Origin of the sequence: Rhodococcus sp. WS3, from assembly GCF_003797085.1 — a bacterium.
In the GTDB taxonomy this organism is placed as follows: Bacteria; Actinomycetota; Actinomycetes; order Mycobacteriales; family Mycobacteriaceae; genus Rhodococcus_F; species Rhodococcus_F globerula.
The window spans coordinates 1,317,591-1,373,891 of record NZ_RKMA01000001.1 but is presented as its reverse complement, the minus strand read 5'-3'; the positions used below and the strand labels follow the sequence as shown (position 1 = coordinate 1,373,891).

General features: G+C 61.7%; 56 protein-coding genes (2 of these 56 running past the window's edge). 30 read left to right on the top strand and 26 right to left on the bottom strand.

Annotation, left to right across the window (positions count from 1 at the left end; translation table 11 throughout):
* Window positions 1-132 carry the 5' portion of a PspC domain-containing protein gene (locus tag EEB13_RS06305; RefSeq protein WP_141484858.1) on the bottom strand. Its footprint begins 72 nt before the window's first position, so only the first 132 of its 204 coding nucleotides appear in the window; the start codon lies at window positions 130-132; its stop codon lies beyond the left edge, outside the window.
* Between the two features lie 138 nt (window positions 133-270).
* Between EEB13_RS06305 and ppk2 the strand changes: the two genes are divergently transcribed.
* Window positions 271-1,185, top strand: coding sequence for a polyphosphate kinase 2 (gene ppk2, locus EEB13_RS06300; protein WP_141484857.1), 915 nt, complete (start codon window positions 271-273; stop codon window positions 1,183-1,185).
* A 44-nt stretch (window positions 1,186-1,229) separates the two neighbouring features.
* A complete protein-coding gene (locus tag EEB13_RS06295; RefSeq protein ID WP_033235572.1) occupies window positions 1,230-2,063 on the top strand; it encodes an alpha/beta fold hydrolase in 834 nt (277 codons plus the stop codon).
* A 4-nt stretch (window positions 2,064-2,067) separates the two neighbouring features.
* Here EEB13_RS06295 and EEB13_RS06290 read toward each other — a convergent pair whose 3' ends face one another.
* The 3 genes from EEB13_RS06290 to EEB13_RS06280 all read right to left on the bottom strand — a co-directional run bounded on the left by EEB13_RS06290 (window position 2,068) and on the right by EEB13_RS06280 (window position 6,470).
* Complete coding sequence (locus tag EEB13_RS06290; protein WP_261984451.1) at window positions 2,068-4,119, bottom strand: prolyl oligopeptidase family serine peptidase; 2,052 nt, start codon at window positions 4,117-4,119, stop codon at window positions 2,068-2,070.
* An 81-nt stretch (window positions 4,120-4,200) separates the two neighbouring features.
* Window positions 4,201-5,247: an alpha/beta hydrolase gene (locus EEB13_RS06285; protein ID WP_033235570.1), complete on the bottom strand. Its 1,047-nt coding sequence runs from the start codon at window positions 5,245-5,247 to the stop codon at window positions 4,201-4,203.
* A gap of 176 nt (window positions 5,248-5,423) precedes the next feature.
* Entirely contained in the window at window positions 5,424-6,470 is a 1,047-nt protein-coding gene (locus EEB13_RS06280) for an alpha/beta hydrolase (protein ID WP_092802266.1), read from the bottom strand.
* Window positions 6,471-6,693: 223 nt separating this feature from the next.
* Between EEB13_RS06280 and EEB13_RS06275 the strand changes: the two genes are divergently transcribed.
* The 3 genes from EEB13_RS06275 to EEB13_RS06265 all read left to right on the top strand — a co-directional run bounded on the left by EEB13_RS06275 (window position 6,694) and on the right by EEB13_RS06265 (window position 10,264).
* Complete coding sequence (locus tag EEB13_RS06275; protein ID WP_141484855.1) at window positions 6,694-7,680, top strand: dipeptidase; 987 nt, start codon at window positions 6,694-6,696, stop codon at window positions 7,678-7,680.
* Window positions 7,681-7,729: 49 nt separating this feature from the next.
* Entirely contained in the window at window positions 7,730-9,133 is a 1,404-nt protein-coding gene (gene lpdA / locus EEB13_RS06270; RefSeq protein WP_033235567.1) for a dihydrolipoyl dehydrogenase, read from the top strand.
* A gap of 138 nt (window positions 9,134-9,271) precedes the next feature.
* The gene (locus tag EEB13_RS06265; RefSeq protein ID WP_141484854.1) at window positions 9,272-10,264 is read left to right on the top strand and encodes an iron-siderophore ABC transporter substrate-binding protein; all 993 of its coding nucleotides are present in this window, start codon (window positions 9,272-9,274) and stop codon (window positions 10,262-10,264) included.
* Window positions 10,265-10,306: 42 nt separating this feature from the next.
* Here the strand turns inward: EEB13_RS06265 and EEB13_RS06260 are convergent, their stop codons facing one another.
* Window positions 10,307-10,720: a winged helix-turn-helix transcriptional regulator gene (locus EEB13_RS06260; protein ID WP_141484853.1), complete on the bottom strand. Its 414-nt coding sequence runs from the start codon at window positions 10,718-10,720 to the stop codon at window positions 10,307-10,309.
* Between the two features lie 118 nt (window positions 10,721-10,838).
* Here EEB13_RS06260 and EEB13_RS06255 point away from each other — a divergent pair, with 118 nt between their 5' ends.
* Window positions 10,839-11,690 carry an SDR family oxidoreductase gene (locus EEB13_RS06255; protein WP_141484852.1) on the top strand — a complete coding sequence of 284 codons (852 nt, stop codon included), beginning with the start codon at window positions 10,839-10,841 and terminating at the stop codon, window positions 11,688-11,690.
* 52 nt (window positions 11,691-11,742) lie between these two features.
* On the opposite strand, the gene EEB13_RS06250 is transcribed toward EEB13_RS06255, so the two are convergent.
* Window positions 11,743-13,341 carry an MFS transporter gene (locus tag EEB13_RS06250; RefSeq protein ID WP_116101777.1) on the bottom strand — a complete coding sequence of 533 codons (1,599 nt, stop codon included), beginning with the start codon at window positions 13,339-13,341 and terminating at the stop codon, window positions 11,743-11,745.
* A 68-nt stretch (window positions 13,342-13,409) separates the two neighbouring features.
* On the opposite strand from EEB13_RS06250, the gene EEB13_RS06245 reads away from it, so the two are divergent.
* On the top strand, window positions 13,410-13,985 hold the full coding sequence (locus EEB13_RS06245) for a TetR family transcriptional regulator (protein WP_045063965.1): 576 nt from the start codon (window positions 13,410-13,412) through the stop codon (window positions 13,983-13,985).
* A gap of 7 nt (window positions 13,986-13,992) precedes the next feature.
* On the opposite strand, the gene EEB13_RS06240 is transcribed toward EEB13_RS06245, so the two are convergent.
* The 9 genes from EEB13_RS06240 to urtA all read right to left on the bottom strand — a co-directional run bounded on the left by EEB13_RS06240 (window position 13,993) and on the right by urtA (window position 22,311).
* Window positions 13,993-14,526, bottom strand: a complete 534-nt coding sequence (locus EEB13_RS06240) for a carboxymuconolactone decarboxylase family protein (protein ID WP_141484851.1) — start codon at window positions 14,524-14,526, stop codon at window positions 13,993-13,995.
* Window positions 14,523-15,695, bottom strand: a complete 1,173-nt coding sequence (locus EEB13_RS06235; protein ID WP_141484850.1) for an MFS transporter — start codon at window positions 15,693-15,695, stop codon at window positions 14,523-14,525. The genes EEB13_RS06240 and EEB13_RS06235 overlap by 4 nt, the downstream gene beginning before the upstream one ends.
* A 10-nt stretch (window positions 15,696-15,705) precedes the next feature.
* Entirely contained in the window at window positions 15,706-16,695 is a 990-nt protein-coding gene (locus EEB13_RS06230; protein WP_045063958.1) for an LLM class flavin-dependent oxidoreductase, read from the bottom strand.
* Window positions 16,696-16,798: 103 nt separating this feature from the next.
* Window positions 16,799-17,500: a GntR family transcriptional regulator gene (locus EEB13_RS06225; protein WP_141484849.1), complete on the bottom strand. Its 702-nt coding sequence runs from the start codon at window positions 17,498-17,500 to the stop codon at window positions 16,799-16,801.
* A gap of 1 nt (window position 17,501) precedes the next feature.
* On the bottom strand, window positions 17,502-18,194 hold the full coding sequence (gene urtE / locus EEB13_RS06220; RefSeq protein ID WP_033235557.1) for an urea ABC transporter ATP-binding subunit UrtE: 693 nt from the start codon (window positions 18,192-18,194) through the stop codon (window positions 17,502-17,504).
* A 3-nt stretch (window positions 18,195-18,197) separates the two neighbouring features.
* On the bottom strand, window positions 18,198-19,016 hold the full coding sequence (urtD, locus tag EEB13_RS06215; RefSeq protein WP_033235556.1) for an urea ABC transporter ATP-binding protein UrtD: 819 nt from the start codon (window positions 19,014-19,016) through the stop codon (window positions 18,198-18,200).
* Entirely contained in the window at window positions 19,013-20,119 is a 1,107-nt protein-coding gene (urtC, locus tag EEB13_RS06210) for an urea ABC transporter permease subunit UrtC (protein ID WP_033235555.1), read from the bottom strand. Before urtC ends, urtD begins: the two co-directional genes overlap by 4 nt.
* The gene (urtB, locus tag EEB13_RS06205) at window positions 20,116-21,000 is read right to left on the bottom strand and encodes an urea ABC transporter permease subunit UrtB (RefSeq protein WP_033235554.1); all 885 of its coding nucleotides are present in this window, start codon (window positions 20,998-21,000) and stop codon (window positions 20,116-20,118) included. Before urtB ends, urtC begins: the two co-directional genes overlap by 4 nt.
* A 48-nt stretch (window positions 21,001-21,048) precedes the next feature.
* Window positions 21,049-22,311, bottom strand: coding sequence for an urea ABC transporter substrate-binding protein (urtA, locus tag EEB13_RS06200; RefSeq protein WP_033235553.1), 1,263 nt, complete (start codon window positions 22,309-22,311; stop codon window positions 21,049-21,051).
* 320 nt (window positions 22,312-22,631) lie between these two features.
* Here urtA and EEB13_RS06195 point away from each other — a divergent pair, with 320 nt between their 5' ends.
* The 9 genes from EEB13_RS06195 to EEB13_RS06155 all read left to right on the top strand — a co-directional run bounded on the left by EEB13_RS06195 (window position 22,632) and on the right by EEB13_RS06155 (window position 31,901).
* Entirely contained in the window at window positions 22,632-23,375 is a 744-nt protein-coding gene (locus tag EEB13_RS06195) for a TetR/AcrR family transcriptional regulator (protein WP_095886764.1), read from the top strand.
* Window positions 23,376-23,491: 116 nt separating this feature from the next.
* The gene (locus tag EEB13_RS06190; protein ID WP_141484848.1) at window positions 23,492-24,676 is read left to right on the top strand and encodes an ABC transporter substrate-binding protein; all 1,185 of its coding nucleotides are present in this window, start codon (window positions 23,492-23,494) and stop codon (window positions 24,674-24,676) included.
* 15 nt (window positions 24,677-24,691) lie between these two features.
* Window positions 24,692-25,567, top strand: coding sequence for a branched-chain amino acid ABC transporter permease (locus EEB13_RS06185; RefSeq protein ID WP_033235550.1), 876 nt, complete (start codon window positions 24,692-24,694; stop codon window positions 25,565-25,567).
* A complete protein-coding gene (locus tag EEB13_RS06180) occupies window positions 25,567-26,571 on the top strand; it encodes a branched-chain amino acid ABC transporter permease (protein ID WP_141484847.1) in 1,005 nt (334 codons plus the stop codon). The genes EEB13_RS06185 and EEB13_RS06180 overlap by 1 nt, the downstream gene beginning before the upstream one ends.
* The gene (locus tag EEB13_RS06175) at window positions 26,568-27,362 is read left to right on the top strand and encodes an ABC transporter ATP-binding protein (protein ID WP_141484846.1); all 795 of its coding nucleotides are present in this window, start codon (window positions 26,568-26,570) and stop codon (window positions 27,360-27,362) included. The genes EEB13_RS06180 and EEB13_RS06175 overlap by 4 nt, the downstream gene beginning before the upstream one ends.
* Window positions 27,346-28,050: an ABC transporter ATP-binding protein gene (locus tag EEB13_RS06170; RefSeq protein WP_092802221.1), complete on the top strand. Its 705-nt coding sequence runs from the start codon at window positions 27,346-27,348 to the stop codon at window positions 28,048-28,050. The genes EEB13_RS06175 and EEB13_RS06170 overlap by 17 nt, the downstream gene beginning before the upstream one ends.
* Window positions 28,051-28,059: 9 nt before the next feature.
* The gene (locus EEB13_RS06165; protein WP_141484845.1) at window positions 28,060-29,706 is read left to right on the top strand and encodes a class I adenylate-forming enzyme family protein; all 1,647 of its coding nucleotides are present in this window, start codon (window positions 28,060-28,062) and stop codon (window positions 29,704-29,706) included.
* A gap of 104 nt (window positions 29,707-29,810) precedes the next feature.
* Window positions 29,811-30,746: an alpha/beta hydrolase gene (locus EEB13_RS06160; protein WP_233366049.1), complete on the top strand. Its 936-nt coding sequence runs from the start codon at window positions 29,811-29,813 to the stop codon at window positions 30,744-30,746.
* Window positions 30,747-30,878: 132 nt separating this feature from the next.
* Window positions 30,879-31,901 carry an alpha/beta hydrolase gene (locus EEB13_RS06155; RefSeq protein ID WP_233366048.1) on the top strand — a complete coding sequence of 341 codons (1,023 nt, stop codon included), beginning with the start codon at window positions 30,879-30,881 and terminating at the stop codon, window positions 31,899-31,901.
* A gap of 10 nt (window positions 31,902-31,911) precedes the next feature.
* Here the strand turns inward: EEB13_RS06155 and ramB are convergent, their stop codons facing one another.
* The 3 genes from ramB to EEB13_RS06140 are packed head-to-tail and all read right to left on the bottom strand — an operon-like array spanning window position 31,912 to window position 34,956.
* Window positions 31,912-33,324 (bottom strand): acetate metabolism transcriptional regulator RamB, encoded by a 1,413-nt coding sequence (ramB, locus tag EEB13_RS06150; protein WP_033235543.1) that lies wholly within the window; start codon window positions 33,322-33,324, stop codon window positions 31,912-31,914.
* A gap of 56 nt (window positions 33,325-33,380) precedes the next feature.
* On the bottom strand, window positions 33,381-34,640 hold the full coding sequence (gene fmdA / locus EEB13_RS06145; protein ID WP_045063930.1) for a formamidase: 1,260 nt from the start codon (window positions 34,638-34,640) through the stop codon (window positions 33,381-33,383).
* Window positions 34,641-34,668: 28 nt separating this feature from the next.
* Window positions 34,669-34,956: an FmdB family zinc ribbon protein gene (locus EEB13_RS06140; RefSeq protein WP_072782287.1), complete on the bottom strand. Its 288-nt coding sequence runs from the start codon at window positions 34,954-34,956 to the stop codon at window positions 34,669-34,671.
* Window positions 34,957-35,476: 520 nt separating this feature from the next.
* Between EEB13_RS06140 and aceA the strand changes: the two genes are divergently transcribed.
* From aceA to EEB13_RS06120, 4 genes are all read left to right on the top strand, one after another.
* Window positions 35,477-36,766: an isocitrate lyase gene (aceA, locus tag EEB13_RS06135; RefSeq protein WP_003941533.1), complete on the top strand. Its 1,290-nt coding sequence runs from the start codon at window positions 35,477-35,479 to the stop codon at window positions 36,764-36,766.
* A gap of 185 nt (window positions 36,767-36,951) precedes the next feature.
* Window positions 36,952-37,848: a 3-hydroxybutyryl-CoA dehydrogenase gene (locus tag EEB13_RS06130; protein WP_033235540.1), complete on the top strand. Its 897-nt coding sequence runs from the start codon at window positions 36,952-36,954 to the stop codon at window positions 37,846-37,848.
* Window positions 37,849-37,938: 90 nt separating this feature from the next.
* Window positions 37,939-40,245 carry a 5-methyltetrahydropteroyltriglutamate--homocysteine S-methyltransferase gene (metE, locus tag EEB13_RS06125; RefSeq protein WP_045063926.1) on the top strand — a complete coding sequence of 769 codons (2,307 nt, stop codon included), beginning with the start codon at window positions 37,939-37,941 and terminating at the stop codon, window positions 40,243-40,245.
* Window positions 40,246-40,310: 65 nt separating this feature from the next.
* Window positions 40,311-41,351 (top strand): NAD(P)-dependent alcohol dehydrogenase, encoded by a 1,041-nt coding sequence (locus EEB13_RS06120; protein WP_141484843.1) that lies wholly within the window; start codon window positions 40,311-40,313, stop codon window positions 41,349-41,351.
* A 19-nt stretch (window positions 41,352-41,370) separates the two neighbouring features.
* On the opposite strand, the gene EEB13_RS06115 is transcribed toward EEB13_RS06120, so the two are convergent.
* Window positions 41,371-42,183: a SigB/SigF/SigG family RNA polymerase sigma factor gene (locus EEB13_RS06115; protein ID WP_141484842.1), complete on the bottom strand. Its 813-nt coding sequence runs from the start codon at window positions 42,181-42,183 to the stop codon at window positions 41,371-41,373.
* Window positions 42,180-42,611 (bottom strand): ATP-binding protein, encoded by a 432-nt coding sequence (locus EEB13_RS06110; RefSeq protein ID WP_033235536.1) that lies wholly within the window; start codon window positions 42,609-42,611, stop codon window positions 42,180-42,182. Before EEB13_RS06110 ends, EEB13_RS06115 begins: the two co-directional genes overlap by 4 nt.
* 188 nt (window positions 42,612-42,799) lie before the next feature.
* Between EEB13_RS06110 and EEB13_RS32420 the strand changes: the two genes are divergently transcribed.
* On the top strand, window positions 42,800-43,507 hold the full coding sequence (locus tag EEB13_RS32420) for an STAS domain-containing protein (RefSeq protein WP_372472402.1): 708 nt from the start codon (window positions 42,800-42,802) through the stop codon (window positions 43,505-43,507).
* Between the two features lie 79 nt (window positions 43,508-43,586).
* Here EEB13_RS32420 and EEB13_RS06100 read toward each other — a convergent pair whose 3' ends face one another.
* On the bottom strand, window positions 43,587-44,858 hold the full coding sequence (locus EEB13_RS06100; RefSeq protein WP_141484841.1) for a glycosyltransferase: 1,272 nt from the start codon (window positions 44,856-44,858) through the stop codon (window positions 43,587-43,589).
* A 118-nt stretch (window positions 44,859-44,976) separates the two neighbouring features.
* Between EEB13_RS06100 and EEB13_RS06095 the strand changes: the two genes are divergently transcribed.
* On the top strand, window positions 44,977-45,405 hold the full coding sequence (locus EEB13_RS06095; RefSeq protein WP_045063918.1) for a DUF6292 family protein: 429 nt from the start codon (window positions 44,977-44,979) through the stop codon (window positions 45,403-45,405).
* A gap of 124 nt (window positions 45,406-45,529) precedes the next feature.
* Here EEB13_RS06095 and EEB13_RS06090 read toward each other — a convergent pair whose 3' ends face one another.
* Entirely contained in the window at window positions 45,530-46,108 is a 579-nt protein-coding gene (locus tag EEB13_RS06090) for a DUF2231 domain-containing protein (protein WP_141484840.1), read from the bottom strand.
* A gap of 100 nt (window positions 46,109-46,208) precedes the next feature.
* On the opposite strand from EEB13_RS06090, the gene EEB13_RS06085 reads away from it, so the two are divergent.
* Window positions 46,209-46,430: a hypothetical protein gene (locus EEB13_RS06085; RefSeq protein ID WP_033235535.1), complete on the top strand. Its 222-nt coding sequence runs from the start codon at window positions 46,209-46,211 to the stop codon at window positions 46,428-46,430.
* Window positions 46,431-46,458: 28 nt separating this feature from the next.
* On the opposite strand, the gene EEB13_RS06080 is transcribed toward EEB13_RS06085, so the two are convergent.
* Both EEB13_RS06080 and EEB13_RS06075 read right to left on the bottom strand, forming a co-directional pair.
* Window positions 46,459-47,313 (bottom strand): polyphosphate kinase 2 family protein, encoded by an 855-nt coding sequence (locus EEB13_RS06080; protein WP_141484839.1) that lies wholly within the window; start codon window positions 47,311-47,313, stop codon window positions 46,459-46,461.
* A gap of 49 nt (window positions 47,314-47,362) precedes the next feature.
* The gene (locus EEB13_RS06075; protein ID WP_033235533.1) at window positions 47,363-48,097 is read right to left on the bottom strand and encodes a TetR/AcrR family transcriptional regulator; all 735 of its coding nucleotides are present in this window, start codon (window positions 48,095-48,097) and stop codon (window positions 47,363-47,365) included.
* A gap of 136 nt (window positions 48,098-48,233) precedes the next feature.
* Here EEB13_RS06075 and EEB13_RS06070 point away from each other — a divergent pair, with 136 nt between their 5' ends.
* The 6 genes from EEB13_RS06070 (at window position 48,234) to EEB13_RS06045 (ending at window position 53,502) form a co-directional block, all read left to right on the top strand.
* Entirely contained in the window at window positions 48,234-49,517 is a 1,284-nt protein-coding gene (locus EEB13_RS06070) for a DUF445 domain-containing protein (protein WP_033235788.1), read from the top strand.
* Between the two features lie 106 nt (window positions 49,518-49,623).
* Entirely contained in the window at window positions 49,624-50,133 is a 510-nt protein-coding gene (locus EEB13_RS06065) for a helix-turn-helix domain-containing protein (protein ID WP_033235532.1), read from the top strand.
* Window positions 50,123-50,992, top strand: a complete 870-nt coding sequence (locus EEB13_RS06060) for a heparin-binding hemagglutinin (protein ID WP_045063914.1) — start codon at window positions 50,123-50,125, stop codon at window positions 50,990-50,992. The genes EEB13_RS06065 and EEB13_RS06060 overlap by 11 nt, the downstream gene beginning before the upstream one ends.
* A 93-nt stretch (window positions 50,993-51,085) precedes the next feature.
* Window positions 51,086-51,379, top strand: coding sequence for a DUF2516 family protein (locus tag EEB13_RS06055; protein WP_033235530.1), 294 nt, complete (start codon window positions 51,086-51,088; stop codon window positions 51,377-51,379).
* 105 nt (window positions 51,380-51,484) lie between these two features.
* The gene (locus EEB13_RS06050) at window positions 51,485-52,420 is read left to right on the top strand and encodes an AurF N-oxygenase family protein (protein WP_141484838.1); all 936 of its coding nucleotides are present in this window, start codon (window positions 51,485-51,487) and stop codon (window positions 52,418-52,420) included.
* Window positions 52,421-52,470: 50 nt separating this feature from the next.
* Window positions 52,471-53,502 carry an alpha/beta fold hydrolase gene (locus EEB13_RS06045; RefSeq protein ID WP_033235528.1) on the top strand — a complete coding sequence of 344 codons (1,032 nt, stop codon included), beginning with the start codon at window positions 52,471-52,473 and terminating at the stop codon, window positions 53,500-53,502.
* Window positions 53,503-53,514: 12 nt separating this feature from the next.
* Here the strand turns inward: EEB13_RS06045 and purU are convergent, their stop codons facing one another.
* Entirely contained in the window at window positions 53,515-54,402 is an 888-nt protein-coding gene (gene purU, locus EEB13_RS06040; RefSeq protein ID WP_033235527.1) for a formyltetrahydrofolate deformylase, read from the bottom strand.
* 64 nt (window positions 54,403-54,466) lie between these two features.
* Between purU and deoC the strand changes: the two genes are divergently transcribed.
* Complete coding sequence (gene deoC, locus EEB13_RS06035) at window positions 54,467-55,132, top strand: deoxyribose-phosphate aldolase (RefSeq protein ID WP_033235526.1); 666 nt, start codon at window positions 54,467-54,469, stop codon at window positions 55,130-55,132.
* 400 nt (window positions 55,133-55,532) lie between these two features.
* Here deoC and EEB13_RS06030 read toward each other — a convergent pair whose 3' ends face one another.
* Window positions 55,533-56,301, bottom strand: the 3' portion of a protein-coding gene (locus EEB13_RS06030) for a 13E12 repeat family protein (RefSeq protein ID WP_261984450.1). 395 nt of this gene lie beyond the right edge of the window; only the last 769 of its 1,164 coding nucleotides appear in the window; its start codon lies beyond the right edge, outside the window; its stop codon occupies window positions 55,533-55,535.

Genomic DNA, 56,301 nt, shown 5'->3' with positions numbered 1-56,301 from the left:
AATTACTGCCAGAACGCGAACCAGATTGACGTCGGCGCCAAAATATTCTGCAATCCCGCCGCACACTCCGGCGAGCATTTTGTTTTCGGTGGATCGGGTGAACGGGCGGGGTGTGTTGCTCTCGAATGTCATGGTTCAAGTCTGGCCTGACCAGGCCACTTCGACCATCGGGAATCACCCCCATCTATCCCTGATCTTCACCGAGCATCGAATTCGCCCGTTCATCAGGGCGTCACCAACTGGTTGCTGTTGACGGCTAGCCTGTCGGGAATGACCGAGATAGCAGAGCGCCGTCCTTTTCTCAGTGCCTTCGCCGACCTGTCGAGTGCGGTGGACCTGACTGACACGACGGCATTCACCGTCGACGACAGTGACGACGACGATCCCGTGTTGCTCACGGCACCAGGCGGTTTCGAGGTCGACACGTGGCGCGAGGGATACCCGTACGACTCTCGGATGTCACGCGAAGAGTACGAGATCGCCAAGCGTCTGCTGCAGATCGAACTCCTGAAGTTGCAGAACTGGTCCAAAGAAACCGGTGCCCGCCACGCGATCGTGTTCGAAGGTCGCGACGCAGCAGGCAAGGGCGGCACCATCAAGCGCTTCATGGAACACCTGAACCCGCGAGGCGCACGCGTCGTTGCGCTGGAAAAGCCGTCGGTGCGAGAGTCGACGCAGTGGTACTTCCAGCGCTATGTGCAGCATCTTCCCGCTGCGGGCGAACTCGTGATGTTCGATCGCTCCTGGTACAACCGGGCCGGAGTCGAGCGTGTCATGGGGTTCTGCACGGACGAGGAACACGAGCGTTTCCTGCGGCAGGTGCCGTTATTCGAGCAGATGCTTGTCGACGACGGCATCAGCCTCATCAAGTTCTGGTTCTCCGTCTCACCGCTCGAGCAGCGGACGCGGTTCGCGATTCGGCAGGTGGATCCCGTTCGGCAGTGGAAGCTTTCGCCGATGGACATCGCCTCCCTCGACAAGTGGGATGCGTACACCGCCGCGAAGGAAGAAATGATCCGCTTCACCGACACGGAGACCGCTCCGTGGACCGTCATCAAGAGCAACGACAAGAAGCGCGCGCGGATCAATGCGATGCGGCATGTCCTCAGCCAGTTCGACTACGACAACAAGGATCACGACATCGTCGGAACGCCTGATCCGCTGGTTGTGGGCAGCCTGGAATAGCAAGACTGCTGACCGGCGCCGTCGCGGTCGTTAGTGTGAGACGAATGGAGACCGTGCCGATCCAACTTCCCGATGGAACCGTCACTCCGATCCGCCTGTTTCCGGGACCGGTCGACGACGCTCCCGTTGTCGTGATGTTTCCCGGTCTCGGTGTGCCTGCTGGGTTCTACGATCCGGTGGCCGAAGCGTTGGTCACCGCGGGGTTCAACGCGGCGATCGGGGAATTGCGTGGCCAAGGCGACAGCCGGCCGCGACCAAGTGCGTCGTCGAGTTTCGGGTATCAGGAGTTGGTGTCGGTAGATTTCCCCGCCACCTTCGAAGTGGTGCGCGAAAGGTTCCCAGCGAGTACACCATTCCTGCTCGGTCACAGCATGGGTGGTCAGCTAGGGACGATGTACGCAGCGAGGATTCGCGGACGCCTCGGCGGGTTGATCCTGGTGGCGTCCGGTTCGCCGTACCACCGGGGCTTCCCGGGCATTCGCGCTCCGGGGTTGTATCTGGGTTCGTCGGCGATGTCGGTGACAGCCAACATCGCCGGGTTCTGGCCCGGTGATCGCCTGAGCGTAGGCGGCTTCGGGCGGCAGTCGAAAGTGTTGATCACCGACTGGGCCAGATTTGCGCGCACCGGCACCATCGAACCCGTCGGCGCGGACATCGATTACGAGGAGCGGATCGCCCGCCTGAACCTGCCGGTCCTGTCCGTCACCATCGACGGCGACGACCTTGCTCCGCGTCGATCCGCAAAGAACTTGGTGGACAAGCTCACCGGCTCACAGGTGACGATGGTGCACGTCGACGAACCACTCGGTCACAACGGCTGGATCCGGAAACCGGATGCTGTGACCGAGTGCATCGTCGCCTGGCTGCGCGACCGCTGATCAGTCAGCTGAACTTCTGCCACAGGAATTCGTAGGTCAGCGCGGTCTTGTAGGCCAACTGCGCGTTGTCCGCGGCGCCGCCGTGCCCGCCTTCGATGTTCTCGAAGTACAGCACCGGCTTGCCCAGTTCCTCCAGGCGCGCGGCCATCTTGCGAGCGTGCGCTGGGTGGACGCGGTCGTCGCGAGTGGACGTCGCGATGAGGATCGGCGGGTACGAGCCGTCCGCGTCGATGTTCTGATACGGGCTGTACTGCGAGATGAAAGACCACTCGTCAGCGTTGTCGGGGTCGCCGTACTCCGCCATCCAGGATGCGCCGGCCAGGAGGAGATGGAACCGTCGCATGTCGAGGAGCGGAACCTGGCAGACTATGGCGCCGAACAACTCTGGGTACTTGGTGAGCATGATGCCCATGAGCAATCCGCCGTTGCTACCACCCTGGGCGGCCAACAATTCCGGTGTGGTGATGCCGCGGTCGACCAGATCGCGAGCGACAGCCGCAAAATCCTCGTGCACCTTGTGGCGTCCGGACTTGAGAACCTGTGTGTGCCAACCTGGCCCGTACTCGCCGCCGCCGCGGATGTTGGCCACGACGTACGTGCCGCCGCGAGTGAGCCAGGCCCGCCCGATGGAACCGCTGTACGACGGCGTCAGCGACACCTCGAATCCGCCGTAACCGTAGAGAAGGGTGGGGCCCGGCTTGCTGCCTTCTGCGCCGACCACGAAGTACGGGACCTGGGTGCCGTCGGCGGATGTCGCGAAGAACTGTTGCGTCACAATGTCTGTGGCATCGAAGAATGCGGGCGCAGACTTGACAACTGTGGGTTCGGATTCCCCGATGACTCCGTGCAACAGCGTTGCCGGCGAGGTGTATCCGCTGGCGTTGAGGAAGTACTCGTTGCCGGAATCGGGATCGGTGTCCAGGATTTCGATGGTGGTGAGCTCGGGCAGGCCCTCGAAAGGCCTTTCATCCCAAGCGTTGTCGCCGGGAGTCAGGATGCGCAGGGTGGTCCGGACGTCGGTCAGAACGACGAGAATCAGATGATCGCGGGTCCAGCTGTAGTGGTCGAGCGACGAATGATCGTCTGGCTCGAACAGGACCGTGAGTTCGCGAGCGCCCGCGAGGTAATCCTCGTACCGAGCGGCCAGCAAGGTGCCCGTCGCGTACTCGGTGCCCTCGACCGTCCACGGCGATTTGGTGCGAATCAGCAACCACTCGTGGTGAATCGAGATGCCGGCGTCTTCGGGTGTGTCGATCAGAACGAGTTCGTCGTCGAGGGTGAGCTGGAACCGTCGTGAGTTGTAGAAATCGACGGAGCGGGTGACGAAGTCCCGCTCGAAGCCAGGCGTCGGATCATGTGATGCGGAAATCGCGACGTCGGTGCTTTCGCCCTCGTACAGCGTTTCGGCGCTGGAGAGGGGAGTGCCGCGCTTCCATCGCTGTGCGAGACGGGGGTAACCGGAATCGGTGAGTGATCCCGGCCCGGTATCGGTTCCGAGATACACGGTGTCGATGTCGATCCAGTCGATGTCGGTCTTGGCCTCGGGAAGGTAGAAACCTGCATCGGGTCCATCAGGAGAGAGGAATTGTCGTGTCTCCATGTCGAATTCGCGAACCACTGCGGCGTCGGCTCCACCGCGCGACAAACTGATCAAGGCGCGATCGCGGTGGGGGCGCAGCAACTGTGTGCCCTTCCAGACCCAGTTCTCGCCCTCGGCTTCGGCCAACGCGTCGAGGTCGACCAACACGTCCCACTCGGGGTTGTCGCTTTGATACTGCTCGAGCGTGGTCCGTCGCCACAATCCACGAATATTGGTGCCGTCGCGCCAGAAGTTGTACAGATACTCACCGCGGCGACGCACGTACGGGATGCGAGCGTCGGTGTCGAGGACCTCGCGGACATCCGATTGCATCTGCTCGAAGCGCTCACCGGTTGCGAGTTGCGCTTCGGTGACGGCGTTGTGCGCACGCACCCAATCAAGAGCAGCGTCACCCGTGACGTCTTCGAGCCAGAGGTACGGATCGCTGTCGACGGGGGAGTTCTGATCGGATGTCATGGCTCCATTCTTACTGCTCCCCGCCGACAGCATTCGACCCCGCTCCCGAAAGGCAGTGGGAGCGGGGTCGAAAGTGCGGACTCAGACGTTCAACGAACGCGCGATCATCGGCCACGAGTTGTGGAGATCGTCCTGCCAGTAGCCCCACGAGTGGGTACCTGTGGGCTTGAAGTCGAACTGCGCGGGGATCTGCAGCTGATTCAGACGGTAGGCCAGATTGTGGGTGCAGTAGTTGACCGCTGCCTCGATGAGGCCGCCCACGATGATCTGGTTGGCCAGATTGGCGGGTTCACCGTTCATCGCAGGGTTGGCGAGGGTGTCGTGCGGGCCGGGCAGACCCGACCCGGTGGAAACGTACAGCTCGGTGCCGCGGAGCTTCTCGGCGTTGACAACAGGGTCGTTGTCGATCCAACCCTGACTGCCCACCGGGCCCCACATGTTCGCGATATCAGCACCACCACGGATGCCGGTGACCAGCTGAATAGCACCCTGGCCGACCGGAGTGCTGGTCTCGGCGCAACCGCTGTACGCGCCGACGCTCTTGTACAGGCCGGGGGCCGCGATTGCGAGATTGAGAACCGAGGTGGCGGTCATGGAGATCGCGGAGATCGACTGGACCTTGTTGGTATTGAATTCGGCGTCGATGACGGGAGGGAGTTCCTGTGTCAGGAACGTCTGCCACTTCTGACGGCCGAGTTCGGGATCGTCGTTGACCCAGTCGGTGTAGTAGCTGAACGCGCCTTCGAGCGGGGTGACGACGTTGAGGTTCTTGTCCTGGAAGAAGTTCATGACGTCGGTCTTGCGCTGCCACGTCGCAGAGTCTTCGCCGCCGCCTGCGCCGTTGAGGAGGTAGAGCGTCGGGCGCGGTGCGCTGTTGTCTGCGGGGAGGATGACCTCGAGCGGAATGTTGCGACCCATCGACGCCGAGTACACGGAGATCGTGGACTTGCGGCCATTGTCGCTACGGCTCGCGAGGTACGAACCGGAGGTACCCGATGTGGCTTGTGCCGTTGTGCCGGATGAGTCGCCGCCCGCGGAGGCGATGGCGGGACTGATCAGCATCGGGATCACGGACAGTGCCGCTACTGCAGCGACCAAACGTCCCCGCGTGAATGTACGAGCGCCCATACGATCTGAAACCTCCACTACGTGTGCCCCGGCGTGTGTCCGGGGTCGATGTCACTGGTCAGTAAACCAGAATTGCCATGGTCAGGGGAGCGTTTGATGGTTCCAGCATCCATGTAGCACACAACCCCGCTCTCCAAGTCGAGGAGAGCGGGGTCGAGTGCTTGAAGCTGGTGGTGTCAGACGCCCATGGAGTTGGCGATCATCGGCCACGAGTTGTGGAGATCGTCCTGCCAGTAGCCCCACGAGTGGGTGCCGGTGGGCTTGAAGTCGAACGTTGCCGGGATCTGCAGTTCGTTCAAGCGGTACGCGAGGTTGTGGGTGCAGTAGTTGACCGCTGCCTCGATGATGCCGCCGACGATGATCTGGTTGGCCAACACGCCGACCTGGCCGTCGACTGCCTCGTTGGCGAGGGTGTCGTGCGGGCCGGGCAGACCGGAGCCGGTGGAGACGTACAGCTCGGTGCCGCGGAGCTTCTCGGCGTTGACAACAGGGTCGTTGTCGATCCAGCCCTGTCCGTCGAGCGGGCCCCACATGTTGGTGACATCCGCGTCGCCGCGCATGCCGACAACCAGTTCGATGGAGCTCTGGCCGACCGGGGTGCTGGTCTCGGCGCAACCACTGAACGCGCCGACGCTCTTGTAGAGGCCGGGGGCTGCGATCGCGAGGTTCAGCACGGAGGTGGCGGTCATGGAGATCGCGGAGATCGACTGCACCTTGTTGGTGTTGAACTCTGCGTCGATGACGGGCGGGAGTTCCTGTGTCAGGAACGTCTGCCACTTCTGAACACCGAGAGCCGGGTCTTCATTAACCCAGTCGGTGTAGTAGCTGAATGCGCCTTCGATCGGGGTGACGACGTTGACGTTCTTGTCATTGAAGAAATCCATGACATCGGTCTGACGCTGCCAGGTCGCGCGGTCTTCGCCGCCGCCTGCTCCGTTGAGGAGGTAGAGCGTGGGACGCGGTTCGCTCGTGTCAGCCGGAAGGATGACCTCGAGGGGAATGTCGCGACCCATCGACGGCGAGTACACGGTGATCGTGGACTTGCGGCCGTTGTCGGTGCGGCTCGCGAGGTACGAATCCGTCGAATACGCTGCGGGAGCGGTACGAGTTCCAGCGGTGTCACCACCGGCAGAAGCCATGGCCGGACTGACAAGCATCGGCAGCACGGACACCGCTGCAATCGCGGCGACCACACGGCCGCGCTTGAATGTACGAGAACGCATAGGCTTAAGAACCCTCCACCTGAATTACCTTGTAGATCCGCCCCGGGTGGAACGATCCTTCGTCGACACTTCTCCGTATGGGTTTTTGCATCCCGACGCATATAGAGCGTGCAAGTCTTGATCTTTCTACAGCATCGGCGCGCTATTCGCCAGTGAACCGAAGATTTGCTGAACGATTGACCAGTTTCGAATTGACCTGGCTGTTTACCTATATGCTCAACGGGTGAACCGGACATATCCGATCTGGGAACAGCACTGCTGCTTGCCGTTGCAGTCCAATGCCTCTATTGCGGAGCTATTGCGGTACCGGCGGCCTGAGGGCAGTTACGTTTCGGTCAATGTCGGCTACGCGCCGCACACACGTGCGGATTCAACCGCCCTGGTCAAGAGTTTTGCCTGGCAGGCGCGCGTCGAGTATCCGGAAATCACACCGGTCTCGACGATTCTCGATGTTGCCGACGTGCAGCGATCCGGCGGAATCGCGCTGGCATTCGACCTCGAGGATTCCAACCCACTGGACGGCGATCCCGACAACATCGCGTACTTCTACGATCTGGGCGTGCGGTCGATGTTGCCGACGTACAACCACGTCAACGCCGCCGGCTGTGGGTGCCTCGACGCCGTCGACACAGGCTTGACTGCGTACGGCCGCGAACTCGTGGCCGAGATGAACCGCGTCGGCATGATGGTGGACGGCTCGCACTGCTCGACCCGGACCGGTCTGGATCTGGCCGCTGCCACGACACGTCCCATGATCTACAGCCATTCGAATCTCCGCAGAATGTGGGAGCACCCCCGAAACATCACCGACGATCAGGCCAAGGCGTGTGCCGACACCGGCGGAGTTATCGGGATCAACGGCGTGGGAATCTTCCTCGGCGTCAACGGCCCCGACGACAACAAAGCCAGGCTCGAGGCGATGGCCGATCACATCGAGGAAGCCGTCGGACTCGTCGGTGTCGATCACGTCGGGATCGGTTCGGACTATTCGTTCGACGCGGAGGACTTCCTCGACGAGATACACAATCACGCGGCGTCGTTCTCCGAGGCGTACACCGCGTGGGGACCGCTGCAGTGGGTTCCGCCGGAAGACACCCTCACCTTGGACGTCGTTCTGCGTCGGCGCGGTTTCGACGAGTCCTCGATCGAAGCGATCTACGGCGGAAATTTCGCCCGAGTTGCTGCAGAAGTTTGGTCTACTGGCCGGTAAGGCGACCATCCGGGGACAGGAAAACGATGCAGGACTACCCTGTTACATCGTGACCTCACACTATGACGTCGTTGTCCTCGGAGCCGGCCCCGGTGGGTACGTCGCTGCTATCCGCGCGGCACAACTGGGCCTGAGCACTGCCATCATCGAGCAGAAGTACTGGGGCGGTGTGTGCCTGAACGTGGGCTGCATCCCGTCCAAGGCGCTTCTCCGCAATGCCGAACTCGCGCACATCTTCACAAAAGAAGCGAAGACGTTCGGCATGTCCGGAGACGTGTCCTTCGATTTCGGCTCGGCCTTCGATCGCAGCCGCAAGGTTGCCGACGGGCGAGTCAAGGGCATCCACTTCTTGATGAAGAAGAACAAGATCGCCGAATTCGACGGCAAAGGCACGTTCGCCGACGCCAACACCATCAACGTCGAGCTCAGCAAGGGAGGCACCGAGACGATCACGTTCGACAACGCGATCATCGCCACCGGTTCCTACACCAAGCTGCTGCCGGGCACCTCGCTGAGCGAGAACGTGGTGACCTACGAAGAGCAGATCCTCACCCGCGACCTGCCGGGCTCGATCCTCATCGTCGGCGCCGGCGCCATCGGCATGGAGTTCGGTTACGTCCTCAAGAACTACGGCGTCGACGTGACGATCGTGGAGTTCCTCGACCGGGCACTGCCCAACGAGGACGCCGACGTCTCGAAGGAAATCGCGAAGCAGTACAAGAAGCTCGGCGTCACCATCAAGACCGGCGCCGCTGTCCAGTCCATCAGTGACGACGGCAGCAAGGTCAGCGTTTCGATCAAGGACAACAAGTCCGGCGAGATCGAAACCGTGGTCGTGGACAAGGTTCTGCAGTCCGTCGGCTTTGCACCGCGCGTGGAGGGCTTCGGCCTCGAGAACACCGGCGTCGCCCTCACCGACCGCGGCGCCATCGCGATCGACGACTACATGCGCACCAACGTCGAGAACATCTTCGCCATCGGTGACGTCACCGCCAAGCTGCAGCTTGCACACGTCGCGGAGGCGCAGGCCGTCGTTGCAGCCGAGACCATCGGCGGCGCAGACACGCAGACGCTCGGTGACTACCGGATGATGCCGCGTGCGACGTTCTGCCAGCCGCAGGTCGCGTCCTTCGGGTTGACCGAGGAGCAGGCCAAGGCCGAGGGCTACGACATCAAGGTCGCGAACTTCCCGTTCGCTGCCAACGGCAAGGCCCACGGTCTCGGTGACCCGACCGGTTTCGTCAAGCTGATCGCCGACACCACACACGGCGAACTGCTCGGTGGACACCTCATCGGACCGGACGTCTCGGAACTGCTGCCCGAGCTGACCCTGGCCCAGAAATGGGACCTCACGGTCAACGAGTTGGCACGCAACGTCCACACGCACCCCACGCTCAGTGAGGCGCTGCAGGAAGCGATCCACGGCCTCGCCGGCCACATGATCAACTTCTAGGTAGGGCCTGCGGCCCCCGTGCGTCTTTCTGGTAGCTCACGCAACCAGAAAGGCGCACGGGCCTTTTTGTATTGCCAATACGCCAGATCGCGACTTCGAGTCCAGGTCTGAGCTGACGGCGCACTAGCGTCCCGAAACATGAAAACTCGTTGTGTACTGCTCGCGGCCGCTCTGGCTCTCGGTCTCGCCGCGTGTGGAAGCTCGGCCGGTACCGAGTCGACCGCGGCTTCGACGGCATCCGCCGAAGCCGGCGCCTTTCCGGTGACAGTCGACCACGCCTACGGTTCGACCACGATCGATGCCGAACCCATGCGGATCGTGACCATCGGATGGAGCAGCCAAGATTCGGTGCTTGCCCTGAACAAGGTGCCCGTCGCGATGGAGAGCTTCTCGGGCGACGGTGTCGAGAACAACATATTGCCTTGGGACGCTTCACTGTTGAACGGCGCGACGCCGGTTCTGATGACCACCAATCCGGATGTGCCGTTCGAGCAGATCCTTGCCCTCGATCCCGACCTGATCCTGGCCGTGTATTCGGGGATCACCGCGGAGAAATATCAGCGACTCAGTGACATCGCGCCCACCGTCGCATTTCCCGATCAGCCCTGGGACACCGCCTGGGACAAGCAGATGAGCATGATCGGTGCAGCGCTCGGGCAGCCCGCACGCGCACAGGAGTTGATCGACGACACCGGAGCGTATTTCGAGCGGCAAGCCGCCGAACATCCGCAGTTCGAGGGCAAGACGGCAACATACGCGATGCGCACCGACGAGGGCCTGATCGTGTTCTGCAACACCGATCCTCGCATCCGTCTGCTGGGTCAGCTCGGGCTGAAGACCTCGCCCGGGGTCGACGCGGTGTGCACGTCGGGCGACAGTTCGGTGTCCGTGGGGATGGAGTCCATCGAAACCCTCGACGCGGACGTCTTCATTCTGGTTGACGCCGACGGCACCAATCTCGACAAGCTGATGGCCTTCGGTCCGTTTGCCAACATGACCTCGGTGTCGAACGGCCGGATCGTTCGCCTCGTCGGAATGGACTACGCGATGGCAACGTCAGCGCCGACGGTCTTGAGCGTCCCGTATGCGTTCGACGAGTTCATCGCTCAGCTTTCGGGGGCGCTCGACTGACTCTCAGGCTTTACCGATTGCGGGCCTCCCTGATTGCGGGCGTCACTGATTGCGGGCGTCGTAAGACTCTTGTGACGCAATGATTGTCGGCACGCGGGATTCGAGCAATTCGATCAGGGCGGTGATCTTGCCGGCCACGTCTGCGCCGAGTTCGGTCAGGCTGTATTCCACTTTGGGCGGGATGGTTTCGAGCACTTCACGGTGCACGAAACCATCCCGCTCCAGTGTCTGCAGGGTCTGCGAGAGCATGCGCTCGCTGACGCCGTCGACGCGTCGACGTAGTGCGCTGAACCGGTACGGGCCTTCGTGGAGTGCTGCCAATGCAAGTGCGCCCCAGCGGCCGGTTGCGTTCTGGAGCGCTGCCCGAGAATTGCATCCGCGAGCGAACACATCGGCCTCGAGGGTGGGATCCTGATCTGTTTCGGCAGCACAGGCAGGGGTATCGGTGCTGGTCATGTCCCCAGGTTACTACTAAACATACCGATAGCGCTAACTTTCCGGGTTGCACTTACGAATAATTAGTGCATGATGGTTGCAGAGCACATTTACGCTTCAACCTAAAACGGGAGTTCGCATGAGCATCGCAGTCACCGGAGCAACGGGAAACCTCGGACAACTTGTTGTCGAGGCACTGATCACGCGGGGAACACCCGCGTCGGACATCGTCGCCGTGGTTCGTAATCCGGAGAAGGCGGCGGATCTCGCAGCCCGCGGCGTGGTGGTTCGCAAGGCCGACTACACCGACGCCACCGCATTGGAAGCAGCCTTTGCCGGCGTCGACAAAGTGGTGCTGATCTCGGGCAGTGAGGTGGGCCAGCGGCTTGCGCAGCACACAAACATCATCAACGCGGCAAAGGCTGCGGGCGTCGGATTCATCGCGTACACAAGCATTTTGGACGCTCAGGATACGCCGATGAAGCTCGCAGCCGAGCACAAGGCAACCGAAGATGTGCTTGCCGCGAGTGGAATTCCGTTCGCACTCTTGCGCAACGGTTGGTACTGGGAGAACTTCCTCAATGACCTGGCCGGCGTTATCGAGCGCGGCGCAGTGGCCGGAGCGGGCGCTGACGGAAAGATCGCCGCTGCAGCGCGAGCCGACTACGCCGACGCTGCCGCAGTTGTCGTCACCACGGACGGCCACGAAGGCGCAGTCTACGAATTGGGCGGCGACGAGCGTCTGACGTACGCCCAGTTCGCGGAGAAGGTCAGCGAATTTGCCGGCAAGCCTGTCGTGTATCAGTTCGTGCCGGAGGAGGCATACAAGGGCATTCTCGAGAGCGTCGGACTGCCTGCCCCAGTCGCAGAGATTCTCGCGGATTCCGACGCTGCAATCGCCAAGGGAGCGCTGGACACCGAGTCCGGTGATCTGCAGAAGTTGATCGGCCGCGCCAGCACGCCGGTGGCTGAGGTTCTGAAGAAGGCGTAACCGCCGGTGCGCCTTTCTGGTAGCGGGAACTACCAGAAAGGCGCACAGGGGTTTACCCCATATGGACTGCGCCCTCAGCGGGGAGGTCGCCCTTCTTGGCGCGGACGAGCACTACGACAACGGGTGCGATGATCGCCAACAGGATTGCCGCCCAACCGAATGCGGCGGTGTATCCGGAGACCTCGGCGCCGAAGACGTAGTCGGTCATCGAGGCGATGAAGTCCTGAACCGGCTGGGGGAGCAGAGCCAATTCGTCGCCGGTCGGAACGGTCGCGTTCGACATGTCGACTGGAATGCCTTCCGGGGGGATCGGCGCCGCGTTGTCGGTGGTGAATGCAGACTTGGCCGACGCGTAGATCGTGGTGAAGAGTGCGGTTCCCAGTGCGCCGCCGATCTGCAGCGTTGCGTTGACGAGGGCGCTGGCTGCGCCGGCGTCGTGGTCGGGAACACCGATCAGTGCAAGGTTCTGCATGGGCACCATCAGCAGGCCCAAACCGAAACCGAAGATGGCAAGACCCGGGAACACGTGGGTCCAGTAGGAGCTGTGGACCTCGATCTGGGTGAGCATGAGCAGTCCGACTGCGGCAACCAGGGGGCCGGCAACCATGAGCGGCTTGGGGCCGATCTTGGTGGACAGCTGGGCGGCGGCGGTGGATGCAAGCACGATGAAGAAGGCCATCGGCAGCGAGCCGACGCCGGCCATGACGGGGCTGAATCCGAGCACGATCTGCAGGTAGAACGTCAGGTACAACGTGCCGCCGAGAAGCGCTGCGCCGACGAGCATGGACCCGATCAGTGCGGCGCCGCGGTCGCGGTGCCACGGAACGCTCAGTGGCAGAAGCGGATTCTTGCTACGACTCTCGACGACCACGAACAGTGCCAGGAAGACCAAGCCCAAAGCGATGAACAGGAGGGTATCGGTCTGACCCCACCCGTGCTCGGCGCGCGTGAATCCGTAGACCAGGGATCCGAGTCCGAGTGCGATGAGGACGGCGCCGGGAAGGTCGTAGCTCGTGTCGCCGTGTGCCTTGGTTTCCTTGACGATCGGGACGGCAGCAGCAATCGCGATGAGCGCGATCGGGATGTTCACGAGCAGGCACCAGCGCCAGTCGACGTACTGAGTCAGGACGCCGCCGAGCAGCAGGCCGATCGCTGCGCCACCACCGGAAATCGCGCCGTAGACGGCAAAAGCCTTGGCGCGCTCCTTTTCTCCGATGAAGGTGGTGGTGAGCATCGAGAGCGCGGCGGGCGCGAGCAGTGCCGCGAAGACACCCTGCCCGGCGCGGGCGATGAAGAGTTCGATACCGGACTGGGCGATCCCGCCGATGCCTGACGCCACGGCAAAGCCGGCCATGCCGACGATGAAGGAACGCTTACGTCCCCAGTAGTCGGCGATGCGGCCACCGAGCAGAAGCAGTGCGCCGAATGCCAGCGCGTACGAGGTGACAACCCAGGCGCGATCGAGGTCGCTGATTCCGAGTTCTGCCTGCGCGGCGGGCAGGGCGATGGAGACGATGGTGCCGTCGAGCACCACCATGAGTTGTGCAAACGCGACGATGCAGAGCACCAGCCAACGTCGTTGATGATTCGGGTTTTCGGAGATCGCCGGAGACGGCGGCGTTGCGCCGCTTTCGACGTCAGTGGTGGTCATCGTTACAAGGTAAGTGAGCGCTTCTTCGAGAGTCAAACGAAATAGTTCGTTCGGTTACGATAATCACTATGGCTCCCACAGATGTGACCGCAACGAAGCAGCGAATCCTTGACGCAGCGCTAGAAGAATTCGGCACCTACGGACTCGCCGGCGCACGGATCGATCGCATCGCGAAGAACGGCAACGCCAGCAAGGAACGGCTTTACGCGTACTTCGGTGACAAGGTGGCGCTCTTTCACGCTGTGCTCGACGCCGATTTTGTCGAAGCCATGGAATGCGTGGAGTGGGTGGGCGGGGACATACCGCAGCATGCTGTCGAATTGTTCGATGCCATGACCCGAAAGCCGCACATCCAGCGCATGATGATCTGGGGCCAACTGCAAGGTGAAGGCCCGCGGATGCGTAAGCAAGCCGAAGAGCACTCCAGTTGGCTCCCGCGGATGGCTGCGATCCGCAAGGCTCAGGACGACGGCGGCATCGCAGCGCACTGGAATCCGGAAGACCTCATTACCTTGATCTTCGGCCTCGTCTTTGCTTGGGTGGTCGCACCCGGCATCATCGACAATCAATCCGTGGACGCGCAGGAACTCGCGCGCCGCCGTGAAGTGGTGCGGGAAGCGACAATTCGTATTTGCAAACCCTGATGGCCGGCTACGAAAAATCGCGTTGGACGCGCAACGTCGCGATAGTGGTAGCCAAGCCGTCGTATTGGGTGACCAGCAACGTGAATTCGATGAGCCGACGGTCGTCGAGGTGCTGGGACAACATGTTCCAGGTCACGTCGGTGACGTCTTTGGTGGTGACCAACTCGTCGACCGCGGTCAAGATCGCGTGGTGACGAGAACTCAACCCGGAAGCGTTGGGGCCCTCGATAATTCGGGCAAGCTCCTGGGCGTCGATTCCAGCCTTTCGGCCGAGCCTGATGTGGTGATCCATTTCGTAGTCGCACTGCCTCAGGTGTGCGACGCGCAGGATGATCAGTTCGGTGTCGTGGCGTGAGATCCTGCCGCCGGGCATCAGTGACCCGGAGTAGTGCAGCCAACCTCGGAACAGGCCGCCGGTCCGACCTAACGTGCTGAACAGGTGTGCGTCCGGTGCGCCCGCGGCTTTCGAGAGGACACGCCAGATTCCCCAGTTGATCGGGCCAAGTTCTTTGAATCGGCCTGGCTGGATGCGTGCGGTCATGACGCGTACTCCTCGAGTGTCGTGGGCTGGTACGACGCTAACACTGCCCGGAATCGGATTGCGGCAACCAGCGCGGCAAGTGCCGCGAGAACGAGCATCGGTATCGACGGTCCCAGGCTCGGTTCGAGGACAACCAGCAAGACCGGCAGTCCGAAGCCGAGGTACGTGCCGACGTAGAAGATGCCCGTCAATGTTCCGCGGGCTGCCGGTGGCGCAAGGGTTTCGAGGTCGAGGAGACCGCTACGCAAGCACAGGCCGTATGCGGTTCCGAGCGTGAGGGCGCACACGACAAACAGGGCAAGTGGCGGGTGGGCTCCGCCGGCTGCGACGAGGCAGTATCCGAGCGCGGCTGATCCGGCACCGGCGCTTCCGGCCTGCCTGCCCCAATCACGATGACGGGCAATGGTTTGAACGATGATGCCCGCGCCGAGTGTGAGTGCTGCGGCTATTCCGGGGAGTAGTGGTCCGGAGTATCGATCGCCTAGTCGCGCGGACATCGTCACGAATGAGACTGTCGCACTGGCAAACACCCAGGGCGCGAGCGGTAGCGCCCAGATCAAGGCCGAGCGGACGGATCGTTCCCCGTCGGCCGGTAACGGGAGCGCTGCCGAAGGTGAGGTCCGTGTTCGACTCCACATCGCCGCGGCGGCAACGGAACAGACGGACAGCAGCGCCGAGACGACAAAGGGCGTGGCCAAAGGAAAGGCCGCGAACTGGGCCATCAGGCCGGAGAACAAGGGACCCAAGGCAAAACCGGAAGTGAGGACAACGCCGGCCATCACGGTTCCGGCTTTGCCACGCAGATCAGCGGCCCAGGCTGTGCCGGCGCCGATTGCCAGACCGGCGCCGACGCCGACCACAAGACGGCCAACCAGGAGGCCGGAAGTGTTGTGCCACAGCAAGAGAAATACTGTGCCCAGCGACGCCACCAGAGCTCCCGGCAGGACAACGGCTGCTCGTCCGACACGATCGGACAGCACACCACCGGTCAACAGTCCGGGCAGCAGACCCAGCGCGTAGATGCCGAACACGCCGTCGAGAACGGCGTGCGAGAGTCCCTCGTGTTCCCGCAGTACCGGGATGAGGGAGGCAAAGTGGTTGGCGGCCCACCCCGTCGACAGAAGTACGGCAAGTACCGAGATGAACCCGCGACGGGATGGATCGCCCATGCCCCGCAGCTTAGGCGGGCACCAGGTTGCTGACGTCGGCGAGTAGTTCGAACGTGCGCAGCCACGCGGCGCGGTTGGTGCCGGTTGAGACGGTGATCAACTCGTCGGCCTGCGCATGCTCGGTGAATTCGTCCAGGTACGTGCGGACTTCTGCGGGTGTGCCGACGGCGCTGTACCTGGCCATTTGCAGAACCTGTTGACCGGCGGGGGAGTCGAGCAACATGTCGGCCTCGTCGTCGGTGAACGTGCGGCCACGGCCGAGGAGCAAGCTGACGCGGTTGCGCTTGGATTCGAGGAACTCTTGCTGAGCCTGCTCGGTGGTATCGGCGGCGATGACATTGACGCCCGCGATCACGTACGGCTCCGCCAACTGTTCCGACGGCTTGAACTCCCGGCGGTAGATGGTCACGGCGTCGCGAAGAGCGTTAGGCGCGAAGTGTGACGCAAACGCGTAGGGAAGGCCGAGCATCGCGGCAAGTTTTGCGCCGAACAGTGACGAACCGAGGATGTAGAGGGGGACATGGGTGCCCTTGCCTGGCACCGCGCTGATGCCCGGAATGCGCGAGGTGTCGCCAAGATATCCCTGAAGTTCGAGGACATCCTGCGGGAAGCTGTCGGACGAACTGGGGTCGCGGCGCAGGGCCTGCATCGTCTTCTGATCGCTGCCGGGTGCGCGTCCGAGGCCAAGATCTATGCGTCCGGGGTGCAGTGTCTCGAGTGTGCCGAACTGTTCGGCAATGGTGAGCGGTGCGTGGTTGGGGAGCATGATGCCACCAGCGCCAAGTCGGATCTTGGTGGTGTGAGCTGCAACGTGGCCGATCAGGACACTGGTCGCGGACGACGCGATGGAGCCCATGTTGTGGTGCTCGGCGTACCAGATTCGCTGGTAGCCCCACTCCTCGGCTCGCTGCGCCAGCGTGACACTGGCGTCGAAGCTGTCTTTGGCGGTCTCGTTCTGGCCGATGTGCGCAAGATCGAGGATGGAGAGTGGAACCGACATGAAGTGGGCACCTTTCGAGGCGGCAGAAAACAGTTGTTGTGAGGTGCAACCGCCGCGAGTGCATTCCTATTTCCTCACCACCCGAAAAATCGAAACGCGCCCTTCAGTATCGAACCGCACTCGCCAGTGCTGCCAACGACAACGCCTGCCGCGCGTGCTCGACAACCACGAGCCTGCCGTCGTCGATGTGCGCCCGCAACGACTCGAATGCTTGTGGCAACTTGTTGTCGAGAACAAGTTCAGCTATCGCGATGTGCTCGTCGACCGTCGCTTCGATCCCGGCCGGCGTCAGGTAGTCGAACATCCGTACCGGCCGGATTTTGGCATTGACGGTTGCCAAGGCCTCAGTCAGTGCGGGGTTTCCGGCCGATACAAGTAGTGCCGTGTGAAACTCCTCGTCGAGAGTGACAAAGCTGGAGTCCGGTTCGAGTGAATGGGTGCGTAGCGCATACCACTTTTCGAGCTCAGCACCCAGAATATCTGCGTCGTGACGGGCGTACTCCGTGTCGATGACTCGGCGAATTCCCTGCAGTTCGAGCAATATTCGTAGCTCGTACAATCCGTTGAGATCTTCCAGGCGTGGCCGATACGGATACAGCCCATGCTCGCCGCGTTGAACCATACCGTCGGATTGCAAGCGGGCCAGAGCTTCTCGCACCGGAGTTCTCGATACTCCGTAGATCTGCGCGAGTCGCTCCTCGCTCAGTCGTTCCGTCGGCGTGATCTTCCCGGCCATCAGATCGGCCCGGATCGACTGATACACCTGATCCCGCAGCGATCCGGTCGAATGTTCGACGGCGGACATGTCAGATGGCCATCGCTCGTCGGACGGCATCGGTGGATGTAGTGCCTCCCTCTCCGGTCGACGTCACATGACCGGCCGCGAGAACGCTGTAGTGCTGCGCTGACTGGAGCGCGAACCCGATGTGCTGTTCGACCAGGAGGACTCCGAGATCGCCGCGATTGGTGAGGTCGATGATGGTGCGTTCGATCTCGGCGACGACGTTGGGTTGGATGCCTTCGGTGGGTTCGTCGAGGATCAGAATCTTCGGTTCGGTGATGAGGGCGCGGGCGATGGCGAGTTGCTGTCGCTGCCCACCCGACAGCAAGCCGGCTCGGCGGTCGAGCAGTGTGGTCAGCGCGGGAAACATATCCAATGCTTCTGCAATCAGCGCCTTTCCGCGTTTGCGGCCGTCCGCGACAACCTGAAGGTTCTCGGCCGTGGTGAGTTGGCCGAAGGATTGTTGTCCTTGGGGGACATAGGCGAGGCCGCGGGTGACGCGGGCGCTCGGGCGCAGCGTCGTGATGTCTTCGCCGTTCAGGAGGATCGTTCCACTGGTCGGTTTGATCAACCCGACAGCGGCTCGGAGCAACGTCGTCTTTCCGGCGCCGTTGTGGCCCATGACGGCGGCGACACCGTTGCCCGGAACGGTGAGCGAGATTCCGTGGATGACCTCGGTGCGTCCGTATCCGGCGCGGACGTCCTTGATTTCAAGCATGATTCACTCCTCGCCGTGAGGCACAGCCGCAGCGGTGCCGAGGTAGACCTCTTGGACTTTGGGATCGGCCTGAACCTGCGCGACAGTTCCTTCCGCAAGAACCTTGCCTGCTGCGAGGACGGTGACCGAGGTGGCAAATGCTCGCATGAAGTCCATGTCGTGCTCGACGACAACCACGGTGCGCGCACCACCGATACGACGCAGGAGGTTGCCGGTTTCCTCGCGTTCTTCCAGGCTCATTCCGGCGACGGGTTCGTCGAGTAGAAGTACCGAACAGTTCTGTACCAGAAGCATTCCGATCTCGAGCCACTGCTTCTGCCCGTGCGCGAGGATACCGGCGGGTGTATCGCGTAGAGCTTCGAGTCCGGTGGTTTCGAGGGCTTCCTCGATCTCGGGGAGAACGGATTTGCGGGTGCGCAGCAACTCCCACGGGGAGCGGCCCGCACCGGCAGCGATGTCCAGGTTTTGCAGAACGGAGAGTTCTTCGAAGACGCTGGCGGTCTGGAAGGTGCGCCCGACCCCGAGGCGGGCGATCTTGTGAACCTTCTTGCCCAGCAACTGTTCACCGGACTTGGTGATCGAACCCGTCGCCGGTACCAGTCCGGTGATGGCGTCGACAAGGGTGGTCTTCCCGGCGCCGTTGGGGCCGATCAGAAAGCGAAGGTCACCCTGCATCAGTGTCAGGTCCACACTGTCGACGGCCTTGAACCCGTCGAAGCTGACACTCAAGTTCCGCACTTCCAGGTATTCGGAGGACATTCCGGCATTGCCGCCCAATACGGGGTTCGGTGCGCTTGTGTCGGTTGTACCGGTGCTGGTCATACGGACACCTCCACAGTTTCCGGTTCGCTGATTTTCGGTGTTTCGGGGGTGGTCTTTTCACGCTTGCGGCGGTGGCGCAGGAGCGCAAAGAGTCCGGCGACTCCGGCGGGGAAGAACCCGACGACAACGATGAACATCAGACCCTGGGCATAGATCCAGCCGGACGGCATCTTCTCGGAGAAGGCCGACTGGGCCCAGGCAACACCGATGGCACCGAGCACGGGGCCGAGAAGCGTTGCGCGGCCGCCGATCGCCACGCCGATGAGGAAGGCGATGGAGGGAACGATTCCGACGTCGGCGGGGGAAATGATGCCGACGATAGGTACGAACAACGCTCCGGCGATACCGGCCAGGAATGCGGCGGTGACGTAGGCGACCAGCTTGATGTTGGCAGGGTCGTACCCGAGGAAGCGCACGCGCTCTTCCTGATCTCGCACTGCGACAAGCAGTTCACCGTAGCGCGAGTTCATCAGCTGCCGGATCAGGGCGACGGAGGCGAGGAGCACTCCGGAGGCGATGAAGAACAGCATCTGCTTGTTGGCGGGGTCGTTGAGGTTGAAGCCGAAGAACGTGCGGAAACGGTTGAGTCCGTTGCTGCCGCCGATGGTCTGCTGACCGATCAGCAGGATGGCGAATGCCGCGGCGAGAGCTTGCGAGAGGATCGCGAAGTATGCACCCTTGACGCGTCGTTTGAACACGCCGAGTCCGAGGAGAAACGCGACGGTCGCAGGCAGGAACAGTACCGCGAAGATCGCAACGAACGGGGAGGCAAACGGCTGCCAGTAACCGGGCAGTTCGGTCTTGCCGGCGATCGCCATGAAATCGGGTACCGCGTCACCTTTGAGTTCGGCGTCGGCGATCTTGAGGTGCATTGCCATGACGTAGGCGCCGATGCCGAAGAACACACCTTGGCCGAGGGTGAGCATTCCGCCTCTGCCCCAGGCGAGTCCGATGCCTACTGCGACGATCGCGAAGCACAGGAACTTTCCGAGCAGGGAGAGCCGGAAGTCGGAGAGCACGGCTGGGGCCAGTCCGAACAGGATGATCGCGGCGAGCGCGAATCCGCCCCAGACCCGGATTCGGGGATTGGTCAGGACGCTCATACGAGGCTCCTTGTCTTGACTGCAAACAGTCCCTGGGGACGCACTTGGAGGAAGACGACGATGATGACGAACAAGATGACCTTGGCAATCGATGCGGTGGTGGAGTACTCGATGAAGGAGTTCAGGATGCCGAGTGCAAACGCGGCGATCACTGCGCCCTTCATCTGTCCGAGTCCGCCGACGACCACAACCAGGAACGCGTCGATCAGATACGACTGCCCGATGGTCGGGCTGGTGGAACCGATCAGGGTCAGGGCGACACCGGCAACGCCGGCGAGTCCGGATCCGAGGAAGAAGGTGGTGATATCGGTACGGCGGGAAGATATTCCGCTGGTCTCGGCCAGATCTCGGTTCTGGACTACGGCGCGGATGCGCCTACCCATCGACGACTGCTTGAGTGCCAGAGACAATGCGATCACCGCCGCGATTGCCAGCACCAGAATGAAGATGCGGGTTTTCGGAACTACGGCGCCGAGGATGTCGACACCGCCCGAAAGCCAGGACGGTGCGGTGGTGTTGACGGCAGGCGCACCGAAGATGTCGCGCGCCAACTGCTGAAGGATCAGTCCGACGCCGAACGTCACCAACAACGTGTCGAGCGGGCGGTGGTACATCCGTGACACCAGAAGCACTTCCAGGGCCACACCCATCAATCCGCCGACGATGAAACCGACCAGTAGAGAGATGATCAACGAACCGGTTGCATTGGAGATTACCTGCTGTACAACGTAGGCCGTGTACGAGCCGGCCATGATGAACTCGCCGTGGGCCATGTTGATGACACCCATTTGGCCAAACGTGAGCGATAGTCCCAATGCAGCCAACAACAGAATCGAGCCGATGCTCAAACCTGTGAACAGCTGTCCGATCACAACATCCATGACAGACGTTCCACCTCTCTACCAGTCGGTTTCATTGCGGTCAGGTTGTTACTTGCTGGCGCCGAGACCCGAGGCCCACGGGTAGCTCTCGAGGTACGGGTCGGGCTCGATCGGCTGACCGGAATCCCAGACGGTGTAGATCAGTCCGTCGCTTCGGATTTCGCCGATGCGGGCGGTCTTGGTGATGTGATGGTTGTCGCCGTCGATGGTGACGAGGCCTTCGGGGGCTTCGAAGGTGACGCCGTCGGCGTTGTCCTGAATATCCTTGACAGCAAAGGAATTGGCCTTCTCGGCCGTGTTCTTCCACAGGTACACCGAGGTGTATGCAGCTTCCATGGGGTCGGACGTCGGCTTGTTCTGGCCGTACTTCGCCTTGTATGCCGCGACGAACTTGTTGTTTTCCGGGGTGTCGATGGTCTGGTAGTAGTTCCAGGCCGTCAGCTGTCCTTCGACGTTCTGCACGCCGATGCCGCCGACCTCTTCCTCTGCGATGGACACCGAGACAACAGGCATGTCGGCCGGCTTCAGCCCCACATTGGTGTACTCGCGGAAGAACGCGACGTTCGAATCGCCGTTGAGCGTGTTGAATACGGCGTCGGCGTCAGCCGTGCGCACCTTGTTGACGATGGTGGAGAAGTCGGTCGAACCGAGCGGCGTGTAGTCCTCGCCCTTGATCTCGATGCCGTTTGCTTCCGCGTACGCCTTGATGATGCGATTGGCGGTCTGCGGGAAGACGTAGTCACTTCCGACCAGGTAGAGGGACTTGACGCCCTTTTCCTTCAGGTAGTCCAGTGCCGGGATGATCTGCTGATTGGTCGTAGCGCCGGTGTAGAAGATGTTCTTGGAATCCTCGAGGCCCTCGTACTGAACGGGGTAGTAGAGGAGCGAATTGTTGTCTTCGAAGACCGGGAGCATGGCCTTACGGCTCGACGACGTCCAGCCGCCGAAAACGGCTGCGACACAGTCGCTGCTGATGAGCTTCTCCGCCTTTTCTGCGAATACCGTCGGCTCGGATGCGCCGTCCTCGGCGACGATCTGAACCTTTTTGCCCAAAACGCCACCGGCGTCGTTGATCTCCTGAACTGCGAGTGCAATCGAATCGCGCACTGTCACTTCACTGATGGCCATGGTGCCGGACAACGAGTTGAGTGAACCGACCTTGATCGTGTCGCCGGAGGTGTCGACGCACGATGCTGCCGTGGTGTCACCCGACGTCGTATCAGAGGCTTTGCTTCCGCAACCGGTGAGTACCAAACCCAGAGCTGCAAGAGCTGCCGGAGCGGCGAGGGTGCGCTTCGAGAAGGTTCGCATAGACGGGCCTTTCGTCTTCATGACTTCAGTACCTGCTTTTCGCCGACGTGCAAACAGGGGCGTGGCTACAGGTACATGGCTTCGGGGAACGGACTACCGGATGTGATGTATCCGGCTCGCGTATACGGCGTTGTATTCGTCGATGCGGATGAGCGTAGGGAGAACTTGTTTCTGAAAGAAATAGACTCGATCACCATCGTGTGTCCGATATGTCGGTTGGATGAACGAGTGCTCACTCCGCAGGTCAGAGCAGGCTCGGTGTTAGCATCCTCGATATTCGATCAAGCATTCGCTTGACGATTGATGAGGGGATTAGACCAGTGCGTTCGACCCGACGGGAAGAGATACTCACTCACGCGGCAAAATTGTTCAGCGAGCGTGGTATCGCGGCAACGACGGTGCGAGATATCGCCGACGAGGTCGGAATTCTGTCCGGAAGCCTCTATCACTACTTCGAATCCAAGGATGCGATGGCGCACGAAATAGTCGTGCGTTTCCTCGAAGATCTCAACATCAGATACGAGGACTCGATCGAACCTGGCGGATCAGCTCGCGACCGGTTGGCGTCCATGGTCGAGGTCTCGTTCAATACCGCGCTCGACCACCCATACGCCACCGAGGTCTATCAAGGCGAGGCGATCCTGTCGTCCCAGCCATCCGACGCGCCGATCACCGTTGCGGTCCAGAAGGCGCACAGCTACTGGCGCACGGCAATTGCGAGTGGGATTGCAGACGGGGAGTTTCGCGAAGACATCGATCCTGAACAGTTTCATCGGTTGATGCGGGAGTCGGTGTGGTCGACGGTGGCTCAATACCGTTCACAGTTGGCCGAGCTGGCGCCGGAACTGCAGCGGAATTTGATCCTGGTGTTTCTCGACGGTTTTGCCCGCCGCGGAGACGGTTCCACAGCGCTCGCTCGGGTGAAGGTCAAGGCTGACAATGTCGACGTTGCACCGCCGGTCGGTGAGGTTGCCGAACTGCGTTCGGACGTCGACGAGTTGAAGTCGGTTATCCGCGATCTGAGCACCGCGATTCGCGATCTGCAGGCCGAACAACGGGGCTGATCGCTCCCTGTTACGGCGGTTTTGACTATCTATGTGACCCAGTGCATACTTCTGCCCAGCGTCGTGAATCAAGCGCTTGTTTGATTTACCAAATATCGTTTGGACAGGAGTGGGATGTGAGACTCGGGAAGGCAATAGCCTTAGCCGCGGCAGTCGTGCTCGGGGCAGGTGCGTGTGCATCTGCCGGAGTCATTCCGGACAACGAGATCGTGATCGGGCTGGACGAGGATTCGACGGGCCCCGGTGCGTCGTACAGCACCATCGCGGGCAAGACGGTCCGCCTCAGCGTCGACTTGATCAACCAGGCAGGTGGGATCAACGGCAAGCCCGTCCGCCTGGTTGTCGAGAATGACGAGAGCAGTCCCACCAAGACGCCGTCGATCATTCGTAAGTTGGTCGATCAGGGCGCAAGTGCCGTCATTCTGGCGACCGGCAGCGGCTCGGTCCTGCAGGCGAAGTCGATTCTCGAGCAGTCGAAGATCCCGGCGATTGCGCCCGTTGTCCTCAGCGACGCGTTTGCTTCCCCTCCTGGCAACGACTATTCGTTCATGATTCCCAACTCGCTCAAGCAATATGCCGAGGTGTATTGCGGAGCGTTCGAGAAGCTGGGCTACCGCTCACTCGGAATCCTCGGTGATGCAAGCGCTTCCATCGACGGCATCATAAAGACGCTGCGTCCGGCGCTGGAGAAGTGCGCAACGGTCACTGCCGTCGAGAAGGCTCCGGTAGACGCCGCGGACCTCACGGCGCAGGTGTCGCGACTCGCGGAAACGAAGCCTGACGCCATTCTTGTGGCCAGCATCGGTGGGCACTTCGAGATTCTGGTGCACAACACACTTTCGAAGATCGTTCCCGAGACGCAGCGTTTCTCACTGGCCTCCATCGGAAACCAGCCGGCGTCGTGGGCTTTGGCCGATCCGAAGGCCCTGAGTGGCATGGTCTACATGGGATCGCTCAGTGCCGACAATGCGCGAACTGCGGAGTTGACCGAGAAGGTCCGGGCGGTCAAGGGCGCCGACTATCAGTTGACCGCCTACGACGCGCAATCGTACGACGCGGTCATGATGCTGGCGAAGGCCATCGAGATTGCCGGTGATCATCAGGACCGGACCGCCGTTCGTGATGCACTCCAGCAGGTTTCGGGTCTTCCCTCCAGTTTCGGCCAGGACGATTTGACACTGTCCTTCAGCCCGGGCGACCACTTGGCCCCGGACAGCCTGTGCGGACTGGTGCTCATCGAATTCGGTGACGACAACAAGCCCGCCCATCCGTGGGATTCCTATCAGCCCCCGTGCGGATAACCGAGGAGCTTTGACATGACAGACGCACAACTCTGGCTTGCAGCCATCGAGATCGGTGCTTTCTTCTCGTTGATCGCCCTGGGGATGTACCTCGTGGTGGTCGGCGCGGATTTCTTCAACTTCGCGATGGGTCCGTACGCCATGGCAGCGGCTATGGCGAGCAGTTGGATCGCGGTCAATCACGGGCTGGCTCTGTGGTTGGCCATGCCACTGGGAATTGCTGTTGCAGTGGCGCTTTCGGTGCTGACCGAAAAGCTGGTGGTAAAGCAGGTTCAGAAGCGTTCGGGGCGCGGTGAGCTGCCGGCCTTGGTAGCCGTGACGGCGGTGCTCTTCGGTATTCAGCAGCTTGCGGGAACCGTATTCGGGCGTACGCCGTTGCCCGGGCAGAAGATCTTCGACTTCGATCCGATCACCGTTGGCGGCGCGACGCTCGACAGCGCGACTGTAGTTCTGATCGTGGCCACTGCGCTGGTGTTCATCGGAATCGGACTGTGGCTGAACAGGTCTACCGCCGGCCGGTTGCTGCGCGCGGTGGGCGACAACCCTGAGGCAGCACGGGTACTTGGCTTGCCGGTCGACCGTGTTCGACTGATTGCCTTCACACTCGCGGGCGTCATCGCCGCGATCGCCGGACTGTTGTTCGCTCCCAAAGCCGGCGTGCAGTTCACCAGTGGATTGTCCTGGACGCTCACCGCATTCATCGCGCTGGTCATCGGCGGTACCGGGCGTAGCTGGGCACCGCTGATCGGTGGAATGTTGCTGGGCATCGTCCAGGTGTTCGCGCCGTACTACTTCGGTGCCAGCGCCGCACAGACCGCGATCCTCCTGATCGCACTGGTCTTCTTCGCCTTCCGCCCGGAAGGTCTGCTCTCGAGAAAGGTGCGCGTCTGATGGGTGCGATAACCACACCTCGCGCGATCAGGTCGCGAGCGCGGCTCGGCAACGTGTCGCGAGAAGCCCTGATTACGGTGACAGTTGTTGCCGTACTTCTCCTGTGGATGGGGCCGAGCCTGTACCGGCAGGACCTTATCTTCCTGGCCGCGACGTACTCGCTGATTGCACTGGGGATGTATGTTCCCTTCGTTCTGGCAGGTTCCCTGTCGATGGCCTACAGCGCCTACGCGGCGATCGGGGCTTACGCGGTTGCCTTGATGTCGGTGAAGACCGGGATGTCGATGTGGTGGGGGTGGCTCATCGGCGCTCTGGTCGCGGCGTGTGTGGCAGTGCTGCTCAGTCTTGCCACGCAGAAGCTTTCCGGGTTCTACCTCGCCGCTGTGACTCTGCTGTTCGGAATTGCCTTCGAGCACTGGCTCATCGACGGACCGAGTTTCACCGGCGGTTCGGCGGGAATCTCGGGCGTCGCGGCTCTCACGATGTTCGGCTGGGAACCACCTCGCTATGCGTTGGTCGTTTTCGCGATTCTGTTCGTCTGCGCCATCGCCGTTGCGGTCGATCGACTGCGGAAGTCCGTGTGGGGCCTGATGTTGCAAGCTTCGCGGGACAATCGGAACGTCGCCAGGGCATCCGGTGTCAACCCGATGCATCTGACCGTCGTGGCACTGGCTATCGGCGCGGCAATCGCGTCGACCGGAGGATCGCTTTTCACCGTCTCGGTTCAAGCGGTGACGCCGGAAACCTTCACGCTCAGCATCGTCTTCCTTGCCATCTTCATGCCGATCATCGGTGGCCGCGGTTCCGCGTGGGGCGCGCCGCTCGGCGCTCTCATCGTGGTGATCGTGACACTCAACATGCCCGGCTATCAGGGCAGTGGTGAACTCTTGCTGGCGGGTGCGGTTCTGGTCATCCTGATCGTCGCACCTGGCGGCGTGATCGGTTGGTCTCGCGCGTTGATCAACCGTCTGACTGCTACCTACCAGGAGCGTGATTCCCGATGACCGATCCGTTGCTCGAGGTTCGTGGGCTCCACAAGTCCTACGGCGGTGTGCGTGCCGTCGACGACGTGTCGTTCAGTGTCGGTCGCGGTGAGGTGATCGGTCTGGTCGGACCGAACGGCGCAGGCAAGACAACACTCGTCGACTGCATCTTCGGTACCCAACAAGCCGATTCCGGAACGGTCACGCTGGCCGGTAAGGCGCTGAGCGGCCCGTCGGAACGTCGTGCCAGGCAGGGGCTCTCGCGTACGTTCCAGCATCCGCAGTTGGCACTCGAACTCAATGCCCTCGACAACATCATCCCGGGACTCTACGGGCACCGGATCACGTCGCCGCTGCGCTCGCTGTGGTGGGCGATCAAGGGGCCGTTCGAGAACTGGGACAGAGCGTCGGACCAGGCTTCGGCGCTGGCGCGGGAGTATTCGATCAGCGACACCGAAAGCGCGTGCGGGGATCTGAGTCTGGGAGCGCAGCGGTTGGTCGAGGTTGCGCGTGCGATGGCCACCGGTCCGGAAGTGCTGCTCCTGGACGAACCGTTTGCAGGCGCGGATCACGACGGCATCGACGCTATTTCGGGCGCTGTCCGTTCCATTGCCGCGCAGGGCAAGGGTGTTGTTCTCGTCGATCACAACGTCGACCTCATCGCAGAACTTGCGACAACGGTTGTCCTGCTGAACTTCGGCGGCGTCGCGTTTTACGGTCCGCCGCAGGACTGCCTGTCCAGCGACGCGATGCGTGAGGTGTATTTCGGTTCCGACGACGAAGAGGGTGTGAGCAATGCTCGAGGTCGATAAGGTCACTGTCCGTTACGGATCGGCCATCGCGGTACGCGACGTCAGCTTCGTCGCTGCCCCCGGTCAGGTCACCGCGCTGGTCGGACCCAACGGTGCGGGCAAGACTTCTCTGATGGGTGCGATCTACGGTTCCGTACCGGCGTCCGGCCGGATAACCGTCGATGGCCGCAGTGTCGAGAAGATGTCGGCACTCGAACGCGCACGCAGCGGTTTTGCTTATGTTCCGCAGGGACGGCAGTTGTTCATGCGCATGTCGGTCCGCGAAAATCTACGCGTGGGTGCCGATCTTCTAGGTCTGAACGCGGACGCAGTGGATTCGGCTTTTGCGCGCTTTCCCATTCTGAAGGACCGCGCCGAAAGTTTTGCCGGGGTACTCAGTGGTGGTGAGCAGCAGATGCTGGTTCTGGGCCGGGCGTTGCTGGCAAAACCGTCGTTGCTGCTTCTCGACGAGATGATGACCGGTCTCGCGCCCAAGATCGTGGCTGAATTACGCACGCTTGTAGGACAACTGGCATCGGAAGGGGTTACGGTGATTGTGGCCGAGCCCGCTTTGTCAGCATTGAAGGCGGTCGTGGACCGTGGGTACGTGATGCAACGCGGCGAGATTGTGCGCGAATGCGATTCCGCCGCTTCGCTGGATGCTGCTTACAAATTGTCGATGGGCGTGCACAGCGCCGAGGGGAGATGAACGACGATCATGCAGGAACCCACAACGTTGGACGTGGCAATCGGCGAGTTTGCCCTCGATCCGGATCGATTTTCCGGCGTCAGCATCAGTGAAATAGTCCGTCACTGGTCGGAGACCATTCCGGACCGCACGGCCTTCATCACCCCGACTTCGCGAATTTCGTGGGCGCAGTACGACGCGGCCGCGGACGCCATTGCGTCGGCACTCGAACTTTCCAGTGAGGGATACGGGCATGTAGCGGTGCTGCTTCCGGACACCATGGTCTTCCACGCCGCGCTGTGTGCCGCGTACCGGACCGGCCGGGTGGCCGTGGGAATCGGGTCGCGATCCGGGCTCCGCGAGATCTCGCATCTGATCGAACGTTCCGACGCCACAGTTCTGGTGACGACGCGATCTTTGCGCGGCGTCGACACCACGGAGTTGATCTCACAACTGCGACAGGCGCATCCCACCCTCGACGTGGTGTTTGCCGACGACACCGGAGCCGTGAGTTTCGAACGGGCCGCCGCGGTGGGAGGTGTTGTCTCTCTTCCCGTGCCGAAGCGGGTTTTCGAGGCCTCGAGCCCGACCTTCTCGACGGCTGCCGTGTCCATGCTGAACTCGACGTCCGGTACGACCGGACTTCCGAAGCTGGTGACTCAGACGGAAGATCGGTGGGTTGCATTCTCCGAGATCGGCGCAGAGGCAGCCGATGTCGGACCGGAAGAAGTCTTCCTCGGGGCGGTTCCGGCTCCCTTCGGTTTCGGCCTGTGGACGTCGCATTTCCTGCCCGCGTTGCTCGGCGCCCCCAACGTGGTCATGGAGCGATTCGACGTCGCGGTGATGATCGATCTCATCGAACGTGAAGGCGTCACCGTGTTGAACTGTGTGAGTACACAATTCAAGATGCTGTTGCGATCCGACGCCGCTGCGAGCGCAAACCTCGATACGTTGCGCGTCATGTTTACCGGGGGAGAGGCGGTTCCGTACTCGGAGGCGCTGGCATTCGAGGAACGAACCGGAGCGGCAGTGCTGCAATTCTACGGTTCCAACGAAACCGGAGCAGTCTCCGTCACCACCGTCGACGACGACTCCGACACCCGGCTGCGTACCTGTGGTCACGTCATCGACCGGATGCAGGTTCGGGTATTCGACGACGCCGCAACAGAAGTGGTCGGATCCATGCGCCGCGGGCAACCGGCGGTCAACGGACCGTTGATGTGTCAGGGCTACTGGGGCGACGTCGACGCCAACAACGAGCTGTACACCGAAGACGGCTGGATGCTGCTCGGCGACATCGTCGAAATCGACGAGGACGGTCGCGTCCGCGTTGTGGGTCGTAAGGCCGACATCATCATTCGCGGTGGCAAGAACATCTCCGCCGTCGAAGTCGAGGAATACGTCCGTGCGCACCCGCTGGTGGATTTGGTTGCCGCGGTCGGCGTCGACGACGCTCTGTTCGGGGAAAAGGTGTGCGCCGTTGTCGTGACCACGGACAGTGAGGCACTGTCCGCGGCAGAGCTCACCGAGTGGATGCGTGAGCAGGGCATCACTCGCGAATACATTCCGGAGTATGTGATGACGCTGGCGGAGTTGCCTATGGCAGCCGGCGGAAAGGTTGCCAAAGGCGCCGTCAAGGAACTTGTGCGCGAGAAACTGGCTGAGGCGATCTGTTGATCCGGCGGCTTCGACGGTGTCGGGTTAGTCTGATTCGGACCTAGTGCCGAGCTGTCAGGACTCCGATGCCATATCGACTCAGGACACCGATGTCCCATCGACTCATGACTCTGCTTCGCAGTCCGAGACCCGGCGCGCTGATTGTGCGCTGGGTTTTCGGCCGTGACGCAGCAAAGGTCACCGACAAGCTACGCAAGCACGCGCCGGGAGGCGTCGACGCTATTCGGGATCAGTACTATCGCACCGATGATTTCGACGCCCGCCTGGACGTGTATTTCCCGGCTGGTACGCAGACCGCGCTCCCCACAGTGGTGTGGACACACGGTGGTGCCTGGATTTCCGGCAACAAGTCCAACAACGCCACGTACTACGAGTTACTTGCCTCGCGCGGTTTCACCGTGGTGTCGCTGGACTACTCCATCGGACCCGAGCATCGGTATCCAACCGCGATCGGTCAGCTCAACGACGCACACGCGTACATCCTCGCGAACGCCGAGAGGTTGCACGTCGATCCGTCGAAGATATTTCTGGCCGGTGATTCGGCAGGTGCTCAGTTGTCGAGCCAATTGGCAACGATCATCACCAATCCGGAGTACGCGGACCTTGTCTGTGTGAAGCCGGCCTTGCATCCGGATCAACTGCGCGGAGTTGTGCTGAACTGCGGAATCTACGATGTTGCGAACATGGTGGGTGGCCCCGGCATCATCGGCTGGGGTGTCGATCGCTCGCTGTGGGCCTATACCGGTGATCGCCTTTTTGTCGATAGCACAGCGGCGCAACAGATGTCGACGCTCCATCACGTCACGGCCGATTTCCCGCCCGCCTATATCAGTGGCGGCAATGCCGACCCGCTGACAGATCGTCAGTCGAAACCTTTGGCCGACAAGCTGACTGGATTCGGCGTCAAGGTGGACACCTTGTTCTTTCCGGAAGATCACGAGCCGCCGCTCGGACATGAGTACCAGTTCAACCTCGATGGTGCAGACGGTGTGGTGGCGTTCGAGCGCACCGTGGATTTCCTGTCGGCGCGGGTTGATTGATCGTATCCCCTTGTTCTGCTTGAGAATTTGACAATCCCGGCAATCTGGTCGTCGATAATTGACAGGCAATTCCCAGGAACCGCATCTCCGCTAGCCTTGTGCCGATGCTGTTTCCGACGCCCAGGAGTTGCCGTGCCCAAGTCGTCCACACGTCGATCGCCCAGGTGGGCGCTCGGCCTGTTGAGCGCGGTGTTCACGCTGATGATTATCGGCGGATTGGCGACGTACTTCAGCCCATGGCCGGGGACGTTGGCAATGCGGTGGATGGCGGAAGGAAGTGCAGATTCGGTTTCTGCGACGCTGTCGGAGTTGGCTCCGTCCGGCGTCGAGACGCGTACCGATGTGACCTACCGCGACGGCGATCCGGATGCCCTACTCGACGTCTACTTCCCGGATTCGGCGTCGGCAGCGCTGCCAACACTCATCTGGACTCATGGTGGTAGTTGGATCTACGGCGACAAGGAAGATTACTCGGGCTACTACAAGAGTCTTGCCGGCCAAGGGTTCACGGTCATCTCCCTGGACTACTCTCTGGGCCCGGACGCGACGTACCCGACAGTGCTCCATCAACTGAACGACGCCTATCGGTACATCACCGACAATGCGGAGCAGTTGCACGTGGATCCGAACGCACTCTTCCTCGGCGGCGATTCTGCGGGCGGCCAGATCTCGAGCCAGATTGCTGCAATGATCACCGACCCGGTCTACGCCGCCGAAGTCGGAGTCACGCCGAGCCTGTCGCCGCAGCAGGTCCGGGGCGTCGTCCTGGACTGTGGCGTCTTCGATATGTACGAATTCCTCGATCCCGACGGCAGATTCGGGTGGACGGCAGACCGCGAATCCGTTTGGGCCTACACCGGGACCAAGGACTTCGAGAACTCACCGGCGGTCAGGCAGATGTCGACGATAAACATCGTCACATCGGCTTTCCCCCCGACCTTCATCACCGGCGGCAATGCTGACGAACTGACCGCCGGCCAGTCGAAACCGTTTGCGGACACACTTATTCGCCTGGGTGTCGACGTCGACGCGCTCTTCTACCCGGATGACTACGAACCGGCGCTCGAACACGAGTACCAGTTCGATCTGGATACTCCCGACGGGCAGATCGCGTTCGATCGCACGGTCGCATTCCTGCGTGCGCATTCGCAGTAGCGTCGAGCCTCTATCGAATTACATACGGCGAGATCGAGCTTCGATGCTCGCTGATGTCCAAGGCCTTGCCCAATGGAGGGAAGGCGCGCTGGGGGCAGTTCAAGCGTTCGCACACTCGGCAACCCGAACCGATCGGTGTGCCGGGATTGGACTCGTCCAAGTCCAAGCCGTCGCCGTAGACGAGACGGTGGGCATGGCGGATTTCGCAGCCCAATCCGATGGCAAAGATCTTCTGAGGCTGGCCGTACCTCGCGGCCCGACGCTCGACTGTCCGCGCCACCCACAGGTACCGTCTGCCGTCAGGCATCTGGGCGATCTGCGGCATGATCTTGCCCGGGTAGGAGAAGGTTTCGTACACATTCCACAGGGGGCAGGTGCCGCCGCTGGTGGAAAAGTGAAAACCGGTGGCGGACTGACGCTTCGACATGTTTCCGGCGCGGTCGACGCGGACGAACATGAACGGGACACCGCGCAGTTTCGGTCTCTGCAACGTCGACAGTCGGTGGCAGATCGTTTCGTAGCTGGCAGAGTAGAACGCTGACATACGTTCGATGTCGTACCGGAAATCTTCGGCCACATCGTGAAACTGTCCGTAAGGGAGGACGGTAGCCGCGGCGAAGTAGTTGGCCAGCCCGAGGCGAGCCAGCGACACCGATTCCTCGCTGGTGAAGTTGCCTTCGGCGACGAGGGAGTCGAGTAGGTCGTTGTGTTCGAGGTAAGCGAGCTCGGTGGCGAACTTGAATACCTGCTGACCACCGGAGAGGTGCGACGAGATCTCGAGGACCCGGTTCACGGGGTCGTACCGATGCAGAATGTTCTCGCCGAGGTCGATTCGGCGAACGATCTGCACGTCGTGAATCGTTTCCAGACGGCGAGCGATTTCGCCCGCGATGTCGCCACGGTGGAAACGCAGGCGTGACGTCAGTTCTTCCGCGGCAGTATCAAGATCGTGGATGTAGTTCTGCCGTTGGTAGAAGTAGTCGCGGACTTCCTCGTGGGGCATCGTGATGGAACCACTGCCGCTGCCGTCCGAAAAGCGATCCTCGGTGGCCGCGGCCAGCTGCGCCGTGGTGTTGCGGAAGCGGCGGTGCATGTTGACCATCGCCTTCGCCAACCCCGGATGGCTCGACACCATCTCGGCGATCTCGTGCGCGTCGGCGTCGATACCCATTTCCTGATCGAGAGCCACCTCGCGCATTTCGGCGATCAGTCGAGTGTCGTCCTGCGACGAGAAGAAGGTGGTGTCGACACCGAACACCTCGCTGATCCGCAGCAGGACCGGCACCGTCAGCGGGCGGACGTCGTGCTCGATCTGGTTGAGGTAACTTGCCGATATTTCGAGCGTCTTTGCCAACGACGCCTGGCTCAGCCCACGCTCGGTACGCAGTTGGCGGAGCCGGACACCGACGAAGGTTTTCGACATTCAGCCAGGATACGAGGGGTGTAGGAAGTTCGCAAACTTGTGTTTGCAGACTTAACCTAGGCTTTGTTCTCCGCACGCGGAGCACCCATGCCGGGATCGATCTGGAACGGACCGTTCGCAGACGGGGCAAGTGGGAAGTCGAAGATCGCGGTCGGGAGATACACCGTCGAGCAGGAGTTCGGAATATCGACGACGCCGGAGAGCCTGCCTTCGATCGGCGCGGCGCCGAGTAGCAGATATGCCTGCTCCGGTGCGTAGCCGAACTTCGTGAGGTATTCGATCGCGTGCAGGCAGGCGCGCTGGTAAGACAGATGGGAGTCGAGATACTTCTGCTCACCGTCCAGCGTCACGGATGTGCCCGAGAATGCCAGCCACTCGGAGTACTGCGGATCTGTGTTGCCTGGCATGAAGATCGCATTCTCGGATACCCCGTAGGTGTCCATGCCGCCTTTGATGATGTCGACGCGCAGATCGATGAAGCCGCCCATCTCGATGGCGCCGCAGAAGGTGATCTCACCGTCGCCTTGGGAGAAGTGCAGGTCGCCGACGGACAGGTTCGCTCCGTCGACAAATACGGGGTAGAAGATTCGGCTGCCCTTGGTCAGGTTCTTGATGTCCTGGTTGCCGCCGTTCTCGCGCGGGGGAGCCGTGCGGGCAGCCTCGCCGGCAACACGCGTGTAGTCGTCGCCGGTGAGGGTGCCGAGTACGGCGTCACGGGGCTCGGGTGGAAGTGCCAGCGGGGGAACGCGATTGGGATCGGTGGCAATCAATGCACCTTCGCGGGCATTCCACTTGGCGAGCAAGGCCGCTGACGGCGCAGTGCCCATGAGTCCCGGGTGCACGATGCCGGTGAACGACACGTGTGGGATATGGCGCGACGTAGCGGTCTGTCCCGAGAAATCCCATACCGCTTTGTATGCGTCGGGGAACTGCTCGGTGAGGAATCCGCCGCCGTTGTTACGCGGGAAGATGCCGGTGTACCCCCAGCCCTGGCCGGCCAACGGTCCCGAATCTTCTTGGGGGATAGGGCCGATGTCGAGAATGTCGACGATCAGGAGGTCGCCGGGCTTTGCCCCTTCGACGGCAAACGGGCCGGAAAGCGTGTGCACGGTGGTGAGGGGCGCATTGAGGATGTCGTCCGCGGAGTCGTCGTTGTGAATGGCACCGTCGAACCACTCGCGGCAGTGAACACGGAACGCATCGCCCGGCTTCACCGTGACTGCGGCCGGAATATCAGGGTGCCAGCGGTTATGGCCGACGATGGCCTGCTCGGTGAACTTCTTGGTGGAATCGAGGGGGAACAGCAACTCCGGCATGTGAACTCCTCATCATCGAAGGTGATACTCAGGGGCGAGGTAGCTTGCGGTGCAACGGATTAGACGTAGTCGGGGTGACGGTGCGGCGAGTGCCCGGTAGTGAGCCGTTGACTACTGCCGGCTCGTGTGCGGATCGCGCAGTGGCGTCGAGTAGTCCCATCGCGGCAGAGGATGCGTGACTCAATCTCGGTGTGGACATCACGCGTCGGGAATCAGCGGAGCATTGTGGGCACACAATCGACGAGGGAACCTCGGCCATCGCAAACGACCGTTCGAGCGGTCCGCAGCCGGTGCAGCGAAACTCGTACAGGGGCATGGCCGTCACGCTAGTGGAGGTTGGCGTCGGCGGCAGCGGAACGGCGAGCCCAGGTGCACACAAGTGTGCGAAATCAGGCCGAAGCGCACGTTTCGAGGCAACTTGTGTGCAATAAATCCCGCCTGCGCACGGTGAATCTGCGAATTCCACCCAGACGGGCGTGATTGCGGTCACTTCGAGTCACAAAATGTTGCTGGGAGTGATGCTGGAGTTGCCCATCGGCGGCGCGCTTGCGTCGTCGCAGTAGGTTGCGTGCATTTCGTTCACAGCCTGCAGTTTCTTGCTACCGGCCAGTAGGAAACCTGCCCGATTGGCGAGGTTTGAACCCCTCTCGATCTTCGCAGTCTTAGCAAAGTGTGTTGAAAAGCTAGCGAAGATTGGCATTAGCAACAGGTAGACGGCACTTTTTCGATGTGTCATTCTCGATGAGTACACAAAAAGGGCCTGGCAAGGATGTGAAGCAGTACGCACGTACCGCTCACAACGGGCCGGACCAGTAGATCAAAGAGATGGAGTCTTGATGTCGACCACCGGCACCCCGAAGACCGCAGCAGAGCTTCAGCAGGATTGGGACACCAACCCTCGCTGGAAGGGCGTAACTCGTAACTACACGGCCGATCAGGTCGTCAAGCTCCAGGGCACCGTCGTCGAGGAGCAGACCCTCGCTCGCCGCGGATCCGAGATCCTCTGGGATCTCGTGAACAACGAGGACTACATCAACTCCCTCGGTGCACTTACCGGCAACATGGCTGTGCAGCAGGTTCGCGCCGGCCTCAAGGCCATCTACCTCTCCGGCTGGCAGGTTGCCGGCGACGCTAACCTCTCGGGCCACACGTACCCGGACCAGAGCCTCTACCCGGCCAACTCGGTTCCGACCGTCGTTCGTCGCATCAACAACGCACTGCTGCGCGCCGACGAGATCGCCAAGACCGAGGGTGACACCTCCGTCAGCAACTGGCTCGCTCCGATCGTTGCCGACGCCGAAGCCGGCTTCGGTGGCGCTCTCAACGCATACGAGCTGCAGAAGGCCATGATCGGCGCCGGCGCAGCCGGCGTTCACTGGGAGGATCAGCTCGCTTCGGAGAAGAAGTGCGGCCACCTCGGCGGCAAGGTGCTCATCCCCACGCAGCAGCACATCCGCACCCTGACCTCGGCTCGTCTGGCTTCCGATGTCGCGGACGTTCCGTCCGTCATCATCGCCCGCACCGACGCTGAGGCCGCAACCCTCATCACCTCCGACGTGGACGAGCGCGACCGCCCGTTCCTCGACGGAACCCGTACGGCTGAAGGCTTCTACGGCGTCAAGAACGGCATCGAGCCCTGCATCGCTCGCGCCAAGGCTTACGCACCGTACGCAGACCTCATCTGGATGGAGACCGGCGTGCCGGACCTCGAGGTTGCAAAGAAGTTCGCCGAGTCCGTTCGCAGCGAATTCCCGGACCAGCTCCTGGCCTACAACTGCTCCCCGTCCTTCAACTGGAAGGCACACCTGGACGACGCGACCATCGCGAAGTTCCAGAAGGAGCTCGGCGCGATGGGCTTCAAGTTCCAGTTCATCACGCTCGCAGGCTTCCACTCGCTCAACTACGGCATGTTCGACCTGGCCTACGGCTACGCCCGTGAAGGTATGACGGCATTCGTCGACCTGCAGGAGCGCGAGTTCAAGGCTGCCGAAGAGCGTGGCTTCACCGCCATCAAGCACCAGCGTGAGGTTGGCGCCGGCTACTTCGACACCATCGCCACCACGGTTGACCCCAACACCTCGACGGCAGCTCTCAAGGGCTCCACCGAAGAGGGACAGTTCCACTAAGAACTGACATCGGGTGGGGGAGAGGCTCGGCTTCGGGTCTCTCCCCTGCTTGTATCACCGCACTACTTCTCTTTCGTCTTCAAAGCAGTTCCGATTGCGCCGGCCATCAGCGTCGACGCGGTTCGAAGTGCTTCCACAGCTACACCTCCACCAGACAAACTCCACGAGACAAACAAGGAGCTGACGTGACCAGCGAAAAAATTCAGCGCGTCGGCGTTATCGGCGCCGGAATCATGGGTGCCGGAATCGCCGAGGTGTGCGCCCGCGCACATGTCGATGTTCTGGTCTTCGAGCAGACTCGCGAGCTTGCAGCAGCCGGGCGTTCACGCATCCTGCGTTCGCTCGACCGCGGCGTGAGCAGCGGAAAGATCACAGAACGTGAGCGTGAGCAGGCCGCATGGCGTCTGCGTTTCACCTCCGATCTGGGAGATTTCGCGGACCGCCAGCTCGTTGTGGAGGCCGTCGTCGAAGACGAGAAGATCAAGAGCGAAATCTTTGCCGAGCTCGACGCGGTCGTGACGGATCCGGATGCGGTTCTCGCGTCCAACACGTCGTCGATCCCGATCATGAAGCTGGGTATCTCGACCAAGCGTCCCGAGCGAGTCATCGGTATGCACTTCTTCAACCCGGTGCCGGTTCTGCCGCTCGTCGAACTGGTGACGACGCTCAAGACCAGCTCCACGGTGTCGCAGCGCGCCGAGGCTTTTGCCAGTGACGTCCTTGGCAAGCAGGTTGTCCGCAGTGCCGACCGCTCCGGCTTTGTCGTCAACGCACTCCTGGTGCCGTACCTGCTCTCGGCCATCCGCATGGTCGAGTCGGGCTTCGCCACCAAGGAAGACATCGACAAGGCAACGGTTCTCGGCCTCGCGCACCCCATGGGTCCGCTGGCTCTGACGGACCTGGTCGGACTCGACACCGTCAAGTCCATCGCCGACTCCATGTACGAAGAGTTCAAGGAGCCGCTGTACTCCGCCCCGCCGCTGCTCCTCCGTATGGTCGAGGCCGGTCTGACGGGTAAGAAGTCCGGCGCAGGGTTCTACGAGTACACCGACAACGGTCGTTCCGCCAAGCAGGCAAGCTAAGGCCAATGGCCCTGTGCGCCTTTCTGGTAGTTCCGGCTACCACAAAGGCGCACAGGGCGCTTGCGCCCCTCGGTTAGAAAGGTCGACCGCATGTCCAGCAGCACTGCAGCATTCGGCTCCAGCGTCCTGGGGTACCCGCGCATCGGGCCGCGGCGGGAGCTCAAGCGTGCCCTCGAGTCCTACTGGCACGGCAATTCCGACAAGGACGCACTTCTCGCGGTTGCCAAGGAACTTCAGGAATCGACCTGGAGCGAATTGGCTGCAACGGGATTGAGCCAGGTTCCCGGCAATACCTTCTCGTTCTACGATCACGTTCTCGACAACGCCTTGCTGTTCGGCGCCGTGCCCGAGCGGTTCAAGCCGCTCGAAAGCGCTTTGGACCCACTCGATTTCTACTTCACGATGGCGCGTGGACGTCCCGACTTCCCGCCCCTGGAGTTGGTCCGGTTCTTCGGCACCAACTACTACTACCGTCAGCCCGAGATCGACGCCGCCACCGAGTTCTCACTCCACTCGGAGGCGTTGCTCGACGAATTCGAGCGCGCCAAGGAACGAGGCATCGAACTGCGTCCCGTGATCATGGGACCGGTGTCGTTGCTTCTGCTCTCCAAGGTGGGGCCGGCAACCGAAGCGGTCGACGCCGATTTCGCGCCGCTCGATCGACTCGACGATCTACTTCCCGTGTACGAGAAGCTGTTCGAGCAGTTGGCCAAGGCCGGCGCAACATGCGTTCAGCTGGACGAGCCTTCGGTGACGGAGGATCGCTCGGCAGAAGAGCTCGATGCGCTCAAGCGGGCGTACGAGAAGCTGTCCACCGCGCCGCTGCGTCCGCGTCTGCTGGTCACAGGACCGTACGGCAAGTTCGGCGAGGCTCTGAACATCCTGGCTGCCACCAAGATCGAGGCATTCGGGCTGGACCTCGTGCACGGCCGGATCACGGCCGAAGAACTGGCTGCGGTTCCCCATATCAAGCGCAAGCGGATCTACGCCGGTGTGGTCGACGGCCGAAACGTCTGGCGAGTCGATCGTTTCAACACCTTGACGTACCTCAACGAGCTCAAGGACGTTGTCCCGGATCTTGTTGTCTCCACGTCGTCTTCGCTGCTGCACGTGCCGTACGACGTGCTCTCCGAGTACGACATCCCGGGAGACGTCGCGGATCGTCTGGCCTTTGCCAAGCAGAAGGTCGGCGAGGTCGTGACACTTGCGAAGGCCCTCACCGAAGGTCCGTCGGACAAGTGGCGCAAGCGTCCGACAAAGGTGCACTTCAAGCTCAAGCACGCCGTGCGAGCTCGGGTCAACGCAGTCAAGCCCGAAGATCGTATCCGCGCTCCGTACGAAGAGCGTCGTAAGGCTCAGCAGGAACGGTTGAACCTGCCCTTGGTGCCGGCTCAGACATTGGGCTCGTTCCCGCAGACCAACGAAATCCGCCAGGCACGTTACGAACTCGGCGAGGGTCGGTTGGAGTGGGACGACTACTACAAGCGCATCCAGGAAGAGATCGAACGCACCATCCGCCTGCAGGAGGACATCGGACTCGACGTCCTCGTGCACGGTGAGCACGAGCGCAACGACATGGTCCAGTACTTCGCCGAACTGCTCGAAGGGTATGCCTTCACGCACAACGGTTGGGTGCAGGCATACGGATCTCGTTGCACGCGTCCGCCGATTCTCTACGGAGACATCGCGCGTCCGAAGCCGATGACGGTCGAATGGATTGCGTACGCGCAGTCGCTGACCGACAAGCCGGTCAAGGGCATGCTCACCGGACCGGTCACCATGATCGCCCGTTCTTTCGTCCGTCAGGATCAGCCGCTCTACGAAACGGCAGAGCAACTGGCCCTTGTCATTCGGGACGAAATTGCAGATCTCGAAGCGGCCGGCATCGCCATCATCCAGGTGGACGAGCCTGCAATTCGTGAACTGCTGCCGCTACGTGAGGACGGCCGGGAGGCCTACCTGGAGTGGGCCGTCGACGCGTTCCGTCTGGCAACAGGTGGAGCGAAGCCGGAAACACAGATCCACACGCATCTGACGTACTCCGCTCGGTCGTCGGTGGTCGACGCCATCGAACGGTTGGACGCCGATGTGACGGCGATCGTCGCGACCCGCTCCATCACGTGGGTGCTCGACGCACTGAAGGAAGGCGCGCTCACACACGGCGTCGGACCCGGTGTGTACGAGTCCCGTTCGGCGAGGATCCCGGATATCGACGAACTCGACGAATTGCTCACGGAGGCAAGCGAATCGATTTCTCTCGATCGTTTGTGGGCAAACCCGGACGGTGGGCTCAAGACCCGCCATCCGTGGCAGCTCGAGCCGTCACTGCGCAACTTGGTTGCGGCGGCGAGACGACTGCGTCGCCGGGCCGAGAACGCTCAGGATACCGACAACTAGACAAATCGGTACAAGAAGGGACCTGCAATTTGCAGGTCCCTTCTTGCGCGAGTAGGCATGTACCCATGGTTACTGCTGCTGCTTACGCCGCTATGTCCGCTGACGGTCCTCTGGAGAAGACCACCATCGAACGACGCGAGCTCGGTCCACTGGACATTCTCATCGACATCAAGTTTGCCGGAATCTGCCACTCCGACATCCACTCCGCCCGAAATGAGTGGGGCGGAACAAAATACCCGGTTGTCCCGGGCCACGAAATCGCGGGTGTAGTTGCCGCGATCGGCTCCGAGGTGACGATGCACAAGGTCGGCGACCGCGTGGGTGTCGGTTGTTTTGTCGACTCCTGCGGGGAATGTGACATGTGCGTCGCCGGTGAGGAGCAGTACTGCCGCACCGGAGTGACCGGCACTTACAACGCCAAGGGTCGTGACGGCGAGCGCACCCAAGGTGGGTATGCGACGTCCATCGTCGTCAACGAACACTTTGTTCTTTCGATTCCCGACGGCATCGAACTCGATGTCGCGGCGCCACTTCTGTGTGCAGGTATCACGTTGTACTCGCCGCTACGGCACTGGAAAACCGGACCGGGCACGAAGGTTGCGATCATCGGCTTCGGTGGACTCGGCCATGTCGGTGTGAAGATCGCCAAAGCGATGGGGGCCGAGGTCACCGTCCTGAGTCAATCACTGAGCAAGCAGGACGACGGTCTGCGTTTCGGTGCGGATCACTACTACGCCACCAAGGACCCCGGAACGTTCAAGGAACTGCGTGGACAGTTCGATCTGATTCTCAACACCGTGTCGGTCAACCTCGACATCGACGCGTACATGTCGTTGCTCGCACTCAATGGAACCTTGGTCGAATTGGGATTGCCGGAGAAGCCGATCGAGGTACGCGCGTTCTCGCTTGCCGCGAACCGTCGTAGCCTGGCCGGCAGCATGGTCGGCGGCATTCCGCAGACGCAGGAGATGCTGAACTTCTGCGCCGAAAACGGAATCGGGGCCGAGATCGAACTCATTCCGGCAAGTGAGATCAACGTCGCTTACGATCGTGTGGTCGCAAGCGACGTCCGTTACAGATTTGTCATCGACACGGCCACAATCTGATCGCGGTCGCTACTGCGGGTTAGTCGAGTTGCTCGCGAAGGCTACTGAGAGTCTTCGCGAGCAACCGCGACACATGCATCTGCGATACCCCGACCTTCTCGGCGATCTGCGTCTGCGTGAGATTGCCGAAGAACCGCAGCATCAACACGGTCCTTTCCCGGTCGGGTAGCTTCTCGAGCAGTGGCCGCAGAGCTTCGTGATTTTCGACATTCTCGAGAGCTGCGTCGTAATCGCCGAGAGTTTCCACCAGGGGAAGATCGTCGGTGTGGTTGGACGCAGCGCCGTCGACCGACACTGTTTGATAAGCGTTTCCGGCGATGAGCGCTTGGGCTACTTCTTCGCGTTCGACACCCAGCGTCGCCGCAAGTTCGTCGACGGTCGGAGCGTGCCCCAACTGCTGTGACAGCTCGCTGATCGCCTGGCCGAGTTGGAAGTGCAATTCCTTCATACGGCGAGGAACGCGGACCGCCCAGCCGGTGTCCCGGAAGTGTCGACGGACTTCTCCCATGACAGTGGGGACGGCAAACGATACGAAGTCCGATCCACGACTGACATCGAACCGGTCGACCGCGTTGACCAGACCCAGCCGTGCGACCTGAACAAGGTCGTCATGTGCCTCGCCGCGGCCGTCGAAGCGCCGGGCAATGTGCTCAGCCAGCGGGAGGCAGCGCGTGATGAGCGCGGCCCGCACTCGCTCGTACTCAACTCCGTGACGATCGAGGGTGTCCAACTTCTCGAAAACGGCTATGACGTCTCGATACTCGTCTGTCGACCGACGACGCGGCCGCGGTGGGCCATGCTCGGGCGATGTCCCGCGAGCGGACGATGTCACTGGCGCCTGCCGTCGGCTTTGGTGAACTTCATAGTCGTGATGTACCCGGCGCCATTCGGATCTTCCTCTTGATCAAGGGAAATCGAGTCGGTCAGGGCGGTGAGGACGTGCCACCCGAAGGATCGCTGGTCGGCGCCGTCGGACTCAGCTGTCGTGGTCGCGACCGAAATATGTAATTGGGACGCCGCGTAGACAAATCGGCACACCAGTACAGAATCGGGGAGAGCTCGGACGATGAGATGCGTACAGATCTCATCCATGGCCAGCCTGATGTCGGCGATGGCGTCGAGGTCGAAGCTCTCCTGAATCGCGACGGTCGCAGCGAGCGCCCGCAATATCGACAGTTGGTCAAGGGTTGCCCGGATTCTCAACTCGACGACGGGTTGAGTGCGATCCTGATCGGGTTCGATTGCGCTGAGATGTGGCATGAGTTCTCCGGATCGTCGTACCAGGTGCCGGCCCCGGACGCTGGTGCGGTGAACCATACCGACCGATACGATCACAGACACCCCTATACAAAAAATATCTACGCCGGTGCGCAGACGCTTAATGGGGATTACCTCCAGAGGGTGCAGTTCAAACCACAACTTTGCGCAACCTCGACCACCAGTTCGTGATGTGCGACCGAACCGAACGCTCACACCGCGCTTGTGACCTCCGTCATCTCGGGGTACTGTTCCTAACCGAGGTTGAGCACACAGCCGATGTGGGATTATCCATTATTTATGGGGGCCCGATATCGCGTGCGCCCCTGGTGGATGTCCCCCGTTTCTTTGCACAGTGTATGCCGTTGCGGGATGGGAGAACCATGACTGTTGTTCCAAAATCATCTGTTCCAGGATCGCCTCTTTCCGGGCCGTCCGTCTCTGGATTGTCTGTCCCTGGGGAGACGAACGCAGGTTCGAAACCGGGCTTTTCGTACGCAGGTCGAGGTTCGCTCGACTACGGTCCGCCGCCATCGACGACGTCGACCGCCTCGTTTCGCGCGAACAAGGTCAGTGCCTCTACGGTCGTGATTTCGGTTCGCGGTGAAATCGACTTGTTGAGCGTCAACGCATTCCGTGATTATCTGTCCAGCCAGGTTGTGCCGGGTCGGACCCTGGTTGTCGACATGTCGGATCTCGAATTCATGGGTATGTGCGGGTTGTCGTCGTTGTCGATCCTTGCCACGCTCACCCGGGATGCCGGCGGTGCTCTTGCCTTGATCTGTGGTCGACCCGTTCAGCGTCTCCTCAGGGCCGCCGGCCAGGAATCCATGTTCGACTGCTACACCTCGTTGGAGCACGCAGTCGGCCTCGGCGAAACCAAACGTTTCCTTGCCTGAAGGCGCTGAGTCATACAGCGTCAAGGAGTATCGGAGATACAGCGTCAAGGCGAATCGAACTTAAGGAGAATCGGGTCGCTCACCGAGCTACTTCGCTTCGGTGAGCGACTCTGTGCGTCCGCGTGCGGGGCGGCGCGGTGACGCAGCGACCATAGGTCCGCACAACTTCGCCGGCCACGTGTTCCCACGAATACGATTCGCACATCCTGGCCCGGCCCGCGCGCGAGAACAAGGCTCCTTCCTCAGCGTTATCGAGCAGGTGCCGCACGACCCTTGCGGTCTGTTTCGGATTGTCGACCGGAACGCGGTGCCCGGTCAGTCCGTCCACCACGGTGTCGCGCAGTCCGCCGACCGGTGTTGCGACAACGGGAACACCGCAAGCCATAGCCTCGAGCGCGACGATGCCAAACGGTTCGTAGCGGGCCGTGCAGAGCAGTGCGTCCGCCGACCGCATCAACTTCGGCAGCGACTGGTGGGGAACACGGCCGAGAAGTTTCACTCGATCCGCGACACCCAGTCGTTCGGCGAGCTTCTGCAACTGCGTGGCGATCTCGTCGGTAGGCAGACCTGACGACGGTGGACCGCCGGCCACCACCAACTCGGTGTCGGGCAGCGACGCCAGAGCCGCTATCGCGACGTCGAATCCCTTCTGCTCTACCAACCTTCCGACGCACAACAATCGGTGCGGCGCGTTTCGTTTTGCCCGCGGCCCCTCCGGAGTGAAGTGGTCGATGTCGACGCCGGACGGAACCATGGTCGTCCGCGAGCGAGGCGAGCCGAGCCGGACGAGATCGAACACCTCGTCCGAGCTCGTCGCGATTACATGCGTCGCACCCTTCGCAACCAACTGCTCCAGATGGGAACGCTCCGAGGGGTTTTCGTCAGACAAGCCGAGATGGCGCCGTTCCGTGATACCGAGCGAATGGAATGTTTGCAAAACCGGGATGCCGAGAATCCTCGTTGCCAGTTCCGTGGCTATACCCGACATCCAAAAATGCGCGTGCACTACGTCGGGCCGGTCCAGAGTCCACAAATTCCGTAATTCACTACCGAATTCGCCGAGATACTGCAGTAGTTCCTTGTCGCTCAGCGCATGCAGCGGACCGGCTTCGGCATACACGACGGTATAACCACCACGTGCGCGAACACGGTCGGGACCGTGCGCACTCTGCCGCCGCGTGTACACCGTAACGTCATGGCCCGCGCGAACGAGCGCCGAGGACAACTCGTCGACGTGCAGATGCTGGCGTCCGGCAACGGAATTGCCCACCTGAGCCAGTGGGTCCGCATTGACCGACACCATGGAGATATTGAGCATTCGTCCGGGTGCGATGGCGGGCGAATAAGTCATCTGGGCGCCTCTCGGTTGACTGTTTCGTCTTCGGATACCCCCAGTGCATGATCTGAACCGGGTTTCGCTGCGCCCCGGGATGGGCACATTTCAAACACGCAAGGTGAGGAGTGGATCGATGACCGAACAGGTACTAGTCGACGCGAGTGTGGGGCTCGGATTCCAGCGGTACATCCAGTCGGTGGCCGAGGGCGTCGGCGCAGGAATCGAGCAATGGTGCTGCCGGGGTGAGCATCCGATGGAGGCGTACATCGCCCTCGATCGAGAGGTGCCACGTTTCCCCGGCCGGGAAGTTGCATTGCTGTGGGAGGAAACATGTGGTTGGGCGTTGGCAGTGGAAACCCGATCGGGTGAGGATCTGATCGTTCTCGGATACTTCGGGGACGACGCCGTGCCCACTGCGGACGTGGTCGCGGCATTCGGCGCGAGCGTCGGCACTCCTGACGCCCGGATGCGTCGACGCGCCTCGTGGACCAACGATCGTCCGCTGGCAGATTCCGATCGGACTGCGCGCCTGCTCCGTCAGTACGGTCACGACGCGAACTGATCGAATCCGCCAACTCACTACGTTCAGATCAACTAGTTCACTACGTTCAGATCAACTAGTTCACTACGTTCAGATCAACTAGTTCACTACGTTCAGATCAACTAGTTCACTACGTTCAGATCAACTAGTTCACTACGTTCAGTGCCGGATCCAGGACCGGCGCTGACGCCGCCTCTGTGTCCAGATCATCCATCAGCCGGAACACGATGTGCCCGCCGAGTGCGCCGCCGACACCGATGGCGCTCAGCCCGACCAGTGACAGCAACCGCGCGAGTAGCGGCGGCGGGGAATCGTTGCTGCGCAAGAAGTACGACACCAGGAAAGCGTCGATGCCTACCGCATTGCTCGCGGCGTGGACGAGCCCGACCCGGCGCGCGATCGTGTCGCGTTCAGACCAATCGAGCCAGCCAGTGATGAGGGCGGGCGGTGTTGTGACCAGTCCGAGAAGGATCAGGTTGCGCACTGTTTTCGGGTCCCGCACAACATAATCGAACACAACGGATGCAGTCCACGCTCCGATGGGGACGGCCACCAGTGCGGGATGTAGCGGGTGCTCGACCGGTGATCCACGAAGGATCGACGCAACTTTGCGCGTAGCCGGTGAGCGTGAGGTTGCGTCGAGGATTCTGCGTTGAAGCCCTGTGGACGGACCGTCCAGTTGGTCGGCGGATTCGATTCTGCGGAAAAGGTTTCCGATATTCATGTAATTCGGCTACCCCAGGTGCCGCCGGGGAAACCCGCTTGTCGGGCTGTGTGCTCAGGCGTACGGTCGAATCGAAAGAGATCCGATCCGAGGAGCCAACATGAAGCTCAATCTCTTTGCGGCGTGGGCGTCGTACTTCCTGGTTCTAGTCACTGTGGTCTGTCTGGGCGGATTTCTCTTCGCAGCCGGATCAGGCAACGCCGGCTGGGCGCTGGTTTCCGGGTTGGCGGCAGCGGTGTCCATAGGCCTCATGATCGCGCTGTACAGCGGAACCGTTCGGCACGATCACAAGGTGCATCGGGAAACGCCCCACCTGTTCTGACTATCCATCAGACTGTTCTGAATTTCCATCAGGACTCGGCGAGTCGAGCCTTCTCGATCTCGACGTCGAAATCGGCTGGCGGCCATGACAGGTCGAGGTTCTCGAACGCGTCGATCAACAGTTCGGTGACGGCGATGCGGCTGTACCACTTGCGATCACACGGCACGACGTACCACGGGGCGTGCTCGGTGGACGTCTTGTCGAGCATCGCCTGATAGGCCTCTTGATATGCGGGCCACAGTTTCCGTTCGGTCACGTCGCCCGGGTTGTACTTCCAGTACTTCTCCGGCCGGTCGAGTCGCTCCTGCAGACGTTTCTTCTGCTCGTCGAGCGATACGAACATCGCAACTTTGACGATGGTGGTGCCGGCGTCGACCAGTTCCTTCTCGAACTGATTGATCTCGTCGTAACGTGCTCCCCAGACATCCGGCGGCACCAGATCGTGAACTCGCACCACAAGAACGTCCTCGTAGTGGGAGCGGTCGAACACCCCGAGATAACCGCCGCGGGGGAGTTGCTTCTTGATCCGCCACAGGTAGTGATGCTGCTTTTCCTCGTCTGTCGGAACACCGAAGGACGCGTGATCGACACCCTGTGGATCGACGTGCCCCACGACGTGGCGGACCATTCCGCCCTTGCCCGAGGTGTCCATTCCCTGCAGGACGAGGAGGACTGACCGCGAGTCACCCGAGCGACCGTTGGCGTACAACAGTTCCTGCAAGCCGGACAACACCGCGCCGCGTTCTTCGAGGAGACGCTCGCCGTCAGCTTTCTTCCCGGTGAATCCCGGAGTGCTGTTGCGGTCGAGAGCTTCGAGATCGAAGCCAGGCTGTGATCGAAGGATCGTCACGGCCGGTGTTTCCCACAGCGAGTCGTCTGTCATACCCGGAGACTGTGCCACAGCCGTGGTGGCCTCCGTGGGAACTTCAGGCTCAGTCGTTTTCGGGAGCGATCAGCGGATGCGGCATGGATTTGAACTTGGCCGGCGAACCCTTGACGGCGGCGATACCGGTGATGCCGCCCCACGTCATCATCGTCAAGTAGTCGATCAAGGATTCAGCGGACATCGACTTGTTGGAGATCCACCAGTGCGTCGCCAACTGGATCCCGCCGACGATGCCGTACGCCCACGGCAGCGATCCGCCGGAATCCATTTCCATCTCGCGCAGACGATTGCCCAGCACCGTGGACAGGAGTTCGGCGATCATTCGCTCCGACTCGGCGACGACGTCGCGACTTGCGCCGGCGCCGTTTGCCATGACATAGAGGTAGATCGCCGGGTCAGACGCAACAGTCTCGACATACGCGGTGATCGTTGCGTGGGTCAGTTCGAAATCGTCGAGTTCGTCGCTGATGGCCTGATAGATGCGCGGCGCGAGAATTGTCTCGACGTACCGCATCATCGTGGCCGTCGTCAGGTCACTCTTGTCGGTGAAGTAGCGGTAGAGAACAGTCTTGGAAACACCGATTTCGGACGCGATTTCATCCATACCGATTTCACGGCCACGCGCCCGGATCGCTGCGATGGTGCCGTCGACAAGCTCTTCACGTCTGGCGATCTTGTGTTCGCGCCAACGTCGTTTGCGTCCGTCGGACTTCTCGGGCTTCGTGTCAGCGACAACTGGGCCGTCTACCTGCTCGTTGTCCTGCACAGCGTTCTTAGCCACGGGGTATCTCATATCTGTGGTGCGATCCACGTCCGAGCGGTCTCATTCCGTTTCAGCTTAGTGTCCGGGGAATTACGGTGGGCACGCACCTGCGGCTTCGACGCACCAGCGACAAGCTTTCGGCACAATGGCAAGGGTGCAGCAATTGAGCCCTAACGCTTTCGACTCGACTTTCGGCGACGACGCCAAGCGTCGGGACCTCCGCAAGATGAAGTTCTTCGCGACCGGTCTCCTCGGTTTCGCGACGGTCGTCTATCTGTTCTGTCGATGGCAGGAATCACGCGGCGCGGGCGAGTGGGTCGGGTACGTGAGGGCTGCGTCCGAGGCAGGAATGGTCGGCGCGCTGGCGGACTGGTTTGCCGTCACGGCGCTGTTCCGTCACCCGATGGGCATACCGATTCCGCACACGGCGATCATCAAACGCAAGAAAGACCAGCTCGGGGCCAGTTTGAGTTCGTTTGTCGGTCAGAACTTCCTGGCCCCGGACGTTGTGTCCGCGAAGGTGCAGCAGGCACAGATCCCGCTGCGGCTCGGGACGTGGATGGCCGAGCGAGACAACGCTGCGCGTGTTGCCGCGGAGACGTCGACGATCTTGCGGGGACTGGTAGAAGTGCTGCGCGACGAGGACATCGCGCAGGTCATCGACCACACGATCGTCAAGCGGTTGGCAGAACCGATGTGGGGCCCGCCGATCGGCCGGGTACTCGGTGAGCTTCTGAAGGAGAACAAGCAACTGCCGATCATCGAACTGCTGGCCGAACGCGCCCATCAGTGGGCGCTCGGCAGTCAGGAGACCATCGACCGGGTGATCGTCCGGGACTCTCCCGCGTGGTCGCCGAAATTTGTCGATGCGATGCTCGGCGAGAAGATCTACAAGGAACTGGTCGAGTTCACGTGGAAGGTGCGGGCAAATCCCGAGCACGAGGTTCGGCTGGCGGCCAATCGCTTCCTGATCGATTTTGCGGATGATCTCCAGAACGATCCCGAGACGATCAAAAAAGCCGAGGGCATCAAGGCCGAGATCATGGGGCGAGAGGAAGTCACCGGACTCGCGTCGGCGACGTGGAAGGTCGCGAAGCGGCTGATCATGGAATCGGTCGACGATCCCAACAGCACCCTGCGGACCAAGGTTGCCGAGAACGTCGTCGGATTGGGCATCCGCCTGCGCGACGACGAGTCGATGCGAGGGAAGGTCGACGGGTGGTTGGCCGCCGGTACGACGTACATCGCGGAGAACTACACCGACGAGATCACCGGTGTCATCAGCGACACCGTCGAGCGCTGGGACGCCGAAGAAGCAAGTCGCAAGATCGAGCTTCAGGTCGGTCGTGATCTTCAGTTCATCCGCATCAACGGCACGGTGGTCGGCGCGATAGCCGGTCTGTTCATCTACACGGTGTCGACGCTGATCTTCGGCTAGTAATCGGCCCTCGAATGTGACGTGCACCCCAGTGCTAGCAGTAGTGCTTGCAATAGTTAGCACCCTCTCCTACTCTGGGAAATGTCCACAGGAAAGGGAAGACGCAATGTCTGCGAAGTCGACGAACTCCGATGAAGGAGAACGTGAATCATCCGGTGCCGCAGCCGGAGCCAGCGACTTGGCAGCGCGCGTCGTCAGCTCTGCGGCACACGACATCGGGGGATTCATTCGTGCGCAGCGCGAAGCCGCACAAGTCTCGATGCGCCAACTTGCACAGCTCGCCGGTGTAAGCAATCCGTACCTCAGCCAGATCGAACGAGGCCTACGGAAACCGTCAGCCGACGTGCTCGCGCAAATAGCAAAAGGGCTCCGAGTGTCTTCGGAAGTCCTCTACGTCCAGGCCGGATATCTCGAACAACGGCCACATAGTCCGATCCGTGACGCCGTACTCGCAGATACCTCCATCAGCGAGCGACAGAAACAAGTGCTGCTCGAGATCTACGACTCGTTCTGTCGGGAGAACGATTCGACGCGGCCCGCTGCAGTAGCCCAGAGCGCAGCCCCCACCACAATTCCGGACTCAGACCTCCCAGAAGGAGAACAACATGACCGATAAGACCGCCATCGACAACGTCAAGACCTCGATCTACGCCGCAGTCGGCGCCGGCGACCTCGTCGTCCAGGCCGTTGCCGACGTTGTTGCCCAGGTTCGTGAGCGCGCCGAGACCAGCCAGGACGAGGTCACCGGCCGCGTCGACGGTGCACGCGAAAAGTTCGCCGCAGTGCAGGGCGACGTCGTGGAAAGCGTTGAGGCTCTTCGTGAGCGTCTCGCCGGCCTGCCGTCCGAGCTGCCCGAGGAGCTTGCCGAGCTGCGCGAGAAGTTTGCACCCGACGAGCTCCGCAAGGTCGCCGAGGCATACCTCAAGGTTGCAGGCGATCTGTACAACTCGCTGGCAGAACGCGGCGAAGATGCAGTTGAGCGCATCCGCAAGCAGCCGGCCGTCGAAGAGGGCATCGCCGCTGCGGAGTCCGCTCTCGGTGACGCCGTCGAGCTGACCGAAGACGCACTCGGAACCGTTGCCCGTCAGACGCGCGCCGTGGGCGAGCAGGCTGCCAAGCTGGCCGGCCGCGCTGCCGGACGCATCTCCGACACCGCCGAAGAGGTTGGCGAGAAGATCTCCGACGCCGGCGAGAAGATCGCCGATGTGGGCGACGAAGCTGCGCTCAAGGTCCTCGACCTCGGCGACCAGGCAGACGAGGCTTCCAAGGAAGCTGCAGCTCGCGTGACCGCTGCCGCATCCGACGTCCAGGAGCGCGCAACAGCCGCTGCCAAGAAGGCTGAACCCGCCAAGGCTGCACCGGCCAAGGCTGCGCCGGCGAAGGCTGCTCCCGCGAAGGCTGCTGCCGCACCGGTGAAGGCTGCTCCGGCCAAGACCGCTGCACCAACGAAGGCTGCACCGACCAAGAAGGCTTGATCGGCAGGCTCGACAAGTGAGAAGGCTCCTGCGCTCTCGGGTGCAGGAGCCTTCTGTTCGTGATGTCGGACTACGGAAACTAGGATGTAAGACGTGGTAGCTGTGGATGGCATTATCGGCCTGATTTTTCTCGCACTGAAGTTGCTTGCCTTGGCAGGTGCTGTCTTCGCGATCGTGCATGCCGTGCGGCAGCGCCCTGACGCGTTCACCGCAGTCAACAAGCTGACCAAGCCGATCTGGCTTGGCATCCTTGTCGTCGCGGCTTTGGTGCTGTTGGTGACGTCTCCGGTGGGAATGCTGGGCATCATCGCGGTAGTCGCAATCTGCGTCTATCTCGTTGACGTGCGGCCTCGCGTGGACGACATCCAGCGCGGTCCGCGCTGGTAGCGCGTTTTTCGCAGTTCGTCCCCACCGGGGTGGCACTATGCGGTGCTATTGTGGGTTAACGGCAGTCACACATAGATTGCCGGTCCTCGTGGGGAGTGAACTGCGATGTCTGTCGAGCATGGCCGATCGACGAACGATCGGCGCCCATCCCGACTGACGCGTGCCGGTGACCGCCAGGAAACAGCGTCCAAGCTCCTTGCCTCGGCTGCCCGCACGTCCTACGACCCGTTGATCGAAATCGACTGGGAAGCTCCCGTCCCCGACGACCTGTACGGGATGAGCCCCGAATGGTGCAGCCTCTACGGCACGCCGATGTGGGACGAGATGACGCAGCAACAACGCATCACGCTCACCATCCACGAGGCCGCCAGCATCGCCGGCACCGGCATCTGGTTCGAAATGATCCTCATGCAGATGCTCGTCCGCGACATCTACTTCCACGATCCTTCCACGGCGCACGTGCAATTTGCGCTCACCGAAATCGCCGACGAATGCCGGCACTCCACGATGTTTGCGCGCTCCGCAGCCAAATTCGGCGTCCCGTCCTACCGCCCGAAGACCTGGATCCGCACCGCCGCGCGCCCGTTCAAGGCCACGGCTACCGGATCCCTGGCATACGGCGGAACACTCTTCGCCGAAGAAATCCTCGACATGATGCAACGCGAATTCATGCGAGACACCCGAGTGCAACCGCTCACCCGAACCGTCAGCAGAATCCACGTGGTCGAAGAAGCCCGCCACATCAGATTCGCCCGCGAGGAAACCGTCCGACGAGCAGCCAACATCACCCGGTTCCAGCAAGCCCGCGTCCGGTTCGTCCTTGCCGTCACCGCTTACTTCGTGGTCACCAGCCTCGTGAACAAGAACGTTTACGCAGCCGCCGGACTCGACGCCGAAGCGGCAATCCACGCCGCGAAGAACAATGTCCACTATCACGACATGGTGCGTCGAGGATGCGCGAATACCGTCGAATTTCTTACCGAGGTCGGCCTGATCGGCGGCCCGTCAACGATGTTGCTGCGCCGAGCGCACATCATCTGACACCCATCATCCGTATCGATTTTCTTTCGAATTCAGTCAGGGGTACATGCATGTCCAGCAGTTCGCGAACCACCACACTCCGGGTATTGGCCGGAGTTGCCGGAGCCGGAGCGTTTGCGGCAGCCGTCGCCGCTATCCGTCGTCGTAGCTCCACCAGAGGGCTCACTCTCGTTGCCGACGTCGAACCGAACGCACTCTTGAAGACCCCGACGTTCAAAGCGGACATCAGCGAACTGACCACCGAAGACGGCGCGATCATCAACATCCGGGCATACGGCCCGGTCGACGGTGATCCCATTGTTCTCAGTCACGGCTGGACCTGCTCAACCGAATTCTGGTACCCACAGGTCAACGCGCTGGCCGGCGAGTACCGGGTCATCACGTACGACCAGCGCGGACACGGACGCAGTACTGTCGGCACTCTTCCGCTTGGGCCCGACGTACTCGCCGACGACCTCTCGGCAGTGCTCGGAGCGACCGTCCGTGAAGACAAGAAAGCCGTCATCGTCGGACACAGCATGGGCGGCATGAGCATCATCGCGTGGGCCGGAAAGCACCCCGGCGACGTCAAGAAGTACGCGTCGGCGGTAATGCTGGCCAGCACGGCAAGTGACCGTCTGATTGCCGAAACCACCGTGATTCCGCTGCCGGAACGCTTCCCGCGGGTGCCGGTTCCGGTCGGCCGCGCCATCCTCAGCTCGCCCGTGCCATTCGTGTCCTCGGGCGCGATGACCAAGGCGATCCAGTACGTCTCGATGTCGCCCAACGCCACCAAAGCCGAAGTTCAGTTCTGCGAGAACATCGTTCGAGAGTGCAAGCCGCGCATCCGCGGCGGTTGGGGAGCAGCCCTGAGCACTCTCGACATTCACGAGGGACTCGACAATCTCGAAGTGCCGACCACCGTGCTCGTCGGATCACTCGACCGACTCACGCCACCCGTCCACGCACGCAAACTCGCGCAGGTGCTCGACGAAGCCGGCAACCTCGAACGGCTGATCGTGATTCCCGGTGTCGGTCACATGTCGTCCATCGAGAGCATCGACGAATTCGACCGTGAGATCGTGCGGTTGCGCAATCTCTAGCTGAACGCCCTGCTAGCTGAACACCACAGTCTTGCGGCCGTGCACCAACACCCGATCTTCGAGGTGCCACCGCAAACCGCGAGAAAGAACAAGCTTTTCGATATCGCGACCCTGGCGGACCATGTCGGCAACATCGTCGGCATGGTCGACGCGGATCACGTCCTGCTCGATGATCGGGCCGGCATCAAGTTCCGCGGTGACGTAGTGGCACGTCGCACCGATCAGCTTCACACCCCGAGCAAAAGCCTGGTGGTACGGGCGGGCCCCGATGAACGACGGCAAGAAGCTGTGATGGATGTTGATCGCGCGGCCCGCCCAGTGCTCGCACAGTGACTGCGGCAGAACCTGCATGAACCGAGCCAGGACAACCGCGTCCGGGTCATGGGCGTCGACCAGGGCGCGCACCTTCTCGAAGGACGGTCCGCGTTCGGCCGGGTCCTTGGGAAAGGGAACGTGGTGGAAGTCGATCCCGTGACGCTCGGTCACGCTGCGCAAATCCTCGTGGTTTCCGATGACGGCGCTGATTTCGGCTGGGAGTTCGCCGCCGGCCGCGCGTCCGAGGAGGTCGTGAAGGCAGTGACCTTCCTTGCTCACCAGCAGGACGATTTTCTTGGGAGCCCCCGAATCGTGCAGCGTCCACTCGGTTTCGGGTCCGATCTCGGCGGCAACGGCCTTGAAACGCTCACGCAGTTCCTCGATGCTGATACTCACCGACGATGCCCGCACTGCCTGACGAGTGAAGAACCAACCGGTGTCCGCGTCAGCGTGATACGCCGCTTCGACGATCCAGCCACCGACATCGGTGAGGAAAGACGAAATGCGCGCGACGATGCCCGTCGTGTCCGGGCAGCCGAGGGAGAGTACGTAGCGTCGATCATCAGTCGAGGGTGCAGCGGTCATACCGCCTAGTCTCTCAGGTGTCGCAGTGCCGCTCGACGCATGGTCGTATGCCAAGCTTTCTTTCATGGCCCACGCTGCGCTCACTCGTTCACAGGTTGCCGCAATGGTCGACCACACCCTGCTCAAACCCGAAGCCACGGCCGCCGACGTCACGGCGTTGATCGACGAGGCCCGGGAATTGGGCGTTCTCGCTGTGTGCGTCTCACCGTCGATGCTGCCGATCCGGGCCGACGGTCTGATCACCGCCGCGGTGGTCGGCTTTCCGTCCGGCAAGCATCACTCCTTGGTGAAGGGTGCCGAGGCTCGTCTTGCCGTTGATCAAGGTGCCCGCGAGATCGACATGGTCATCGATGTCGGGGCAGCACTCGCCGGTGACTACAACGCTGTGCTTGCCGATGTACTCACCGTCCGTGAAGCCATGGGCGAGCACGCGGTGCTGAAGGTGATCCTCGAGACTGCGGCACTGCCCGACGAAGCGATAGTCGAATGCTGCCGCGCGGCAGTACATGCGGGCGCGAACTTCGTGAAAACTTCCACAGGTTTCCATCCCGCCGGCGGGGCAAGCGTCGAGGCTGTTGCGTTGATGGCCAAAACCGTCGGGCCGTCGGTGGGAGTCAAAGCCAGCGGTGGAATCCGCACGACGCAGGCAGCACTCGACATGATCGCTGCCGGTGCCACCCGCCTCGGGCTTTCGGGAACCCGTGCTGTGCTCGATGGTCTGGGGGAGTAGCACTGGATTACCCGATTCGGAAGTGATTCAGACCTGATTCAAAACGGTGGCGGGTCGTTGCCGTAGTCGACGGTTTTGTGGGGCACGCGCTTTCGGGGTGTGGAGATCGGGAAGGTTTGGCGGCGTTTCCGTTCGGCATGTTGTGCCGCCCGGTGCCGGATCTTTGCTTGTTGATGTTTGCGTTCGCTTCGGATGCGGGCAGCTTTGTTCTCCAGCCGAGTCCGTCGTCTGGTGCCGCCTTCCGGTGGCGGTGGTTCCTGCATTCCGGCGAGTAGACCGGCAGCTCTGGTGCGGTAGCAGTGGCCCGTCTGCGAGGTCAGAGTGATGCTCCGATCCGGGTTCGGGTCCAGTTGCCACTTCCCGGAATGCTTGAGGCGGTGATGGTTGCGGCAGAACGCACTCAGATTCGACGCGACCGTCTTCCCACCCTTCGCGGGGTTGGTGTGGTTGAACGGAACTGTGTGGTCGAGGTCGCAGTTCCAGGCCGGGACATCGCAGTGCGGCCATTGGCAGCTGCCCGCGCTGACCCGCAGCCACGCATCGAGCGCTGTCCCGGGACGGTACACCGATGCCGAAGCCGGCTCAGGTGTCGGTTCAGGTTCAGCATCTGCCGGGACTCGCACTTCCCGAACGTCTGCGTCTTTCGCGATGTCGCGGGCATGCTCAGCACTGATGACGCCAAAGCCGTCGAGATGTGCAGGTTCGTTCGATCCGGGCTCAGGGCGGAATCGTGTACTACGACATGTACCAACGGCCGGCGCATGATCACCAAACCACTGCGGTCCTGCGGGCAATCACCGCGCTCGCAGTCGCACACCAACACCGTCGAACCACTCACCAAAGCGCCCAAGGCATCGGCTCGGCGCTGCTCGTACGTGCGGGAATCATGGCGGCACACCGACATCGCCAACTCCCGCAACCGGCCGTCGAACGCGCGGGCTTGCTCCGCCGGGATACTGCCCAGGATGCGGGCCATGCCGTCTTCGGCGGCACTGACCCCCACAAATCGATCGGCGAGCGCGCGGCGGCGTCGTTCCCGCATCCCTTCCGGATCGACGCGGGCGACGATCCGGTCGATCGCCGCCGTCAACCGGCGACCCGTCAACCCGGTACCACCGTCCACCGGTGGAGCCAACACCTGCTCGAGCAGCAAGCGTTCTACTTCGTCG

Bases quoted from the DNA above. Each gene is read 5' to 3' on its own strand.
- ppk2 (WP_141484857.1), top strand. From the start codon at position 271: ATGACCGAGATAGCAGAGCGCCGTCCTTTTCTCAGTGCCTTCGCCGAC.
- EEB13_RS06295 (WP_033235572.1), top strand. From the start codon at position 1,230: ATGGAGACCGTGCCGATCCAACTTCCCGATGGAACCGTCACTCCGATC.
- EEB13_RS06290 (WP_261984451.1), bottom strand. From the start codon at position 4,119: ATGACATCCGATCAGAACTCCCCCGTCGACAGCGATCCGTACCTCTGG.
- EEB13_RS06285 (WP_033235570.1), bottom strand. From the start codon at position 5,247: ATGGGCGCTCGTACATTCACGCGGGGACGTTTGGTCGCTGCAGTAGCG.
- EEB13_RS06280 (WP_092802266.1), bottom strand. From the start codon at position 6,470: ATGCGTTCTCGTACATTCAAGCGCGGCCGTGTGGTCGCCGCGATTGCA.
- EEB13_RS06265 (WP_141484854.1), top strand. From the start codon at position 9,272: ATGAAAACTCGTTGTGTACTGCTCGCGGCCGCTCTGGCTCTCGGTCTC.
- EEB13_RS06260 (WP_141484853.1), bottom strand. From the start codon at position 10,720: ATGACCAGCACCGATACCCCTGCCTGTGCTGCCGAAACAGATCAGGAT.
- EEB13_RS06255 (WP_141484852.1), top strand. From the start codon at position 10,839: ATGAGCATCGCAGTCACCGGAGCAACGGGAAACCTCGGACAACTTGTT.
- EEB13_RS06250 (WP_116101777.1), bottom strand. From the start codon at position 13,341: ATGACCACCACTGACGTCGAAAGCGGCGCAACGCCGCCGTCTCCGGCG.
- EEB13_RS06245 (WP_045063965.1), top strand. From the start codon at position 13,410: ATGGCTCCCACAGATGTGACCGCAACGAAGCAGCGAATCCTTGACGCA.
- EEB13_RS06240 (WP_141484851.1), bottom strand. From the start codon at position 14,526: ATGACCGCACGCATCCAGCCAGGCCGATTCAAAGAACTTGGCCCGATC.
- EEB13_RS06235 (WP_141484850.1), bottom strand. From the start codon at position 15,695: ATGGGCGATCCATCCCGTCGCGGGTTCATCTCGGTACTTGCCGTACTT.
- EEB13_RS06230 (WP_045063958.1), bottom strand. From the start codon at position 16,695: ATGTCGGTTCCACTCTCCATCCTCGATCTTGCGCACATCGGCCAGAAC.
- EEB13_RS06225 (WP_141484849.1), bottom strand. From the start codon at position 17,500: ATGTCCGCCGTCGAACATTCGACCGGATCGCTGCGGGATCAGGTGTAT.
- urtE (WP_033235557.1), bottom strand. From the start codon at position 18,194: ATGCTTGAAATCAAGGACGTCCGCGCCGGATACGGACGCACCGAGGTC.
- urtD (WP_033235556.1), bottom strand. From the start codon at position 19,016: ATGACCAGCACCGGTACAACCGACACAAGCGCACCGAACCCCGTATTG.
- urtC (WP_033235555.1), bottom strand. From the start codon at position 20,119: ATGAGCGTCCTGACCAATCCCCGAATCCGGGTCTGGGGCGGATTCGCG.
- urtB (WP_033235554.1), bottom strand. From the start codon at position 21,000: ATGGATGTTGTGATCGGACAGCTGTTCACAGGTTTGAGCATCGGCTCG.
- urtA (WP_033235553.1), bottom strand. From the start codon at position 22,311: ATGCGAACCTTCTCGAAGCGCACCCTCGCCGCTCCGGCAGCTCTTGCA.
- EEB13_RS06185 (WP_033235550.1), top strand. From the start codon at position 24,692: ATGACAGACGCACAACTCTGGCTTGCAGCCATCGAGATCGGTGCTTTC.
- EEB13_RS06180 (WP_141484847.1), top strand. From the start codon at position 25,567: ATGGGTGCGATAACCACACCTCGCGCGATCAGGTCGCGAGCGCGGCTC.
- EEB13_RS06175 (WP_141484846.1), top strand. From the start codon at position 26,568: ATGACCGATCCGTTGCTCGAGGTTCGTGGGCTCCACAAGTCCTACGGC.
- EEB13_RS06170 (WP_092802221.1), top strand. From the start codon at position 27,346: ATGCTCGAGGTCGATAAGGTCACTGTCCGTTACGGATCGGCCATCGCG.
- EEB13_RS06165 (WP_141484845.1), top strand. From the start codon at position 28,060: ATGCAGGAACCCACAACGTTGGACGTGGCAATCGGCGAGTTTGCCCTC.
- EEB13_RS06160 (WP_233366049.1), top strand. From the start codon at position 29,811: ATGACTCTGCTTCGCAGTCCGAGACCCGGCGCGCTGATTGTGCGCTGG.
- ramB (WP_033235543.1), bottom strand. From the start codon at position 33,324: ATGTCGAAAACCTTCGTCGGTGTCCGGCTCCGCCAACTGCGTACCGAG.
- fmdA (WP_045063930.1), bottom strand. From the start codon at position 34,640: ATGCCGGAGTTGCTGTTCCCCCTCGATTCCACCAAGAAGTTCACCGAG.
- EEB13_RS06140 (WP_072782287.1), bottom strand. From the start codon at position 34,956: ATGCCCCTGTACGAGTTTCGCTGCACCGGCTGCGGACCGCTCGAACGG.
- aceA (WP_003941533.1), top strand. From the start codon at position 35,477: ATGTCGACCACCGGCACCCCGAAGACCGCAGCAGAGCTTCAGCAGGAT.
- metE (WP_045063926.1), top strand. From the start codon at position 37,939: ATGTCCAGCAGCACTGCAGCATTCGGCTCCAGCGTCCTGGGGTACCCG.
- EEB13_RS06120 (WP_141484843.1), top strand. From the start codon at position 40,311: ATGGTTACTGCTGCTGCTTACGCCGCTATGTCCGCTGACGGTCCTCTG.
- EEB13_RS06110 (WP_033235536.1), bottom strand. From the start codon at position 42,611: ATGCCACATCTCAGCGCAATCGAACCCGATCAGGATCGCACTCAACCC.
- EEB13_RS32420 (WP_372472402.1), top strand. From the start codon at position 42,800: ATGTGCGACCGAACCGAACGCTCACACCGCGCTTGTGACCTCCGTCAT.
- EEB13_RS06100 (WP_141484841.1), bottom strand. From the start codon at position 44,858: ATGACTTATTCGCCCGCCATCGCACCCGGACGAATGCTCAATATCTCC.
- EEB13_RS06095 (WP_045063918.1), top strand. From the start codon at position 44,977: ATGACCGAACAGGTACTAGTCGACGCGAGTGTGGGGCTCGGATTCCAG.
- EEB13_RS06090 (WP_141484840.1), bottom strand. From the start codon at position 46,108: ATGAATATCGGAAACCTTTTCCGCAGAATCGAATCCGCCGACCAACTG.
- EEB13_RS06085 (WP_033235535.1), top strand. From the start codon at position 46,209: ATGAAGCTCAATCTCTTTGCGGCGTGGGCGTCGTACTTCCTGGTTCTA.
- EEB13_RS06080 (WP_141484839.1), bottom strand. From the start codon at position 47,313: ATGACAGACGACTCGCTGTGGGAAACACCGGCCGTGACGATCCTTCGA.
- EEB13_RS06065 (WP_033235532.1), top strand. From the start codon at position 49,624: ATGTCTGCGAAGTCGACGAACTCCGATGAAGGAGAACGTGAATCATCC.
- EEB13_RS06060 (WP_045063914.1), top strand. From the start codon at position 50,123: ATGACCGATAAGACCGCCATCGACAACGTCAAGACCTCGATCTACGCC.
- EEB13_RS06050 (WP_141484838.1), top strand. From the start codon at position 51,485: ATGTCTGTCGAGCATGGCCGATCGACGAACGATCGGCGCCCATCCCGA.
- EEB13_RS06045 (WP_033235528.1), top strand. From the start codon at position 52,471: ATGTCCAGCAGTTCGCGAACCACCACACTCCGGGTATTGGCCGGAGTT.
- purU (WP_033235527.1), bottom strand. From the start codon at position 54,402: ATGACCGCTGCACCCTCGACTGATGATCGACGCTACGTACTCTCCCTC.
- deoC (WP_033235526.1), top strand. From the start codon at position 54,467: ATGGCCCACGCTGCGCTCACTCGTTCACAGGTTGCCGCAATGGTCGAC.